The sequence below is a fragment of the Paractinoplanes pyxinae genome (assembly GCF_026626335.1).
In the GTDB taxonomy this organism is placed as follows: Bacteria; Actinomycetota; Actinomycetes; order Mycobacteriales; family Micromonosporaceae; genus Actinoplanes; species Actinoplanes pyxinae.
Map to the genome: position 1 here is coordinate 280,758 of NZ_JAPNTZ010000001.1, position 57,671 is coordinate 338,428.

Genomic DNA, 57,671 nt, shown 5'->3' on the forward strand with positions numbered 1-57,671 from the left:
CCGCGCCCTGGCCCGGTCGCTGGCCGGCTTCGCCAAGGAGGTCGGCGCCGCCCTGCTGGCCGAGGGCGTCGAGACCGCCCCCGAGCGGGACGCGCTGCTGGAGATGGGCGTCTTCTACGGTCAGGGCTACCTGTGGGGAAAGCCGCAGGCCCCGGCGCCTCTGTGAGGGCCGGGACCTGCCGGTCGATCGTCAGCTGGTGCGACAGGTGACGGTGGGCCAGGTCCAGTTGCCGTTGGCCATGATCGTCACGCCGAAGTTGTTGCCGTTGCCGTTGGGCCGCGCGGTGACTGTTCCCGTGGTGCCGCTGACCGAGGCGTTCCAGCTGTTCTGCAGGCTCTGACCGCCGTTGAGGGTGAGCCCGACGGTCCAGTTGCTGGTGTTCTGCACGGCGACGTTGAGGTTGAAGCGGTCGCCGTACTGCTGGCCGGCCGAGAGCACCGCGGTGCAGTTGCTGCCGCCGCCACCGCCGGGCGGGGGAGTGGTCGGGTTGCCGCCGCCCCCGCTGCTGCCCTCGCGGACGGTGATGTCCGAGCTGCCCTGGCTCTGGTAGCCCTCGGTGGCCATGATCTGGTAGCTGTGGTTGGTGCCGAGGTTCAGCCCGGCCCGGGCCCACGCGTCGAAGTGGTTGGCCACCGTGATGGTGCCGCTGCTGCGCTTCGACTGCCGGACGCTCCAGTACTGGTAGAACGTCTGGATGCCGTCGATCGAGGGCTGGTTGACCCGCTGGCTGCGCAGGATGTCGTAGGTGCCGCCGTCACTGGTGACGGTGCCCAGCCGGGTGGCGCCGCTGCTCGGGTTGTAGCTGCCGAAGTTCTCGACGATGTAGTACTCGATGAGCGGGTTGCGGGTCCAGCCGTACAGGGCGAGGTAGGTGTTGTTGTTGCCGGGGTTGTAGGTGCCCGAGTAGCTGACCGTCCGGCGGGTGCCGGTGGCCCAGCCCTTGCCGCCCACCCAGTTGTTGGTGCTGCGGTCCCAGCTGCTGGAGTACCGGCCGTCGGCGCGCAGCGTCATGCTGGCGTTGCCGCTGTCCTTCCAGAACGAGAAGTAGTAGCCGTTGTGGGTGCCGGTCGTGTTGGACGAGACGGTGCGGTCGGCCTCGGCGTGCGCGGTGCCGGCCACCATCACGCCGGACACCGTCATCGCCAGGGCGCAGGCGGCGCCGGCGAACAGGCGAAGGCGTCCGCGACGCCGGGGTGCGGGTTCTGCGGTCATTGAGTGCGTCCTCCTCGTGAGGGGCTGTCGGGGATCAGCCCCCCGGCCACGGCCGGACCCGGGCGGGACGCCGTGGCGGGGGATGACGGCCATCGAAGCCCGTCATTGCGAGATGGTGGCCCCGCCGACGTGAGCTTGTCAACAACTTACGGAAACCTTGCGGAAATATCGAACTCTCCGTCGGGGCGTTGACCGGCTCCGCAGGCGCAGGCCACGATCTTGGCGCGCCGCAAACTTTTGACCGCCGAAGCGAGAAGATCGGAGGACTTTCCGAAAGTTACGAGACCTCGATGCCGGTCAGGTGGATCGACACGACGAGCGGCTCGGGCAGGCGCAGGCCGTTCTCGTCGTGCGGATAGATCAATCGGGTGGCCGGGACGGTCAGGCCCGCGACCTGCACGAAGTCCGACGTGTACTCGGCCGCGGGCGTGCGGCCGGCGATGTCGACGGTGTAGTCGCGCCGGTGGATGAGCCCGTCCGGGCCGATGTAGAGCGTCTGCTGCGGGCTGTGGGTGGCGATGTCGTCCGGGTACGTGATGAGCAGGCGCCGGAACGAGCGGCCGTCTTCGGTCCACCCGCCGATCTCGTCGGCCTGCACACCGGGGAAGGTGAGCGAGTAGGGCTCGGTCACGTACGTCCACATGGCGTAGCCGGAGAAGTAGGCCAGCTGCAGCCGGGTCCACGGCGTCGCGAACTCGTGACCGGCGAACGACGCGCGCGGGTCGAGCAGTTCCTCGACGACGGCCCCGTTCTCGTCCTCGACGGCGATCCGGCCGGGCGTGAAGTCGGTGTGGTGGCCGTCGGCGAAGAACGGCTCCTGCCGGGTGTGCTCGCGGTGCAGGTCGACGGTGACCCGCACGTCGTCCAGCGCGCCGGGGTGACCCTTCAGGGCCCACAGGGCGCCGCCGAAGAACTGCCGGGCGCTGATCCGGTTCTTGCTCTGCCAGGTGCTCCGGCCCCCGTAGGCGGCCAGGACCTCGTCCAGAAGATCGGACATTCTTTCCCTCCTTCGCTTGTACGTCTTGACGGTGCCCGTCGCGCGGGCGGGCCCCATACGTCGATCGACGGGTCGTGTGCGGTCACTTCCCGTTGCTGAGCAAGGCGTTGAGCTGGCGGCGGCCGCCGACGCCGAGCTTGGGGTACGCGTTGTAGAGATGGGTCCCGACGGTACGAGGTGACATGCGCAGATGCGTCGCGATCTCGTTGTTGCTGAGGCCGTCGGCCGCCAGCCGGACGATCCGCCGCTGCTGGGGGCTCAGCGACTGCAGCGGACCCGATTCGGCGTCCGGTGTCTCGCCGGCCGCGGTCAGCTCGGTGCGGGCGATCTCGGCCAGCCCTTCGGCGCCCAGGCGGTCGAGCAGCGCCACCGCCTCCGACAGATGGACGCGGGCGTCCAGGGAACGCCGTCGTCGCCGCAGCCACGTGCCGTAGTGCAACCGGGCCAGGGCGCGTTCGAACGGCCAGTCCTCGCCGGCCGGATCGTCCACGGCGGCCCGGAAGGCGGTTTCGCTGGTGTCGTCGTCGGTCAGCATGGCCCGCACCTGGGCCTGGCGCATCCGCCGACGCGCGTTGTCCGGTCCGGTGGAGGCGTCGAGCACCCGCAGCGCCTCGGCCGCGCGCCCGGTGCGGACCGCGGTCACGGCCAGGCCCAGCAGCATGTGGCCGGTGTGGTCCGGATACAACGGCGTGCCGTCCGGCCCGAACAGGGCGCGGTGGTGCCGGTACGCGGCCTCGTGGTCGCCCTCGGCGAAGGCGGAGATGCCCAGGCTCTGCCGCAGGCGGGCCGCCACCCGGCGGTTCTGGTGCAGGTCGATGCGGGTCCACACCGACTCCACCAGCCGGCGGGCGCCCGGCCCGTCGCCGCGCAGGCCGGCCAGCGTGGCTCGCACGGCGACGATCTCGACCTCGAGCAGGCGCAGGTCGGCCGTGTCGCAGGCAGCCCGGGCGCGGTCGGCCAGCGCGTCCGCCTCGGGCCAGCGGCCCGCGTCGATCAGACCGCTGGCCAGCGGCAGGAAGATCTCCGGGAGCTCGGTCAGGCCCTCGGACCGGGCCAGGGCGGCCTGCCGGAGCGCTATCGCCTCGGCCGTCCTACCGGCGGCGTCGGCCGTCTCCGCCGCCCAGTTCGGCAGAGCGGAACCGCCGCCGGGCAGGCGCATCACGGCCGACCGGTGTTCGTCCAGACCGGACAGACGGGCGACCACGGCGGCCGCCGCGGCGAGTCGCATCCGCCGGCCGGCGTCGGCCGGTGGCCGCTCCCGGGCGTGATCGAGCAGCAGGTCCATCGCCTCGCGCTGGCGGGCCGAGCGGGCGAGCGCGAGGGCGGCCTCGGCGGCGACCTCGGTGGTGATCATCGACGGGTCGTGGCGGCAGGCCTCGGCGTACAGCTCGCGCACCCAGCTCGTCTGGCCGATCGCCCCGGCGCTGATCAGCGCGGCGGCGCAGCGACGGGCCGCCTCGGCCGGATCCGGCGACAACTCGGCCGCCCGGTGCAGCGCCTCGGCCCGGTCGCCGGGCGACGGGGCCCGCTGCGCGCTCAGCTCCAGGGCGGCCGCGACCGGTTCGGAGGGTCCCGTCGTGGCCGCCGCCAGGTGCCGGGCCTGGGCGAGGGATCCGGCCGGTAGCGCGGCCGCGAAACGCTGATGCGCCTCGGCCCGGTCGAGAGCGGGCCGGGACAGGTACGCCGCCAGCCCGGCCAGCGGATCGGCGAAGCGCACACTGTCGCCGGTCGTCTCCAGCAGCCCGGACTCGACCGCCCGCTCGAGAACCGGCCGGGACACGGCCGCGGCGGCGAGCACCACCGCCGCTGACTCGTTCCCCAGCCGCGCGCTGACCTGGCCGGCGAGATCCGACGTGGCCCGGTCCAGGCCGCCGAGCAGCGCCTCGTACCGCTGCCGCAGCTGGGCCGTCCAGATCGCCGGGGGACGCAGCACGTCGGCCGTGGTGGCCGCCGGGAACAAGGCGGCGTAGCCGGCGACGGCGCGGGGCCGGCCGTCGGCCAGGCGCAGGAGGTGCCGCCGGGCCCGCCCGGCGACGTCCGGCAGCCGGGCGGCCAGGAGCCGGGCCATGACGCCGTCGGTCAACCGGCCCAGGGTCAGGACGCCGGCCGTGGGCGGGAGCAGCGCCGCCGCCCGGAAGCGGCGCACCCCGAGCAGGATCACGACCGGCCCGGCCGGCGGCGATCCGGCCAGGGCCGCCACCACCCGGGCCGACACGGCGTCGGCCAGGTGCAGGTCGTCCACGGTGATCAGGGTTGGACCCGGCCGCCGCCCCAGCCCGGCCCGCAGGCTGTCCACCATGGCCCCGGCCAGCGCGGCCGGGTCCGGAGCACGCAGCCGCAGGGCGTCGAGGGCGGCCGTCCGGGCCGGTTCGGGCAGGTCCCGCAGTTCCGGCCGCAGCCCGATCAGCAACCGCTGGGCCACCAGGCCGTCGAGGTCGCTCTCGTCCTGGTGGCCGGTCGTGCTCAGCACCCGGAAGCCGCGCTCGCGGGCGATGCGGGCCGCGGCGGCCAGCAGGGCCGAGGCGCCGTGCCCGGCGTCGGCCACGACCGCCGTCGTGGCGGCGCCACGCCGGGCCGGGTCGAGAAGGGCGCTCAGCGTCGCCAGTTCCTGGTCGCGGCCGAGCAGGTCGGTTCCGTCCACGGTGTCCTCCGGCCGGTCAGGCGGCCGTCACGACGCCGCGCAACTGCGTGCGGCGGGTGATGCCGAGCTTCGGGAAGATCTGATAGAGGTGGAAGCTGACGGTTCGCGGGGCGATGCTGACCCGGGCCGCGATGTCCCGGTTCGAGAGCCCGTCGGCGGCCAGCCGGGCGATCATTTGCTGCTGCGGGGTCAGCGCGGTGAAGGGCGGCTCGCCGCCGCCGGCCGGGCGGACGCCGACGGACCGCAGCTTCTCGCGCACGCCGGCGGCGTCGTGCCGGGCGCCGGCCCGGACGAAGATGTCGAGCGCCGAGACGAGCAGGGGCCGGGCCTGGGCGTAGCGCCGGGCCGTCCGCAGCCGGTCGGCGTAGGCGGCCTGGGCGGTGGCGTACTCGTGCGGCCACCGGTCGGCCGCGGCCGGCTCGGCCAGCAGGGCCGCCATCCGCGGGCCGGCCGCGTCGTCGTCCGGGTGCAGCAGGGCCAGGGCGGCCCGCCACGACCAGTCGCGGCGCGCGGTCGGGCGTGAAACCCGGGTTCGGGCCGTCCGCAGCACTCCCGCGACCTCGGCCTGGCGGCCGGTGGCGAGGGCGGCCGCCGCCAGGTCCACGACCGAGCGCTGCGACATCAGGAAGTGCAGCGGCGAACCGTCCGGCCCGAACGCCCGCAGGAACGCGGTGCAGGCCGCGTCGTGGTCGCCGGTCGCGGCGGCCAGCTGACCGGCGGCCCGCAGCCGCAGGTAGCGCACCAGCCGGCTGCCCACCGGCCCGGCCGCCGAATCCTGCTCCAGCCGGGCGGCCGCGTCGTCGAGCTCACCCCGACGGATCAGCAGGGTCACCCGCTGGGCGTCGAGGGCCCGCCGCACCACGGCGGAACGGTTGCCGCCGACGAACTCGGTCGCGTCCCGCAGCGCCGCCGCCGCCTCGTCGAGCAGCCCGCCCTCCAGCAGCACTTCGGTGAACACCACGGTGGCCAGGGCGGAGACCCCGTACGACTGCTCGTTGCGGGTCCACTCCATCGCCCGGCGGTAGTAGTCGGCCGCGATCCCGCTGTCGTCGACGACCCAGGCGGTGCCGGCCACCGACATCAGCCGGGCCCGTTCCTCGTTGCCGGTCAGCGGTTCCATCAGCGGAGAGTCGTGCAGGGCGCCGTAGCGGCCGGCCCATCCGGCGGGGTCGGCGACGGCGTGGGCCAGGGCGGTCGAGTGACAGGGCCCGTCCGGGGCGGGCCGGTCGAGCAGCCCGCGCAGCGTGACCACGTCGGCCGGGTCGCCGTCGCTCAGGATCGAGCGGGCCGCCAGCGACAACAGCCGCGCGACGAGTCCGGGATCGTCCGGCGGCGCGGCCAGCAGCCGGCTCAGCGGGCGCAGCACCGTCCGGCCGGGCCGGAACATCGCCGTGTTGCCGAGCGCCGCCGCCGTGGCGGCCCGGCGGTGCGGGTCGCCGGACCGGGTGAGCATCCGCCGCCACAGGTCGAGCGTCCACGCGATGTCGCCGCTGCGGTCGGCCTCGGCCGCGGCCCGGCCGTACAACCGGGCCGCCTCCCGGTCGTCGCGGGCGCACTCGGCGGCGCGTTCCAGCATCGCCGCCGCGTCCAGGCCGCGACCGCGGCTCGCGGCGGCGTCGGCGGCCCGTTCGTACGCCGTCGCCGCGCCGTCGTCGGTCGGGCGCACCAGCCGGGCGGCGTGCCAGTCACGCAGCGGCGCCCCCGGCGGCAACGAGCCGGCCAGGGCCGCGTGCGCGGCGCGCCGGTCGGCCGGGGCGGCGGCCAGATAGCACTGCAGCCGGGTGAGTGGATGCCGGAAGGTCAGCCGGCCCGCGATCACCGAGACGAGCCCGGCCTCCTCGGCGACCCGGCAGTCCCGCAGGTCGGCCCCGGCCGCCGCGAGCAGGGCGCCGAGGTCGTCCTCCTCGGTGGCCGCCGCCACCAGCAGCAGACGCGCGGTGGCCGCCGGAAGACCGAAGTCGCGCCCCGCCGGTTCCACACTCGACGAGGCCAGCCGGGACAGCAGGTACGGGTTGCCGCGGGCCAGCCGCAGAACACGGGCCCTTTCCCGGCCGGCCGGCGCATCGGACAGCCCGTCCAGCAGGCCCGCCGCCGCGGTCGCCGAAAGTGGGGGCACCGGGCAGATGGTCGTGCCGGCGTCCGTCGGCCCGAAGGCGGCGAGGCTGCGCGAGGCCATCAGCACGACCACCCGCCGGCTCGGCAGCCGCCGGGTGACGAACCGCACCTGCGCCAGCGTCTCGGCATCGTCCGGGCCGATGTCGTCCAGGACGATCAGCACCGGGCCGCGGCGGCACAGGTGGTCGACGACGTTGAGCACCGCCATCCGCAGCGCCACCGGCGTCGACGGCACGTCGCCGGCCGGGCGTCCGGCCGCCTCGAGCAGAGACCCCAGCAGCGTCCGGCCGGCGCCCAGCGGCACGTCGACCACCAGGAAGCCCTCGGCCCGGGCCAGGGCGACCCCGTGCCGCAGCAGCGCCGTCTTCCCGATGCCCGCCTCGCCGGCCAGGGCCAGCGTCCGCGGCCCGCCGGTGCTGTCGTGCAGGGCGGTCCGGATCGAACCCTCCTCGGCCGCTCGGCCGAGCAGCACCGCCCCCTGAGGAAATTCCGCCATCCCCGATCACCTCCGTCCGCCGCCATCATCGGCGCGGAGGTGACGGCACTGGCATACGTCCGATGACGTAAGCACCAGCGACGTGCGCCACTGCCGCCGTGGTCAGGACCGGCTGAGAGCGGCCAGCGCGTCGCGCAACTGGTTGCGGTTGCTGATGCCCAGCTTCGGGAAGACCTTGTAGAGGTGGGTGGCGATCGTCCGGTGCGACAGGTAGAGCCGGTCGGCGATCTCTTTGTTGGTGCGGCCCTCGGCGGCGAGCTCGACGATGCGCAACTCCTGCGGCGTGAGCTGGGCCGATGCGGCGGCCGAGGTCTGCGGGGCCGCGGGTGCGACGCCGGCCGCGCGCAGTTCGGTCGTGGTCCGCTCGGCCCAGGGGCGTGCGCCCGCCGTCTCGAACGATCGCAGGGCCGCGCTCAGGTGCTCCCGGGCGTCGACGATCCGCTTGCGGCGGCGCAGCCAGGTCCCGTACGCCAATCGGGTGCGCGCCACCTCCAGGGCACCCGGATTGGTGGCGCCGCCGTTCAACGCCGCCTCGAAGTGCTGTTCGGCGCCCGCCCCAGGCTCGGCCTGGGCCAGCCCGCGATGCACCAGATTGTCGAGGTACGGGCTGGCGAACGCCTCGGCCGACCGGGCCGCCCGCTCGAGCAGCGGCAGCACCTGCGGCCCGCGGCCGGTGCGCACCGCCGCCTCGGTCAGGTCGGCCAGCGACCACAGGCCGGTCGTGTCGCTGGCCTGCGCGGCGCTCAGGGCGATCCACGCGTCCTCGTACCGGTGCTCGTTGAGCGCGATCAGGCCGGCCGACCAACTGGCCCGGGCCCGGACGAAGGTGACACCGAGTCCGTCGGCCTCCCCGAGAACCGTACGGGCCCGCTCGTTGTCGCCCTGCCAGGCGTACGCCCGGGCCGCGGCGACGGCGGCGTCGGCCACCGTGACGCGCGACCCCAGATCGGAACCGAGCCGCAGCGCCATCTCGGCGTCGGCCAGGCCGTCGCGCAACCGCCCCAGCCCAATCCGCACCACCGCCCGCTGGCGCATCGTCCAGGCCTCGTCGCCGGGGGCGCCGGCCCGGTGGAAGTACCCGACGCCCAGCTCCCAGCAGTCGAGCGCGGCCGGGAAGTCGTGCAGGGCCTCGGCCACCAGCCCGACCCCGATGATCATCTGGGAGCGGCTGGGGGACCGGCCCGCGCCGGCCAGGAACTCGCGAAGGCGGCGCACCAGCCCCGGCATCTGCGGGCGGGCCCGGGCCGCGTGCCGCACGGGGTCGATCAGCACGTGCCCGACCAGCGCGTGCAGGCTGCCCGAGCCGGCGTCGGCCGCGTCGAGGGCCCGGTCGAGCCGTTCCCGCAGGTCGGCCGGGAGCTTGTGGATCGCGTGGGCGCTGGCCGCGGTGGCCAGCACCCGCAGGCGCTGCACCTGGTTGGCGTCCCCGCCCGGCCCGGCCAGCCGCTCCACCAGATCGAGCAGCTCCGCGGTGCTGTGACCGGGGTGCGCGGCGGTGGCGCCCAGCGCGACCTCGGTCAGGATCAGCTGGGCCAGCACCTCCGGGTCGGCGGCCAGCGGCCACGCCTCGCGGACCAGCGCGGCGCTGCCGGCCACCTCGCCGGCCTGCCGGGCCAGCTCGGCCGCGGCCGACAGGCGGCGCACCCGGTCGTCAGTCGACGAGGACATCGCGGCCGCGCGGCGCAGGGCGGCGACCGCCTCGATCAGCGCGCTGCGGTCGCGGGCCCGGGTCGCGCTCCGCTCCAGGGCGGCCGCCACTTCGTCGTCGTAGTCCGGCGTGGCCGCGGCCGCGTGCCAGGCCGCTCGGTCGGGGTCGGTCGCGGCGGCGGCCAGGGCGCGGTGGGCGGCCGTCCGGTCGGCCAGCGAGGCGGCGCCGTAGACGGCCGAGCGCACCAGCGGGTGCCGGAGCGTGACCCGGTCGCCGGCCACGGTGGCCAGCCGGGCCTGCTCGATGGGCGCGAGGTCGTCGAGGGTGAGGCCCGCGCTCGCGGCGGCCGCGGTCAGATGCCGTACGGATGATTCGGGCGCGGCCGCGATCAGCAGGAGCATCCGGCGGCTGCCCTCGGGCAGGCCGGCCGCCCCGGCCAGGAAGGCCTGCTCCAGGCGGCGCGTCATCGGCAGCCAGCGGTCGCCGTCGGGCCGCGCGCCGGTGGCCAGCGCCCGCGGAAGCTCGGTGAGCGCCAGCGGGTTGCCCAACGCCTCGGAGAGCACCAGCTCGCGAGCGGCCGGGTCGAGGACCGGCTGCTGCTCGTTCAGCAACTGCTCGGACTCGGCCGGGGTGAGCGGACCGAGCGGAAGGACCGGGACGCCCGGGAAGACCTCGAAACCCGGCCGGACGGTCGCGACCAGCACGATGCGGGCCTGCGACAACCGGCGGGCGGCGAAGGCCAGGGCCTGGGCACTCGAGGCGTCGAGCCACTGGGCGTCCTCGACGATCACCAGCCCGGGCCGCTCGGCCGAGAACTCCTCGAGCAGGCCGAGCGTGGCCAGGCCGGTCAGCAGCCGGCTCGGCGCGGGGCCGTCGGCCTGACCGAGCGCCACCTCCAGCGCCTGCTGCTGCCGCGGCGGCAGGGTGGCGAGCCGGTCGAGCACGGGATGCAGAAGTTCGTGCAGGCCGGCGAACCCCGACGTCGTCTCGCTGTGGACGCCCGTACAGCGCAATTCGCCGAAGCCCCGCTCAGCCGCCAGCTCCGAGACCGCGTCGACCAGGGTGCTCTTGCCGATGCCGGCGTCGCCCTCGACCACCACCGCGAAGCCGCCCGGCCCGGCCGCGTCGAGCAGGCCGCTCAACCGGGAAAGTTCCTGCTCACGCCCGACGAGCGAGGGATGGGAAGCAGGCACTGTTCGCAGTCTACGGCGATCTTCATCAGTGACAAGACGGATGCCCTTCCGCCCACCCGGCGCTGCCCGATCTCAAGACGGCAGGTCGGATGACGCATGGCGGCCGGCCGCGCCGCGGGCACCGTCGGAGGCACCAACTTTCTCAGGAGGTACGTGTCATGACCCCGACCATCGCCCAGATCTCACCGGTCACCCTGTCGCTGGCCACGGCGACGCGGCTGACCGAGGCGGCCGTCGCCAAGGCCTCGGAGATCGGCATCCCCTACACCATCACGGTGATCGACGGCGGCGGCCACGTCGTGCTGGCGACCCGCATGGACGGCGCCGCCCTGGTCTCGATCGACACCTCGGTGGCCAAGGCCCGCACGTCGGTCTACTTCGGCGCGGCGACGGCCGACCTCGGCGGTGCGGTGCAGCCCGGCGCCCCGCTGTTCACCATCGCCACCGCGACGACCTCGCCGCTCATCTTCGTGGCGGGCGGGATCCCCGTGCACGACGCGGCCGGCGTCGTCGTGGGCGCGATCGGCGCCGGTGGCGGCTCGCCCGAGCAGGACCATGAGGTCGCGGCGACCGCGGTCGGTGCGCTGTGACCGGGGCGGTCATGCGTTCGGTGGTGTTCGAGAAGCCGGGACCGGCGTCGGTGCTGCACGTGATCGAGCGGGACGTCCCGCCGGTGGGCGCGGGTGAGGTCCGCGTCCGGGTCGCGGTGGCCGGGGTCAACCCGACCGACGTCGGCGCGCGGGCCGGGCGGGGGACCACCGACGGCACGACGGCCGCGGTGCACGTGCCGGGGCAGGACGGCGCCGGCGTGGTGGACGCGGTCGGCGAGGGCGTCACGGGCGTGGCCGTCGGCGACCGGGTCTGGGTCTGGGACGCCGCCTGGCGGCGGTCGGAGGGAACCACCCAGCAGTACGTCGTGCTGCCGCAGCGGCACGTCGTCGCGCTGCCGGACGGGGTGTCGTTCGACGTGGGGGCCGCCCTCGGCATCCCGGCGCTGACCGCGCACCGAGCCCTGACCAGCGCGGCCGACGGCCCGCGGCGGCTGGCCCCGGGCGCCCTGGCCGGGCGGACCGTCCTGGTGGCCGGGGGCGCCGGAGCGGTCGGCAACGCGGCGATCCAGCTGGCCAAGTGGGCCGGCGCGACAGTGCTGACGACGGTCGCCGGACCGGCCAAGGCGACCCTGGCCCGGGCGGCCGGAGCCGACGTGGTGATCGACTACCGGGCCGAGGACGTCGTGGCCCGGGTCCGCGAGTCGGGCCGCGCCCCGGACGTGATCGTCGAGGTGGCGGCGGCCCACAACATGGCCCTGGACGTGGAGGTCGTGGCCGAGCAGGGGACGATCGCCATCTACACGCCCGGGTCCGGCCCGCTGCCCGTGCCGGCCGCGAAGTGCATGGTCAAGAGCGTCCAGCTGCAGTTCATCCTGACCTACGTGACGACCACCGAGCAGAAGGACGCCGCCGTCGCCGCGGTCACCGAGGCCGTGGCGGACAAGGCTCTCCGGGTCGGCGCGGACGCCGGCCTGCCGCTGACCCGGTTCCCGCTGGCCGAGGCGGCGGCCGCCCACCAGGCCGTGGAGAAGCACACGGTGGGCAAAGTCCTGATCGACATCCCGTGAGAGACGGCGGAGGGGCCGGCGGTCACACCGGTCGAACGACGTATGGGCGCCGGCCGGGACCGCCGAACGATGAGGGGGTGACGACACAGCGGATCCCGCTCAACACGTTCGCCGTCGGATTCGGGCTGGCTGGGGTGGCCGAGGCGTGGAGTGCGGCGGCGCCCGTGCTCGGGCTGCCGGGGTGGGCGCCGCAAGTGTTCTGGGTGATCGCCGCGGTTGCCTGGTTGTGGCTGGTGACCGCGCACCTCGTCCGCGGCGTCCGGGCCACCCAGCGGCTGCGCGATCAGCTACGGCATCCGGCCCAGGGGCCGCTGGCCGCGCTGGTGCCCGTGGTCGCCCTGCTGCTCGGGGCCGACCTCAGCCGGTACGCGGCGGGCGCCGGCCGCCTGGTCGTGGTGCTGGCGCTGGTCGCGGCGGCGGTGTTCGCCGGCTGGCTGATCAGCACCTGGCTGCGGGGCGAGCTGGAGCTGGCGGCGGTGCACGGCGGCTACCTGCTGCCGACGGTCGCGGCCGGGCTGGTCGGGGCCGACGCCGCGGCCACCGTGGGCCTGCCGGAAGTCGGCTGGGCCGCGTTCGGCGTCGGCGTCTTCTTCTGGGTCGTGGTGACCACGCTGATCCTGCTGCGGATCATCGTCCGGCCCGCCCTGCCCGACGCGCTGACGCCGACCCTGGCCATCCTGCTGGCCCCGCCGCCGGTGGCCGGGCTGGCCTGGTTCGCCCTGGCCGGGCCGGTCGCGAGCCCGGCGCCGGCCGCCCTGGCCGGGCTCGCGGCGCTGTTCGTCCTGATCCAGCTCGCGCTCGTCCCGCGCTATCGGCGGCTGACCTTCTCGCTCGGCTTCTGGTCGTTCACCTTCCCGACGGCGGCGACCGTCGCGTTCACCTTCGAATGGCTCGAGATCACCGCGGCCCCCGGGCGGTCGGCGATCACCGCCGTCCTGCTGATCGCTTTGACCGGGTTCGTCGGCGTTCTCGGTGTCCGGTCGGTGCGGGCCCGGACCACGGCGCTGCGCACGCTGACCGTGGCCGATGACAAAGACGCTACCGTTCGGTGAGTTCGCGATCTTGGGAGCGTGGGGTGCCGGTTCTGGTCGAGGTGGAGAACCTCGTGAAAAGCTTTCCGCTCGGACGGGGCGGACCGGTCGTGCCGGTGCTGCGGGGCATCACGGCGCAAGTCTCGCCGGGAGAGTTCGTCGCCGTGGTCGGCCCGAGCGGGTCGGGGAAGTCGACGCTGCTCTACTGCATGTCCGGGCTGGAACCGGCGACCGCCGGCGAGGTGCGCCTGTTGGGCCGTACGGTGGGCTCGCTCAGCCGCAATGCGCTGGCGACCCTGCGCCGCGACCACATCGGGTTCGTCTTCCAGTCGTACAACCTGATCCCGTCGCTGACCGCGCGCGAGAACGTCGCCCTGCCGGCCCGCCTGGCCCGCCGCCGCATCAGCGCGACCGAGATCGATCAGGCGCTGGCCGATGTGGGCCTCACCGAGCAGGCGTCGCACCGGCCGGGCGCCCTCTCCGGCGGCCAGCAGCAGCGCGTGGCTCTGGCCCGGGTGCTCGCCCTGCGGCCCGACGTGGTCTTCGCCGACGAGCCGACCGGCGCCCTCGACACCGAGTCCGGCGCCCAGGTGCTCGACCTGTTGGCCAAGGTGCCGGGCGACGGCCGCTCGCTGATCATGGTGACCCACGACCTGCAGGCGGCCGCCCGGGCCGACCGGGTGCTGGTGCTGCGGGACGGCGTGATCCACCGCGAGCTCGACCACCCCAGCGCCGACGACGTGTTCACCGCGATCACATGCTGAGGCTGATCCTGAGCGACCTGGTCGCCAACGCCCGGATCTGGCTCGGCACGCTGCTGATCGCCCTGGCCACAGGGACGGTGGGTGCGGTGGCGGCGAGCGACATCCGAACCGCCATCGAGGCCGGGGGCACGGACGCCCTCGCCCTGTACGCGATCAGCGGCGTGATGATCGCCTTCACCACGATCACCGCGCTGATCGTCGCCGGCTCGGTGGCCGGCCTGACCGTGGCGCTGCAGCAGCGGGCGTACGCGTTGTGGCAGCTGGTCGGCGTCCGGCCGGCGTACGTCCGGATCGTGGTGACCACCCAGCTGCTCGTCGTCTCGTTGATCGGGAGCGTGCTCGGCTGCCTGGCCGCGCTTCCGCTCCTCGGGCCGCTCTATAGGTTCTCGCTGGCCGGCTCGCCCGAGCTGGCCGATCTGCGCCCGGTCCTCGGCGCCGGCGGGGCCGTTCCGGTCGTGGTGTTCGTGACCCTCGTCGTCACGCTGGCCGGTTCACGCAGCGCCGGCCGGGCCGCCCGGACGCCGCCGATCCGGTCGCTGCACGAGACCGACCGGCCCGACCAGCCGATGACCGCGGGCCGGTGGGTGGGCGGCCTGATCGCGGTGCTGGCCGTGGCCGGCATCGTCGCCAGCCTGCCCGGCACCGCGCCGGACCAGCTCTCCGTCCCGTTGATGCTGATCGCCCCCCTGACCGCGGGCGTGCTGGCCGCCTTCGCGCCGCTGTACCTGGCCCGGTTGCTGCGCGGGTGGACCGCCCTGGTGCCCGACCAGATCTCGAGCGCCTGGTATCTGGCCCGCAGCAGCACCGCGTACGGCGTCGCCCGCAGCACCGCCACGATCAGCCCCATCACCGTCGCGGTGGCCCTGGCCGGCGGCCTGTACGCGGCGAACGGCACCGCCTCGGACGGCGGGACGGTGACGGCGGGCTCGGTCGTCCTGCTGCTCGGCGGCCCGCTGCTGCTGGCCCTGCTGGGGGCCACGGCCACCATCTTCATGGCCGGCCGCCGCCGCGACCGCGAGTTCGCCCTGGTCGTCGCGGCCGGCGCGACCCGGGCCGTGGTGCTGGCGGCCGCCGCGTGGGAGGCGGTCATCTACACCGTCACCGCCACGATCCTGGGCGCGGTGGCCGTCGGTGTCGCCGCGCTGGCCGGGGGATGGGCGGCGGACACGGGGACGCCCTCGTTCGGCCTGGCCGCGATCGGCGCGGTCGCCGGCATCGGGCTGCTGCTGACCCTGGTCGCGACCGTGCTGCCGACCGCGGTCGCCCTGCGCCGGGACCTGCCGCAGACCCTCGCCGCGGAGTGAGGGCGCCGCGGCCCGCGGAGAGCCGCTCAGTCCTTTCCGGCAGGCTGCCGATGGAGGGAGTATGCGGTGGGCTCGCGGTGCGCTCGGCTATTGGCGGTCCGCGGCCCTGCCCCTGCTGATCTGGCTGCTGGTGGCCCTGGTGGCGACGACCGGGCTGCTGTGGCAGCAGCACAACAGCCGGCAGGCCACGGCGCAGCGGTTCGAGCTGCGGGTCGCGCTGATGCGGGACTTCGTCACCAGCTACACCGCCGACCTCATCCAGCGCGAAGGCGTGCAGGCCCGGGCGTCGCTGACCGGCGCCACGGTCGAGGCGTCACAGTTCAAGCAGGCCGTCGCCGGGTTCGGCTATCCGGCCGCGGTGCTGCTCGACTCGCGCGGCCGGGCGGTGCAGGTCACGCCGGCCGACCCGAGGGCGATCGGCCAGGATCTGGCTTCCCGGTACGGGCATCTGCGCACTGCCCTGAACCAGGGCATCCCGGCGGTGTCGCCGGTCGTGCGGTCCGCCGTCCGGGGCGAGCCGGTGGTGGCCTTCGCCGTGCCGTTCGACTCCATGGCCGGCCGGCGCGTGTTCTCGGGCGCGGTCGCGATCCGGGACAGCCCGCTGTCGGCGTACCTGAGCAGCGCTCTGTCCCTGGCCGGAGCGCAGATTCAGCTGGTCGACTCCACCGGCAGCATCGTGGCCGCCAACCGGCCCCTGAGCATCGGCGCCATCCCCACCCTGGCCGGCGAGAACGCGCCGCTGGCGGCGGCCGTGAAGCAGAAGGCGCACAGCCGGTACCGGGCCGGCGGGCAGTGGTGGCGATACACGGTCGTCCCCATCGCCGGCACACCGTGGCAGCTGTCGGCCACGGTCAGCGAGAACGTGCTGTACGCGGCGCAGGCCGGCAGCGAGATCGCCGGCCGGGCCGCCCTGATCGGCGCGGCGGCGGTGGGGCTGCTGGTGGTCGCGGCCATCGCCCGGGCCCGGCGCAGCCGCCAGGAGCTGGCCACCAGCGAGCAGCGGTTCCGGAAGGTCTTCGACGACGCCGCCGTCGGCATGACCCTCACCGACACCCACGGCCGGCTGGTCCGCGTCAACCCGGTCGCCTGCCAGCTGTTCGGCCGGTCCGAGGCCGACCTCATCGGCCGCCACTACATCGACCTGATCCACCCGGACGACGTCGACCGGGTGCGCGACCACGGCCGGGACTGGTTCGAGCAGGGCGTCGAGGGCATCCGCCTCGACCATCGGTTCCTGCACGCCGACGGGCACGTCATCGAGGCCTCGATCACCAGCGCCGTGCTGCGCGACAGCGACGGCCTGCCCACGCACTTCGCCACCCACATCGTCGACATGACCGAGCGCCACGCCCTGGAACGGGCCCGGCTGGCCAACGAGGCCGAGCTGGCCGAGCGGGCCCACCAGCTGCAGGAGGCCAACGCCAACCTGGCCGACTTCATCGCCATGCTCAGCCACGACGTCCAGCAGCCGCTGACCAAGATCGTGGGGCTGGGCGAGCTGCTGCTGGAGGACTGGGAGGTCGCGCCCGAGCAGGACAAGCACGGCGACGTCGTACGCATCACGGCCGCCGGTCATCGGGCCAGCGAACTGGTCAACGACGTCCTCACCCTGGCCCGCCTGGACGCCGGCGCCATGCGAGCCCGGCCGGTCAGCGTCGACCTCTGCCACCTGGTCCGCTCGGTGGTCAGCGCCACCCAGGCCGGCGAGGCCACGCCGACCACCGTCGTCGCTCCCGACCAGACCCGCGGCCTGGCCGACGGCAAGCTGCTCGAACTGATCCTGGGCAACCTGCTGGCCAACGCCACCAAGTACGGCAAGCCGCCGATCGTGGTGACCGTGGCCAACCGCCGCGACCACGTCGAGATCCGGGTCGCCGACCACGGCGAGGGCGTGCCGGAAGCCTTCGTGCCCCACCTGTTCGACCGGTTCGCCCGGGCCGAGAGCGGGGTCGCCACCACCACGGCCGGCACCGGTCTCGGCCTCTACCTGGTGCGGCAGCTGGCCGAGGCGAGCGGGCTGGACGTCAGCTACGAGCCCAACCAGCCCTGCGGCGCCGCCTTCCTGGTCACCGTCCCGTTCGCCGAGCAGGCCCCGCACCCGGTCCGGTCCGGCTTCACCCGGGCCGGCCTGAAGGCTCACGGCATGGACGCCTCGGCTCGCGACCGTACCCGCCCGGCCGGCTGACCCGCCCCGCCGGCCGGCAACTACAACGCTGGTATGAGATGCCTGCTGCGGTGGTGGGAGATCGGGCCCCGAACCCTTCCGCGCCGCGGAACCGGTCTGCTTTCGTGAGGCCTCCGATGCCAATTGAAAGGGATTCTCATGGGGGCAAATCTGCTGCGCCGGGCGGTCACCGTGGCCGCCTCGGCGGCCGTGCTGGCCGGCCTGATCGCCACGCCGGCCGCGGCGGCGCCGGTCAACCGCGACGTCTGCAAGACCGTGAAGAACACGGACGGCACGTTCTCGTTCGCGGCCTGCGTCTTCATCAACTCCAACGACGAGCGGGACGACCTGACCTACCGCGTCGACGCATGGCGGGTCTGGAACATCCCGCTGGCCCGTGGCGGCCACACCGACCTGCTGACCAACGTCGTCTGGCACGGGGTGAACTGGAACCAGGTGTCACCCCCGCAACCGGTGACCATCAACTTCGGCAACATCGCCGAGGGCGACACCGACGACTGGTACCAGGGCGGCTGGTACGTGCCCAAGCAGAACACCGTCTGGGTCGAGGTGCACGACCCGTTCGCCCCGAAGTGCCAGCGCGTCTTCTTCAACGAGGGCGGCGGCACCGCCGTCACCACCTGCTAGGCGGTTGTGCGGCGCAGGGCCAGGGCGGTGCCGGTCAGGGCGAGGGCGGCGGCGCCCGCGGCCGACCACATGATGGCGGGCAGCGTGGGCGGCACGAGCCATTCCGTGGTGACCACGAGGGCGGCGGTGGCGGCCCACAGGGGAGCCGAGGGCCAGCGGCCGCCCGCCGCCACCTGGGCGTTGACCAGCACGAAGACCAGCGCGTAGAGGGCGCCGGTGGTGGCGAAGACGGGGGCATACCGGCCGAGGCCGGTGTAGTCGTCACCACCGGCCAGGTGGAAGGCCAGGCCGCCGGCGAGGGCGGACGCCGCGATCAGCACGGCGCCGCAGCCGGCGACCAGGCCGGCCGCGATCAGCAGGGCGCGGCGGCTGCCCTGGGCCAGCTTGGGCAGGGCCAGCACGGTGACCACCTGCGGGGCCCACAGCGCGCCCTTGGTCAGCACGGCGCCGACCGCGTAGGCGCCGGACGCGTCGGCCGGCAGCAGGTGGCGGGCCAGGATCACGTCGGCGTACGAGACGGCCAGCATGGCCAGGGTGGCCGAGCCGGCGGTGAAGACCTGCCGCGCGGTGAGGCCGTGGTCGCCGGGCGGGGCGCCGGGCGTACGGGCCATGACCGCCAGCACCGGCGGCACGCCCAGCGCCAGCACCGTGGCCAGCAGCACCGAGCCGGTCAGGCCGAGTCCCAGCACCAGACCGGCGACGAGGCCGATGTACCGGCCCGCGGCCAGCACCGACATGCCCAGCGCCAGCCGCAGGAAGCGCTCGTCGCCCTGCAGCTCGCCGAGCCGTCGGCCACTGAGGACGATCGCGAAGGTGTAGACGGCCAGCAGCGGAATCAGCACCGGCGGCAGGTCGAGCAGCGGGCCGGCCACCGGCGTCAGCAACAGAACCGCGCCGCCGCACACGAGCGCGGTGATCAGGGCGACACGGCCGGCGGTGGCGCCGGGGTGGCGGGCCCGGCGCACCGCCATCGCGATCTGCAGGCCGGTGCCGGGCACCGAGGCGATCGCGACGATGGCCAGCACGGTGGCCAGCGCGCCCAGCTCGGCCGCGCTCAGCCGGCGGGCGCCCAGCACCGGCACCACGTACCCGAAGGCGTTGGTGACCGCGCCCGCGACCGTGACCGCCGCGCCGGACAGCCCGATGCGGGTCTTCAGAGTCGGCCCTCCGCGACCGCTCGCGTGATCCACGGGATCACCTCGTCGAGCATGTCGTCGAGCGTCGTGCCGGCGGTGAAGCCGAGCACGTCGCGGGCCTTGGTCACGTCGGGCACCCGCATGGCCACGTCGTGCGCGAACGGCTCGTCGCTGACGTGGCGGAAGGGCACCTCGGCTCCCTTGACCTTGCGCCAGATCAGCTCGGCCAGTTCGAGCACCGTCGTCGACTGCGCGGTCGAGAGGTTGAAGTCCTCGTTCCGGGCGGCCTCGTGCTCCATGGCGGTGACGATGCCGCGGGCCAGATCACCGCCGTACGTGTAATGCCGCACCTGTTCGCCGGAGCCCAGGACGTGCAGCGGGTCCTGTCCCTTGAGGACCTTCTGCACCAGGTCCGGCACGACGTGCGACATGGCCAGCTTGACGTTGCCCGACAGCACCTCGGCGTTGCCCAGGGCGCGGCCCTCGCCGACGCCGACGCAGTTGAACGGCCGGACGATCGTGTACGGCAGCTGGTACTGATCCCAGGCGGCGCGGGCGTAGTACTCGACGGCCAGCTTCTGGAACCCGTACGAGGAGCGGGGCGGCGGAACGGCCTTCTCGTCGCCCTCCTTGCTCGGCCAGCGGTCGGTCGACTCGTACACCATGGACGACGAGATGTAGGTGACCTTCTGCAGCCGGCCGTCCCGGTGGGCGGCGATGGCCGCGTCGCACGAGGACGCCATGATCCGCTCGTTGGTGGCCAGCAGGTCGTACGCGTACGTGTGGAAGTACGAGATGCCGCCGATCATGGCCGCGCCCGCGATGAAGTGGTCGCAGCCCTCGAGCAGCTCGCCGACCAGCCGCGGGTCGCGGGCGTCGCCCTCGACGAACCGGAAACGCGGGTGGTCGTCGTAGGCGTGCGCCACCTTGCCGTACTTCGAGTAGTCGTCGAGGCCCACCACCTCGTGCCCCCGGCCGAGAAGTTCCTCGACCAGGTAGCCGCCGATGAACCCGGCCGAGCCGGTGACCAGAACCTTCGTCACGTGCGGGTGCTCTCTTTCTTGACAGCGGTGTCCGGCTTGCGGGCGGCCCAGCGGGCGGCGAGCTGGTCGTCGGTCAGCCGGGGGCCGAACGCGAAGAAGTACCAGCGCAGATAGCTCGGCATGAACCGGCCCACGTCGAAGTTGGACTGACCCAGCTGCCGGTCGAGCCAGATCGTCGGGATCTCGGCCACCGGGCGGCGCATGCGGGTCGCCTTGGCGGTCAGTTCGATGCCGATCTCGAACCCGGTGTTGGACTCGATGCCCACTTCCCGGACGAAGGACGTGTCGTACGCCTTGAAGCTGTTCGTCGCGTCCCGGGTGCCCACCCGGGCCAGCCACCACAGGGTGCGCCCGGCCCAGCGCGAGGCCATCCGCTTGAACCGCGGCCCGCCCACCTGCTGCCCGCCCGGCATGTAGCGCGAGGCCGCGGCCACCACGACGCCCCGGTCGACCAGCCGGGCCAGGTCGTCGATCTGCCGGGGGTCGTCGCAGCCGTCGGCCATGGTGACCACGGCGACCGGCGCCGCGGCGGCGTCGATGCCGAACCGGATGGCGTTGGCCGGCCCCCGCCCGTACGTGTTGAGGACCGTCCGCACCCGAGGGTCGTGCTCCGCGAGTTGCTGCGCGTACGGCACTGTCGTGTCCTCGGGCATGTCGTGCACCACGAGGATTTCCGCCGGCAGCAGCACCTCGCGCAGGATGCGCTGCAGGTGGCGGACGACGTCCTCGCCCTCGTTGTAGACGGGGATGACCACCGAGACCCGGGGCGTCACACCAGCACGCCCGTTCCGGTCAGCCCCCACATGTCGATCAGCGGCGTGTCCGTCTCGAGCTCGGCGTACTGCGCGTGCGGGGCCGCGATGATCAGCAGGTCGGCCCGTTTCAGCACGTCGTCGAGCGGCAGGAAGCGGTCGTCGCGCACGTGCGGGTCGGTGCACAGCGTCTCGCGCGCCTTCAGCATCAGGATTTTCCGCAGCTTGTAGGCGAGGCTGTCGCGGGAGTCGTCGCTGCCACCCTTGAACGCCATGCCCAGGATGCCTACGGTCAGCTCGCTCAGATCGAACCGGTCTTCCAGCCGCGACACCAGATACAGCGGCAGCCCCTCGTTGATCAGCATCGCCGAGTGGCCCAGCACGAAGTTGTTCCGGTTGAACGCGGCCAGCTGCATCGTGTCCTTGAGCAGGCACGGCCCGGCCGCGAAGCCCGGCATCGGCAGGTCGTCGGCCCGCGGGTACTCGAAGGTGACCGCGTGCCGGATCCGCGCGAAGTCGAGCCCGAAGTCGTTGGCCATCATCCAGAACTGGTTGGCCGCGGCGAACTTCAGATAGCGCCAGGTGTTGGTGAACAGCTTGGCCAGCTCGGCCTCCTCCGGCTCGAGCCGGACGATCGAGTCGGTCAGGGTGCGGAACAGCTTCTCGGCCCTGTCCAGGGCTTGCGGCGTACGCGCGGCGACGATCTGCGGCAGCTCGAAGAGCTCGGTCATCGCCTTGCCCTCGGCGATCCGCTCCGGGCAGAACGCGACGTCCACCTTCAGCCCGCGGCCGGCCAGCAGCCGCTCGGTCAGCGCGGTGACGCCGGGGTAGACCGTGCTGCGCAGCACGATGAGCTGACCGTCGCGCAGATGCTCGACGCCGCGCTCGATGGCCCGGGGCACCGCGCCCAGGTCGGGGTTGAGGTGCTCGTCGACCGGGGTGCCGACCACGACGATCAGCGCGTCGGCCCGGCCCACGCTCGACGAGTCGGTGGTGGCCGTCAGCCGGCCCGCCGCGACCGCCTCGGCCAGCAGCTCGGCCGCGCCGTGTTCAGCGAAGGGCATCACTGCCCGGTTGACCCGATCGACGGCTGTCGCATCGATGTCGTACAACACGACGGAGAGTCCGCGCGAGGCCAGCGCGATGCCCAGGGGCAGCCCGACACGGCCGCAACCACCCACGACGCAGACGTCCACACACGGCTCCCTTCACTTCGGTGCCTGGAGGTTACTCGTGAGTCAACTTCGGGTCTACCCATGTGCGAAACAGGCACTATGGTTCGTCACCATGGCCGGCACCCTCTCCACCCACTTGAGCTCGGCACTGCCGTCGCGCACGGTCGCGGCGGCGGTGCGATTCGCCTATCCCCGGGTCGAACCGGAGCTGGCGCGGCTCGCCTCGTACGCGTCACGAGGCGGCACCGCCGTCGATGTCGGCGCCTGGTACGGGCCGTGGACCCGCGGCCTGCGCCGGATCGCCGACCGGGTCGTCGCGATCGAGCCGACGGCCGAGCTGGCCCACAGTGTCGCCACCGCTTTCCCGGACGTGCGGGTGGTCGAGGCGGTCGCCTCCGATCACGCCGGCACGGCCGAGCTGTACCTGCCGCCGGGCGGCCCGGGCACCGGCACCTCGTCGCTCGAGCAGCCGACCGGGCGCGCGGTGACGGTCCGGCGGATCGTCCTGGACGAGCTGGAGCTGACCGACGTCCGGTTCCTGAAGATCGACGTGGAGGGGCACGAGGTGCCGGCGTTGCGCGGCGCCGAGCGCACGTTGCGGCGGGACAAGCCGCTGCTGATCGTCGAGCTCGAGGAGCGGATCCAGCCGGTCGAGCCGGTGCTCGAGCTGCTCGGCGGGTGGGGCTACCGGCCGTACGTGATGCCGTCCGGCCGTTGGATCCCGCTGTCCGAATTCGACCTGATCGGCCATCAGCGCCAGGCCCTGGCCCGGGTCGGGCAGAGCTTCGCCCGCCGGGTGGTGTGGCCGCGTCCGCGCTACGTCAACATGGTCCTGTTCCGCCCGGAGCGCCGCTCGTGAACCGTGTTCTGAGGAATCCCGTCGATGTCGTCGCGGGCGTGCTCATCCTGCTCAGCGTGGCCTGGCGGGCGGTCGTCTCGCACCGGGGCTTCCTGGCCATCGACGACTTCCCGATCATGTCCCAGGCCGACGCGTACGGGCTGGACTTCGAGCATCTGTTCGGGCTCTACAACAACCACTTCATGCCGGGCGGGCGGCTGATCACGCTGGCCGTCGAGCGGCTGGCCGGCTACGACTACACGCCGCTGCTCGTGCTCATGCTGCTGGGCCAGCTCGCCGTCGGGATCGCCTTCTACCGCCTGCTCAAGCTGATGCTGCCGGCCGGGTGGGGGCTGCTGCTGCCGCTCTGCGTACTGGTCTTCAACCCGCTGACCCTCGAGGTCACGGCCTGGTGGGCGGTCGGCGTCAACCTGCTGCCCATGCAGCTCGCGATGATCCTGGCCGTCGGGGCCCAGGTGCGTTACATGCGCACGGGCGACCGCCACCACCTGGTCTCGCTGGCCGCCGCGGTGCTGGTCGGCCTGCTGTTCTTCGAGAAGGTGCTGTTCGCGATCCCGCTCGTGTTCCTGGTCGCGCTCTGCCTGTACGCCCCCGGCGGCCCGATCCGCGCGTTGGTCACGACGATCCGGCGCTGGTGGCAGTCCTGGCTGCTGCTGACCGTCATCGCGCTCGTCTACCTGGGCGCCTACCTGGCCATGTCGACCGCCTCCACGCTGCGGCAACCGTCGTCGGCGGGGGAGGTGGGCACGTTCTTCGGGCAGTACTTCGGCGAAGCGCTGGCCCCCGGGCTGCTCGGCGGGCCGTGGAGCTGGCTGGCCGCGGGCGACGGCACCGCGGTGGTGGCGCCGACGACGGCCGCCCGCTGGGCGTCCTGGATGCTGATGCTGGCGCTGGTGGCCGGGACGATCTGGTGGCGCCGCTGGGTGGCGGTGCGCGCGTGGACCCTGCTGGTGTTGTTCACCGGGCTGGCCGGCGGCCTGCTGGCGGCGACCCGGCTCGGCTCGGGCTTCAGCGGGGTGGCCGGCCTGGTGCCGCGCTACCTGGGCGACGTCATCGTGGTCGCGGCTCTTTGCGTCGGCTTCGCGATATGCGGCCTGCGGCGGACTGACGACACTGTTGAAGAGCGCCGGGCGCCGGTGCCGTTGGCGGCGGCGGCCGCGGTTCTGCTGCTCGCCAGTAGCGTCCTCAGCAGCGTCGACTTCTCGTCCGACTGGTCCGAGAAATCCGGGCGCGACTACCTCCGTACCGCGCAAGCCGATCTTTCCATGGCCGAGGCGGGCACCGTCTTCATGGATCAGCCGGTGCCCGAGGAGGTGGTGCCGAGCATGTCGAGCCCGTGGAACATGCAGTCGCGGTTCTTCGGCCCGCTCGAGAAGGAGCCGGTCTTCGTCACCGAGGCCCAGCGGCTGTCCATCTTCGACGCCTCGGGGCACATCCGCCCGGCCTGGGTCGACGGCGTGCGGGCCGAGCCCGGCCCGGTGAAGGGCTGCGGCTACCAGGTGACCAAGGGCCGCACGGTCCGCATCCCGCTGCAGTCCGAGGTCGTCGACTACTGGCAGGTGCTGCGGATCGGCTATCTCAGCGACAAGGAGACCACGGCCACGGTCCAGGTCGGGGACCACCCGGCCCGCACGTTCGCGGTGCGCCGCGGCCTGAACGCGATGTTCGTCCTGATGCTGGCCGGCGGCGACGAGGCGACCCTGAAGGCCGACGACCCGGCGGCCAACATCTGCACCGACGAGATCGAGATCGGCACGCTGGTGCCCCAGCCGGTCGGGTGAGAACGCACGCCGTCGCCGGCGCGGTCACCGCGGTCGTCCTGGCCCCGCTGGCCTGGCCCGGCTACGCGCTGCGGTACGACATGGTGTTCGTGCCGCGGCAGCCGCTGAACTGGGAGATGCTGGCCCCGGCGGACTCGCTGCCGCGGGCGGTGCCGCTGGACGCGCTGGTGTCGCTGGCCAACGTGGCGATCCCGGGCTGGCTGCTGCAGCGGATCGTGCTGGTGGCGGTGGTCTATCTGGCCGCGCTCGGGGCGGCCCGGTTGATGCCGGCCGCGCGCACCGGGCCGCGGCTGGTGGCGGCTCTCGCGTACGCGTGGACGCCCTTCCTGGCCGAACGGCTGCTGCTCGGGCAGTGGGCACTGCTTCTCGCGTACGCCGCCCTGCCCTGGCTCGTCTCGGCCGCCCGCGACGTGCGCGACCACCGTCCGGGCGGGCTGCCCCGGCTGGTGCTCGCGTCCGCGCTCGCGGCCGTGACGCCCACCGGCGGGCTGATCGCGCTGGCCGCCGTCCTGGTGCTGCTGCCGCTGCGGTCGCGGGCCACCTGGATCGCATTTGTGTCGGTGGCCGGGCTCAACTTGCCGTGGCTGGTGGCCGCGCTGACCGGGCCGGCCGGCGGCGTCTCCGATCCCGAGGGGGTGCCCGCCTTCGCCGCCCGGGCCGAGAACTGGGCCGGCGCCTGGTGGTCGCTGGCCGGCACCGGTGGACTGTGGAACGCCTCGACCGTGCCGGCCAGCCGCGCCTCGGTGCTGACGCCCGTGGTGACGTTGCTGCTGCTCGCCATCGCGGCGGTGGGTCTGCCGCTGCTGCGCCGCCGCCTGCCCGGTCTGACCGACCGGTTGCTGATTCTGGCCGCGGGCGGATTCGTGCTGGCTGCCCTGGGCTCCGGGCCCGGTGAGCCCCTGCTGGAGTGGGTGGTCGGGCACGTGCCGGGCGGCGGACTGCTGCGCGACGGGCAGAAGTTCCTCATCCCGTACGCGTTGATCCTCGCCCTGGCCTTCGGGGCCGGCGCCGAGCGGCTGGCCGGCGCCCTGGCCCGCCGCTTCGAGCCGTCGGCGGGCCGGGTGCTGCTGGGCGGGCTCCTGCTGCTGCCCGTGGCGGTCATGCCCGATCTGGCCTTCGGCGGCCTCGGCGCGCTCAAGCCGGTCCACTACCCGGCCGACTGGGACGCCGTGGCCCGGCAAGTAGCCGCAGCGCCCGGCGACGTGCTCTCGCTGCCGTTCGAGGGCTACCAGAGCTATTCCTGGACGGACGGCGTGGTGGTGCGCGACCCGGCGCCCCGCTACCTGGACGCCCCGGTGCTGATCAACGACGCCCTGCGTGTCGGAACCGTGACCGTCGACGGGGAGAGCCCGCGCGCGGCCGAGGTCCAGCGGCATCTCGCGGCCGGCCGGCCCGCCGCCGAACTGGGCTTCCGCTGGGTGCTGGTGCGCGTCGGCGCGGGGGCCGGACCGCCCGCCGAAGTCCTGGCTGGACTCCGGCCCGCCTATGCGGGAGAGTATCTGCAGCTCTGGTCGAACTCGTCGGTAACATCCACTTCACCAGCGAACTTCGACCGGCGTATATTCGCGCTGGCCGCCCACGCGGCCTTCGCCGTAGTCGTGATCTTCTATGCGCTCGCGCTCCTGCGGACGCGGCGAAGATCATGGTAGGGTCCGCCAACTCGAACCGGGGAGGGAGAAAAAGCATGGCCAAGCTGGCAACGATCGTTGTCGCCCTGGTCGCCGGGGGCATTCTCGGCGCCGTGGGCATCATCGCCACCATGGGCGCGGTCAACCCGTCCGCCGACCGCGTCGCCCAGACGAGCGAGATCGTCGATCCCGCGACGAGCGTCTACGGAACCCGCTGACCCGACTTCCCCGGCTGAGCCGCGGGAAGGTGCCCGGCGACCACCTGGGCGAAGGCCTCACCGGTCATCGCCCAGGTGAAGCGCCGGGCGTACGAGGCGGCGGCGCAGCCCATGCTCGCCCTCCGCTGAGCGTCCAGCAGCAGCTCGCGGGTGGCCCGGAAGAAGTCGAACTCGTCCTCGACCAGCACGCCGGTCTCCCCGTCGGCCATCGCGTCGACCACGCCGCCCGCGGAGCGGAAAGCCACCGACGGCGTGCCCCGCGCGCCGGCCTCCACGATGGTCAGTCCCCAGCCCTCCTTGATCGAGGGCTGCAGCATCAGCCACGAGCCGCACAGCAGCTCGTGCTTGTGCTCCTCGGTGATGAAACCGGCGAACCGCACGTGCTTCTCGATGTCCAAGTCTTCCGCGAGCTGGCGCAGCGGCTCGTCCCACCACCCGTGCCCGGCGACCACCAGCTCGATGTCGGGCATCTCGGTGGCCAGCAGCGCGGTCGCCCGCATGGCCAGCTCGACCCGCTTGTGCGGAACCAGGCGTCCGAGAACGATCAGGCTGGGGTGCAGCGTGCGCGGCACCTCGGGACCGACCACGGCGGACGTGCCGTTGTGGATGACGGTGATCCGGTGCCGGTCGACGCCGAGGCCGGTCAGCTCGCCCCGGGTCGACTCCGAGACCGTGACGTAGCGGCACCGGCGGTAGACCCGGACGGCCAGCTTGGACTCGATCCACCAGCCGATCCGGGCCACCCGGGGGCTGAACAGCACCGGCCACTGCTCCCGGTGCACGTGGTGCACCAGCGCGATCACCGGCCGCCGGGCGTAGAGCTTGCTGAGGAACGGGATGCCGTTGCCGACGTCGACGATGACGTCCGGGCGGCCCAGTCGGCGCCGCGACAACGGACCGATTCCGAACAGGCCCGCGAGGTAGATCAACGCCGCGAAGAGGTATACGGTGTGCCGACCGCCGCGGCGGACGATCCGGAGGCCGTCCGGGTTCGTCTCCTCGGCCGGCGCCACGCCGTAGGCCTGACAGACGAGGGTCGCGCGGTAGCCCCGGGAAACCATTTCGGCGGCCACCCGCTCGAGGAACACCTCCGAACCGCCCCCCTCCGGGTGGGCAGTGTCCCGCCAGTTCAGGAACAGTACGTGGGCGCCGAAGACATCGGTCATGGTCTACTCGTTCACACCCCTACTGGCGAGTACGATTCACGGTCGCGTCACATTAGGGCAGCCTGCCGAGAAACCGCAACGCCTTCGTCGATGGAGGGAAGAGACCAGTGGCCGACGGGAGTCTCCGCGCGCGACCGGAGTTCTGGCCGGTCACGCTGCTGAGCGTCGCGCTGGTCGCCGTGCTCGGCGGATGGAGTGCCATCTCCTATTTGGAGCGCACTCGCAGCGACCCCGGCTGCGCCGAGCGCACGACCCTGCGGGTCGCCGCCGCGCCGAGCGTGGCCCCGGCCGCCGAGACGGTCGCCGAGCGGCTGGCCGGGCGCGAGACCTGCCTGACCGTCGTCGTCGAGGCCCGCCCGTCGGCCGACGTCCTGCGTGACCTGTCCAGGACCGATCCGGCGTCGGCCGCGCCCACCTCGGCCCCGGCCGCCACGCCGGCGCCCGACGTGTGGCTGCCCGAGTCGACGCTGTGGCTGCGGCGGGCCCGGGCGGCCGGCGCGTTCCAGGTGCCGGCCGAGGGCGTGTCCGTCGCCTCGACCCCGGTCGTGCTGGCCCTGACCAGCGCCACGGCCGCCCGGCTGAGCCGCAGCGGCGCGCTGAACTGGACCCGGTTGGTGGCCGACGCGAAGGCGCCGGTGCCGGTGGCGCTGCCCGACCCGGCGATCAGCCCGCTCGGCTTCGCGGCGCTGGTCGGCATCCGGGCCCTGGCCGCCAAGACCCGGCCCGACGACGTGGCGGCCGGCGCGGCGGCGATCATGCGCCGCCTGGCCCCGGACACGGTGTCGGACGGCGCCGGGAAACCCGCCGGATCGGGCGCGGTCGTCAGCACCGAGCAGGCCGTGCTCAGCGGTCCGGGCCAGGTGGCGGTGTATCCGCCGGCCGCGCTGCCCGGCCCCGACTACCCGTACGCCGTTCTCGGTTCGGGCGAAGCGAGCGAAGGCGCGGCCTCGTTCCTGCGCGCGCTGCTCGCCGCCGAGGGCGCCCGGACCATGACCGGCAACGGTTTGCGGACCCCGGACGGGCGGGCCCCGGACGGCATCACCGCCGCCACCAAGGTGCGCACCGGCGTCTACGCGCCCGCCCGGCTGCCCGACGACACCACCGCCCTGAACCTGGTCAACGCGTGGGGCGGGGTGCACATCAGCGCCCGGATGCTGGCCGTCTTCGACATCTCGGGCTCGATGGCGGCGCAGGTGCCGGGCTCGTCGGCGACGCGGCTGTCGGCCACCGTGGCGGCCGCCCAGGGCGGGGCCAAGCTGCTGCTGGGCACCACCGAGATCGGCATCTGGGAGTTCTCGACCAACCTCACCGACGGGCGCGACTACCGCGAGACGGTGCCGGTCGGCCCGGTCGGCCCGCGCCGCGCGCAGATCATCGAGCAGCTGGGCCGGATGCGGGTCAAGCCGAACGGGGGCACCGGCCTCTACGACACCACGCTGGCCGCGTACCGGGACGCCACCCGCAACTGGACGCCGGGCCGGATCAACATGGTGCTGATCCTGACCGACGGGCGCGACGACGACCAGCGCGGCATCAAGCGCGAGGTGCTGCTGCGCGAGCTGGGCGGCCTGGTCGACCGCAAGCGCCCGGTGCCGATCCTGTTCATCGGCGTCGGCCCCGAGATCGACCCGGACGAGTTGCAGCAGATCGCCCGAGCCACCGGCGGCCAGGTGGCGCTGACCAAGGAGCCGTCCGGCATCCGCCAGATCTTCTTCACCGCGCTGGCCGAGTTCAGCTGCCTGCCGCCGAAGTGCCGCCGATGACCGCCGTCGCCGAGCGCCCGCGCCGCCTGGCCGTCGCCGCCGGGGCCGTGCTGCTGATTGTCCTGGCCTTCCTGCAGCGGCCGGGGCGCACCACCTTCGACACCAAGCTCGACCTGGCCGAGAACCCGATCGGCTTCATGGCGCGCTCGCTGCACCTGTGGAACCCGTGGGCCACCTCGGGCGAACTGCAGCAGCAGGCGTACGGCTACCTGTTCCCGATGGGCCCGTTCTTCGCGGCCGGCGACCTGCTCGGCGTGCCGCCGTGGATCACCCAGCGGGTCTGGTGCGCGCTGCTGTTCTGCGCCGCCTACTTCGGCGTGCTGCTGCTGGCCCGGGCCATGCGGATCGGCAACGACACCGGCCGGATCATCGGCGCCCTGGCCTACGCGCTGGCGCCCCGCATGCTCACCGAGATCGGGCCGCTCTCGTCCGAGATGCTGCCGGTCGTCGTGCTGCCCTGGGTGATGCTGCCGCTGGCGTCCGTACGCCGGATAGGTTCGGCCCGGCGCGCGGCGGCACTCTCCGCCCTGGCCGTGATCTTCATGGGCGGCATCAACGCCGCCGCCGTCGTGATGGCCCTGGTGCTGCCCGGCGTCTATCTGCTGACCCGGCCCTGGAACCGGGACATGGTCAAGCTGACCGCGTGGTGGACGGTCTTCGTCACGCTGGCCGCCCTGTGGTGGATCATCCCGCTGTTCCTGTTCGGCCAGTACAGCCTGCCGTTCCTGGACTACATCGAGTCCTCCGCGACCACCACCGCGATCACCTCGCTGTTCCAGGCGATCCGCGGCACCAACCAGTGGAGCGGCTACATCGTCCAGGGTGAGCCGTGGTGGCCGGCCGGCTGGATGCTGGTCGACCGGCCGGTGCTGATGGCCGCGACCGCGCTGGTGGCCGCCGTCGGCCTGGCCGGGCTGGCCCTGCGCGGCCTGCCCGAGAAGCGGTTCCTGGTCTTCGGCATGCTGACCGGCCTGACCCTGCTGACCATGGGCTACGTCGGCACCATGGACAGCCCGTTCGCGCCGCTGATGCGCGACCTGCTCGACGGCCCGCTGGCCCCGCTGCGCAACGTGCACAAGTTCGAGCCGGTGCTGCGCCTGCCGATCGCGCTCGGCCTGACCTATGTGGCCAGCCGGGCGGTCGTCCTGCGCCGGCTGCGTCTGCGGCTGCCGGCCGCTCCGGTGGTGGCCGCGTTGCTGCTGGCCGCGATCGCCCCGGCCTGGCTGTTCGTGCTGCGCCCCGGGCCGGGCTGGTCGCAGGTGCCCGGCTACTGGAGCCAGGCCACCTCGTGGCTGCACGACCAGGACGCCCAGGCCCGTACGCTGGTCGTGCCCGGATCCGGCTTCGCCCAGCACTCCTGGGGCCGTACGGTCGACGAGCCCATCCAGCCGCTGGCCGAGGCGCCGTGGTCGACCCGGCACCAGATCCCGCTCGGCTCCGAGGGCAACATCCGGGTCATGGACACCGTCGAGCAGGTGCTGGCCCAGGGTCGCGGATCGCCCGCCCTGGCCGACTTCCTGGCCCGCTCCGGCTACCGCTACCTGCTGGTGCGTCACGACCTCGACCGGTCGGCCTCGGGCGCCCCGCCGATCGCGGTCGTGCGCCGGGCCATCACCGGCTCGCCCGGCCTGGTGCCGGCGGCCTCGTTCGGCCCGCAGGTGGGTGCGGCCGGGGCGGCGCCCAGCCCGGTCGACGCGAGCGTCTCGGTGCCGGCCATCGAGATCTTCGAGGTCGACCGCCCGGTGCCGACCGTCTCGGCCACCGCGGTCAAGGACGTGCCGACGGTCAGCGGCGGGCCGGAATCCCTGCTCGGCGTGCTCGAACAGGGCCTGGTGAACGGCGCCCAGCCCACGGTGCTGGCGGGCGACCTCGACGCGGCCGGCTTCACCGGGCCGCGCATCGTGACCGACGGGCTGCGGCGGCGCGAGCTCAACATCGGCCGGATGCGCGATAACGTCAGCCAGACCCTGACGGCCGACGAGAAGACCCGCCAGGGCCGCGTACGCAGTGACTTCCTGCCCTTCGACGCCGACGGCCACCAGACGGTCGCCGCGTACCAGGGTGTGCGCTCGGTGCGGGCGTCCAGCAGCGAGAGCTTCGCCGACTCGTTCGGCCCGAGTGACCCGTCCGGGCTGCCGTTCGCGGCGCTCGACGGCGACGTGTCGACGGCGTGGCGCTCCGACGCCTACCAGTCCGCGGTGGGGCAGTGGCTCGAGGTGAAGCTGGAGACGCCGCAGCGGGTGACCGAGGTGACCGTCGACTTCGCCGACGACCTGCGCGTCGCGGCCCCGGTGGCGGCCGTGCGGCTGACCACCGACCAGGGCGTGGTCGATCGCGTCGTCCCGGCCGGCCCCGGGAAGCACCAGCTCTCCACCTTGCCCGGTCTGACCACGACCGTACGGGTCACCGTGCTGGCCCTGCAGCCCGGCTACTCCGGTGCGGTGGCCCTGCGTGAGCTCGGCATCCCCGGTCTGGACGCCCAGCGCGGCCTGCGGGTGCCGGCCGACGTCCCGGCCGGCGCGACCGCGGTCTACGCGTTCGAGCGGGCCCCCCAGCAGCGCGGCGCCTGCTACCCGGCCGGCGAAGTCGTGCGCTGCGACCAGTTCCTGGCCCGCTCGGGCGAGGAGCCGCTGGGCCTCGACCGGTTTTTCACCACCACTGCCACCGCGAACTACACGTTGCGCCTGACCGCCCAGCCCCGGCCCGGCGGCACGCTGCCGCTGACCCGGCCGGTGTCGGCCTCGGCCTCCTCGGTGCTGACCGGCGACGTCACGGCCGGCGCGCACGCGGCGGTCGATGGCGACCCGTCCACCGCCTGGCTGGCCGAGCCCACCGACGAGACGCCGACCCTGCGGCTGTCGTGGGCCAAGCCCCGCCGGCTGGACCGGGTGCGCCTGGTCGTCCCGGACGCGCCGGTCGCGGCCAAGCCGACCCAGGTGCTGATCACCACGCCGAGCTTCAAGACAGTGGTTCCGGTGGGCGACGACGGCCTGGTGGTGTTCCCGGCCGTCACCACGAAACAGCTCGCCATCGCGATCACCGGCAGCCAGGAGGTCGTGGCCGACGCTCGCGGCAACGGCTGGCCCGCGCCGGCCGGTGTGGCCGAGGTCGAGGTGCCCGCGTTCGGCAAGCTGATCACCCCGGCCGCCGACAGCACACCGCTGCTGACCCGCTGCGGGACGGGGCCGAGCGTCGAGATCGACGGGGTGTCCTACCCGACCTCGGTCGCGGGCACGCTGGGCGACGTGCGGGCCGGGCGCGCGCTCAAGGTGACCGTGTGCGACGACTTCGTGAGCGAATCGGTGCCGTTGCCGGCCGGTGAGCACCGGCTGCGGACGGTGCCTTCGGCGGCGTACGTCATCGACTCGGCCACCCTCGCCCGGGGCAAAGCCGCGGCGGTGACCGAGCGACCCGTCGAGGTCGACCGGTGGGAGCCGACCGACCGGCGCGTCGCCGTCGGCAACGGCGTGGAATCGCTGCTGCTGGTGCACGAGAACTACAACGCGGGCTGGACGGCCGATCTGGGCGGGCAGAAACTGCGCGCCGTACGCGTCGACGGCTGGCAGCAGGCCTTCGTGGTTCCGGCCGGCGCCGGCGGCAGCGTGACGCTCGAGTTCACCCCCGACCGCCCCTACCGCCTGGGCCTCGCCGTCGGCGCCGCCTGCATCCTGCTGGTGCTGCTGATGGCCCTCATTCCGGTACGCGGACGCCGGCTCAGCCGGAACTGGCCGCCGCAGGGCTGGATGTTCCGGGGCGTGCCGGGCGGAGCCGGATGGATGGTCGTGCCGCTGCTGGCGCTGGCCGTCGTCCTCGGCGGGGCGGCCGGCGCGTCGCTGCTGCTGGCCATGCTCATCGTGCGCCAGGTGTTCCCCCGAGCACTGCCGGGCATCGCTTTCACCTGCGCCGGGGCGGGCTTCGCGGTCGCCGTCGGCGGGCGCCTGCTCGGCCACGGTCAGGAATGGGCGTACGGCGCCTGGGTGCAGTTGGCCATGCTGGCGGCCGTCTGCGCGGTGGCGGCCACCGCCGCGCCGTCCAGCCGCCGTCGTAAGGATCCGGCGCCGCCGGTCGAGTCCACGGAGGAAATCGTTGGCACCCCACCAGGCGACGCTGAGCCGGTCGATCTCGCTGTTCCGCGCGTTCCTGGTGGAGCAGTCCGACCCTGACCGGTTCTACTCCGAGCTCGCCGGGGACTCGGTGCGCCAGCTGGCCTCCTACGTGGAGCTGGACGGGGCCCGGGTGCTCGATGTCGGCGGTGGGCCGGGCTACTTCGGCAACGAGTTCGAGAAGGCCGGCGCCACGTACCACGGGCTCGACCCGGCGGTCGGCGACTTCGCCGCGTCCGGGGCCGAGGTGCGCGGCATGGTCCGGGGCAGCGGCACCGCCCTGCCGATCAGGTCGGGCTCGGTCGACGTCTGCTACTCGTCCAACGTCCTCGAGCACGTGGCCGAGCCCGAGGCCATGCTCGACGAGATGACGCGGGTGACCAAGCCGGGCGGCACGATCTTCGTTTCGTACACGCCGTGGCTGTCCCCGCACGGCGGCCACGAGACCGGGCCGTGGCATCTGCTGCTCGGCGGCAAGGGCGCCCGGCGCCGCTACGTTCGCCGCAACGGCCAGGAGCCCAAGAACCGCATCGGCGAGACGCTGTTCGCCATCAGCGCGGCCCGGAGCATGCGCTGGACGAACGCGGCGCGCCGGGCCGGGGCGGTCACGATCATCGATGTGCTTCCCCGGTACCATCCGCGCTGGGCCTGCTGGGTGGCCCGGGTGCCACTCCTCCGCGAGGCCTTGACGTGGAACTTCACGGTCGTGTTGCGACGCTGCGCAACAACCGAATAATTCTGCGTTTCAACAAGATGCCGTTCAGGGGTCGCTTCCGGACCTACTGAGTAGTAACCTTCCGCCAACTCCGTCTTTCCCCACCTCGTGGAGGCACCATGAAGTCCCGTGTCCTCGGCGCCGCGCTCTTCGGTCTCGGTGTTCTGGCGTTGGTGTTCGCCGCCGGGCTGGCCTTCGTCGTGGCACCCACTGTGGAACAACTGCCCTACGACATGAAGCCCACGCAGTCGGTCGCCGTGGCCCCCAACGCGCGCTTCCTGCAGATCACCAGCGGCAAGGCCGAGGTGGTGGAGGGCGTGGAACTGCGCTCGACGATCACCGTGACGCCCGATGCCAAGACCACCTCGGAACTGAGCGAGCCGCTGGACGGCGACGCGGTCGTCTGGCTGGTCGGCCAGCAGGTCATGCGGACCGACACCAACACGCTGATCAGCGCGTACAGCACGTCGCTGGCCATCGACCGCAAGTCCGCGGCCGCCCAGCCGTGGGACAAGGCGTGGCTCGACACCGGCAACAACCAGGAAGCGGTCCAGTACTCGGGCCAGATCTACAAGTTCCCCTTCGCCACCGAGAAGAAGGACTACGAGATCTACGACCGGGACATCCTGGCCGCCCGCCCGGCCAAGTTCACGGGCACCGAGAAGATCGAAGGCCTCGAGGCGTACCAGTTCACCCAGCAGATCAGCGACGAGGTGCAGAAGCTCCCGGCCGACCGGCTCCAGGTGCTGACCTCCCAGCTGCTGAAGGGGGCCAAGACCGGCGAGGTGCGCTACAGCAACACGCGTACGGTGTGGGTCGAGCCCACCACCGGCCAGTACCTGAAGGTGCAAGAGAAGCAGAGCAAGAACCTGGTCGGCGACAACGGCCAGTCGGTCTCGATCCTCGACGCCACCTTCACCTACACCGACGACACCATCAAGAGCGCCGCCGACACCTCGGGCGACAACCGCCAGAAGCTCAACCTGGTCGGCCTGTGGGGCCCCATCATCCTGGCCGTCCTCGGCGCCATCCTCATCATCGCGGCCCTGTTCCTGCTCAGCCGCCGCCCGGCCGTTGCGGGCCACAACGCCCGCCATTCGGCCTCAACCCACGACGACGTCGACGCCACGGTCGACACCAGCAAGGCCGCCCACAAGGCGGAGTAACCCCGCTTCTGCGTTTCTGGTCGCCCCCTGTGCCACCCCGGCACAGGGGGCATGCCCATCCGATGCGCAAGGTCATCGCCACCCTGAACCTCTCGCTCGACGGGGGCCAGGCGTTGCGAACACCCGCTTGTGGAGGCTCGGGTCGCCGCCATGCTCCTTGGCTGAACCTGTTTCTCGACAACGTGCCGGCCCGCTCGACGACATGCACGGCGGGATTCACGCGGTGCGGCCCGCGACGCCGACCTGTGGAGACGCCGGGGTAGGCGAGAGTGCCGTCGGCGATTGCCTCATGGCCCACCCTCGTCACTATCCTGCGAATCGCCCCCTTCACCGCCGGCAGTTGCCGAATTCCCGCCAGTCGGTGGCGCTGCGAACACCGCTTTCCCACGCGCTGCGTGGATTGCTCATGCGGAGGAGGCCAGCGGTCGCGCCTCGAGAACTTCCCAACCAGCACTCACGTGACGGTTGGCGAGTCGCCGGCCCTCTTCATCGAGGCGGGCGCTGGTCCAGCCGGCGTCGGCGCTGGTCGGCCTCGCCCCGGCCGGGGATGACCAGCAGGACGCGGACTGCTTCCGCCCGCACCGGCGCCGCCTGTGCATATCTGGCTCGCGTCGACGGCTGAATCTGTGGACAACCGCCGAACATTGTCGGGCCGGACTGCTTAACTCTGCCCCACCCAGTGCTGGGGTGGGGGTGGTCCGCGGACGTCTACTGCGCACTGATAAGCAGCCTGTCCGCGGAGCGGGGACCGACCCGGTCGCGCGACGCGGGACCGAGCCGGCCGTGACCAGTGCTTCAATCTGGCGCATGAGTGATGATCGGGCTTGGCTTCAGGCGCTCTCCGTCGAGGACCGTCGGCGTGCGGAGCAGATCTTGACCACCCTGGACGAGTGGGGATGCGACGATCCCCGGGCTTGGGCGGAGTCCGAGATCAGCGAGAACCGTCCCCAGCTGGCTCGCTACCGGTTCCTGCGGGCGATCTGGCCCGAGATGATCGACAGCTGGCGTGACGGTGTCGGCAACATTCCCGCGGCCAGGCGCGTTGTCGAAGCCGGTGGCAGCCCTCAGGACGTGGCCCGGCTGGCCCGTGCGGTCGCCTACGAGACGGCCTTCGCCCTGCTCGCCCGCCTCGCGGAGGAAGGCCGCCCCGGGTGGGCGCTGGTCGAGACCGGCCCGGACGGCCATCCCACCGGGCGTCACCTCGACGCGTTGCACGAAGACCTTCTCACGTTGGACACGTCCGGCCGGGACCTCTGGACCTGAGACGTCACCACCCCGAGTCGTCCCCGAAAGCTGGACCAACCGTCAAGCTGGACCCGGGGCGGAACGGCCTTCACCTTGGTCATGGGCGGTCGGCAACAGGTTGATGGGATCGAGAGCGGAACAGATGGCACGCGGTGAATTGCGGATCTTCCTGGGCGCTGCGCCCGGCGTCGGCAAGACCTACACGATGTTGGAGGAGGCGCATCGGCGGGCTGCGCGGGGCACCGACGTGGTGGTCGGGCTGGTCGAGACGCACGGCCGTCAGCACACCCGGGCCATGATCGGGGATCTGGAAGTGGTGCCGCGCCGCACCGTCGAGTATCGGGGCGCCGAGTTCACCGAGATGGACCTCGGCGCGATGCTGGCCCGTAAGCCCGAGCTGGCCGTCGTGGACGAGCTCGCGCACACCAACGTGCCCGGGTCGAAGCATGCCAAACGGTGGCAGGACGTCGACGAGCTGCTGAACGCGGGCATCGACGTGCTGACCACGGTCAACATTCAGCACCTGGAATCGCTGAACGACGTGGTCGCTCACATCACGGGTGCGGAGCAGCGCGAGACCGTGCCGGATGCGGTGGTGCGGGCGGCCGAGCAGGTCGAGCTGGTCGACATGACGCCGGAGGCGCTGCGCCGGCGGATGGCCCACGGCAACATCTATCAACCGGAGAAGATCGACGCTGCGCTGGGCAATTACTTCCGTACGGGAAATCTGACCGCACTGCGTGAGCTGGCCCTGCTGTGGCTGGCCGACAAGGTCGAGGAACAGCTCGACAAGTACCGCGCCGACAACGACATCAGCGCCACGTGGGAAACCCGGGAACGGATTGTCGTGGCGCTCACCGGCGGCCGCGAGGGCGACACCCTGATTCGCCGGGCCGCCCGGATCGCCGCGCGCGACAAGGGCGCCGACCTGATGGCCGTGCACGTCACCCGCAACGACGGGCTGGCCGGGGCGGATCCGGCTGTGCTGGCCCGGCAGCGGGTTCTGGTCGAGAGTCTGGGCGGCACCTATCACCAGGTGGTGGGGGCGGACGTGCCGCGGGCGCTGCTCGACTTCGCGGGTGGGGTGAACGCCACGCAGATCGTGCTGGGCGCGTCCAGCCGGGGGAAGTTCGCTCAGTTGTTCTCGGCCGGCGTCGGGGTCACCACGACCGCGATGTCCGGCTCGATCGACGTGCATCTGGTGCCGCACGAGCGGGCCGCGCAGGGGCGCCGGCGTCGGCGGTTGCCGGCCGCGCTGTCTCGCCGGCGCCGGGTGGCCGGGCTGCTCACCGCGGTGCTCGGGCTGCCCGCGTTGACCGCGGCGCTCGACCTCGGTCCGTCGACGTCGCTCACCAACGACATCCTGCTGTTCCTGGCCGCCGTTGTCGGTGTCGCGCTGATCGGCGGTTTGTGGCCGGCGCTGCTGGCCGCGGTGGCCAGTTCGTTGCTGCTCAACTGGTTCTTCACGCCGCCGTTCGGCAAATTCACCATCGCCCGCAGCGAGAACCTGCTGGCTCTGGCCATCTTCGTGGTGGTGGCGCTGGCGGTGAGCTGGGTCGTCGACACCGCGGCCCGCAAGACGCGGCAGGCCGCGGCCGCCTCCGCCGACGCGCAGACGCTGGCCACCGTCGCGGGCAGCGTCCTGCGCGGGGAGCGGCCGTTGATGGCACTGCTCGAGCGGCTGCGCGAGACGTTCACCCTCGACTCGGTGACTCTGCTCGACCGTGGCGTTGTCGCGGCCCAGGTGGGGGAGTCGACGAAGACTCCCGACGTCGAGGTGAAGGTCGACGACAACGTGACCATGCTGCTGCGCGGCCACCCGCTCGAAGCCTCCGACCGCCGCATCGTGGAAGCGTTCGCCGCGCAGGCAACGCTTGCCTTACGCCAGGAACAGCTTGCCGCTGAAGCGGCCACGGCCAAACCTCTGGCCGAGGCCGACCGCATGCGGACGGCCCTGCTCGCCGCGGTCAGCCACGATTTGCGTACGCCGTTGGCCTCCGCCAAGGCGGCGGTCGAAAGCCTGCGCAGCGACGAGGTCCACTTCGACGAGCACGACCGGCGCGAACTGCTCGCCACGGCCGACGAATCCCTCGACCGGCTCGTCCGGCTGGTCACCAACCTGCTGGACATGAGCCGGCTGCAGGCGGGCGCGCTCGGCGTGAACGCCGTCGACCTCGGCGCCGAGGACGCCGTACCCCGGGCATTGGACGAACTCGGACCGGAGGGACGCAAGGTCGCCGTGCACATCCCCGACGACCTGCCCCCGCTGCACGCCGACCCCGGACTGCTCGACCAGATCCTGATCAACCTGGTCGCCAACGCGTTGCGCTACAGCCCGGCCGGCCGACCGCCGGCCATCACGGCCAGCACCCTCGGTTCCACCCTGCAGCTGCGCGTCATCGACCACGGCCCCGGCATCCCCGAGGACCGCTGGGACGACGTGTTCCTGCCCTTCCAGCGCCTCGGCGACCGCGACAACCACACCGGCGTCGGGCTCGGTCTGGCCCTCTCCCGAGGCCTCACCGAGGCCATGGGCGGCACCCTCGTCCCCGAACACACTCCGGGCGGCGGACTGACCATGATTCTGACCCTGCCCACCGGGGCAGCGGGTTGATCGACTTTCTCCTATGATGCGTCAGCTCCACCGGTGGAGCCCTTCACGGGAGGCCCCTCTTCAATGTCCCGCTTCTTTGGCCGGCGCATGGCTTTCGGCGCCCTGGCTGGTGCCGCCGCGGCGGCCTTTGCATTCGCTGCGCCCGCCTCTGCGGCGGCGCCCACCGCAGCGGCGCCCGCCTCCGCGGCCGCGCCCAGCGTTGACGTCGTGCTGCCGGATGTCGCTGTCGCGGCCGGCGCCGGCACCCAGGTCGCGCCGATCCTGTTCGCCGAGAAGGACACGGTCCTCTACAACACGGCGATGACCTTCGAGCTCTCCGGCGACCTGGACGGCGTCGCCTTCAAGGCCGACGAGTTCGGCGACTGCCAGGCCGACGGCGCGACGAAGCTGACCTGCTCGCTGCCGTTCGAGTTCGACCTCGGGCCGGACGGGGTGATCGGCTACTTCGAGGCCGAGCTGACCGCGGCCAAGACCGCGCTGGGCAAGACCGGCAAGATCACCACGACGTTCACCGCCGACGGCATCGCGAAGGTCACCACCACGGCCGGCGTGACCGTGGCCGAGGGCGTCGACCTCGCCGCGGGCAAGGGCAGCAAGATCAGCGTCAAGGCCGGCGCCGGCTTCGACGCCAAGCTGCAGGTGACCAACACCAGCGACAAGGTGCTGCACGGCGCGGCGATCATCTTCAACACCGACTACGCCTTCTCGTCGGCCCGGGAGTTCTCGAACTGCCGGTACAGCGACGGCCAGGTCAACACCTGCCTGTTCGAGCAGGACCTGCAGCCGGGCGCGACCTACCGGACCAGCCTGCCCTACCGGCTGCGGCCGGACACGGCGGCGCCGGGTGGCGCGTACGGGGAAATGCAGTGGTTGACCGGCGACGACTACCAGGACCTGCTCGAGTACATGGACAAGGCCGGCTACGAGGGCCCCGGCCGCGCGGGTAAGGGCGGCAAGCTCGGTCTGACCGCGCAGGCCTCGGCCCGGGAGGTTCAGCAGACCGACCCCGACCTGGACAACAACTGGCAGAACGTCGAGATCAAGGTGCTCGGCCGGCAGGGCACCGACTTCGCCGCGGTGGGCGCGACCGCCAAGGGCGCGAAGGGCGACACCGTCACCCTGCCGGTCGGCACCCGCAACAACGGCCCGGCCACCCGGGACGCCAGCCGCATCGGATCGGCCGCCGCCACCGTCATCGTCACCATCCCGGCCCAGGCGAAGGTCGTCAGCGTTCCCGACGGCTGCACCAAGGCCGAGGACGACAGCGTCAAAACCAACCCCAAGGCCCTTCAGTACGTCTGCTTCAGCTCGCCGCTGTTCAAGGCCAAGACGACTGTGCTGTGGAAATTCGGCGTCCAGTTGACCGCCGACGTCACGAACGCCAAGGGGCTGGTCGAGGTCAACCCGCCGTGCCAGTGCGAGCGGTTCGCGAAGGACACCAACAAGAAGAACGACACCGCGGCGATCGTCATCAACCCGGTCGCCGGTGCGGGCAGCGGCGGTCAGGGCGGCGGCGGCAGCCTGCCGATCACCGGCTCGCAGACCGCGCTGTTCGGCGGGGCCGGCGCGGTGCTGGTGGCCGCCGGTGTGCTCGGCTTCTTCGTGGCGCGGCGCCGCCGTACCCGGTTCGAGGCCTGACCCGTACGGGCGGTGGCCGGCACGCGTAACGAAGGTCACCGCCCGCATACACCCCGCATCGCACGGTCATGCGATGCGGGGTTCGTCGTGTCCGGCGCAGAGTCGTACGGGTCCGCGTTGGCGACCGGTACGGAGTGCGAGGAGACCGCCTTGGCCACCCCCACGTTGCCCGGCCTGGAGGCAGAGGCCGGTCTCTTGAAGGACCTCATCGACGGCCTGGAGCACCGGGGCTTCGCGCTGCTGCTCCACGGTGAACCCGGGATCGGCAAGTCCACCCTGCTCGAGGTGGCGGCGGCGCAGGCCGTACGCCGCCGGATGCCCGTCCTGTCGGCCGCCGGTGAGGCCGCCGAGAAAGATATGCCGTACGCGGCCCTGCACCGGCTGCTGCGTCCGCTCCGGTCGCGCGCCGCCTCCGGGCCGGCCGCCCTCCAGGTGCTGTCGGAGGCGGCTCAGGCCGGGCCGATGCTCGTGGTCGTCGACGACGGGCACCTGCTGGACGAGGCGTCGGTGGACGCGCTGGCCTTCGTCGCGCGGCAGCTGAAAGACCCCATCGGACTTCTGGTCGCCGGGCGGCCGGGCCCGGCCGGATCGGGACGGCTGGAGCGGGCCGGCTTCCGGCACCGCCGGGTCCGCGCCCTGTCCGAGGCCTCGCTGACCGCCACCGCGCACATCGCCTACCGCCGCGGGATGCTGGCCGCCGCCGTGAGCGGCCTGGAACAGGCGGCGGAGCTCAGCGACGACCCGGAACTGAAGGGCCGCCGCCTGCTCGACGCGGCCGAGTTGGCGGGTCAACTCGGCGACCCCGAGCGGGTGCTGCGGCTCGCGGGCGCGGCCGCCGGTTGCGCGTTACGCCCGGTCGACCGGCATCGGCTGAGATGGGTCGGGCTGGATCACCGGCGAGCGCCCGTTCCGGCCGGCGTCGCCCGGGAAGCCGCCCGCTGGGCCCGCCGCACGCTGGAGCAGGGGGAGTACCTGCTGGGGTTCCACCTGCTGCGACAGGCCGCCGAGCGCGGAACCTGGATCGAACCGGCCGAGGACCTGCGCGATCTGATCCGGGCCGCCGCCGAGCCGCTGCCGGACAGCGAGCGCGTCGCCTTCGAGGCGCTGGCCGACCCGGTCACGGGAGCGCTCGCGGGGTTGCCGCCCGACCGGCCGGACGCGGAGAGCAGCGGCGACCGGTCGGCCGTGCTCGGCGCTGCGGCGGCCCGGGCGGGGCAGTTCGCGCCGGCCGTGCCGCTGCTGAACGAGGCCGCCTACCTGTTCCGAGCGCAACGACGGCAGGGGCGGCTGGTGGCCGTCCTGATCGAACAGGCGTGGGCGCACATCCACCTCGGGCAGTACACGGCGGCTGACGAGAACGCCGTCGAGGGTGTCCGGCTGGCCGGGCAGACCGGCCAGCCCTTGTGGGCGTGGGCGGGGCAGTTGGTTGTCGCCGCGGTGCGCGGAATCCGGGGCGAGACCGACGCCGCCCTGGCTGTCGCGGCCGAGGTCGAGCTGGAGGCGTCGGCTCACCACGTCGGCCGGTTGCTGGCCCGGGTCCAGGCCGTCCGCGGGCTGACCCTGCTGGCCGCGGGCCGCCACGAGCCGGCCCTGGACGCTTTGCTCCGCCTGTTCGATCGGCACGACACCGCGTACGACGCCCTGCTGGGGTCCTGGATGGTCGGGGATCTGGCCGAGGCGGCCATTCAGCTGGGCCGCGCCGCCGAGGCGCATTCGCTGCTGCCGGTGGCCGCCGATCGGGCCGAGCGCACCGGCAGCGACCGGGCCGGGGCGGCCGTTCGTCACGCCCGGGCGCTGCTGGCGACGGACGAGGACGCCGAGCAGCATTTCCAGCGCGCGCTGGCCGACGACCGGTCGGCCGAGCCCTTTCTGCGGGCGCGGCTGCAATTGGCGTACGGCGAACGGCTGCGCCGCCGGCGCCGGGTGGCCGCCTCCCGGCTTCCGCTCAACGCGGCCCTCACCGGCTTCGAGGCGCTGCGCCTGCCCGCCTGGACGGAACGGGCCCGCCGCGAGGCCCGGGTGGCCGGCCTCCGCGTCGGCCCGCCCCCGGCCGCCGCCCCCGTCGTGCTCACCCCGGCCGACCTGGAGATCGCCCGGCTGGCGTCGCGCGGCCTGTCCAACCGGCAGATCGGCCAGAAGCTGTACCTGTCGCACCGGACCGTCGCCGCCCACCTCTACCGCATCTTCCCCAAATTGGGCATCACCTCGCGCGCCCAGCTGCACGCCGCCCTGGCCGACCTGGACGTCGCCGAGGCCGCGGCCGGCTGACGGATCGTCAGCCACGGTGCAGATCCGTCCGGCGTACCAGCACCACCGCGGCGATCACCGCGAAGATGGCGATCGGCCCGGCGGCGGCGGGTGCGGCCGGTACGACGGCCAGGCCCGTCACCGCGCCGGCGATCAGGGCCGGGATCGAGCCGATCCGTTTCCACAGCGGGTCGCTGTCGACCAGCCCCGCCAGCTGCCGGATGCGTCGTGCCCCGGCGGCCTGCACCGCGATCGCGCCGGCCGCCAGCGTCAGGACGAACAGCCCGGCCCCGGAGGCGGCGATCGCGCCAGCCGCGAACGCGAGGGTGTACGCCGTGGCCGTCGCGAGATGGGCGGGCGAAATCAGGGTCATGACAAGTCACCGGACCAGGACGAGGGCGCGGCGCCGGCGCACCCGGACGAGACGGCGCACGAGGACGAGACCGAAGACCACGCCCTGGACGACCACCACGAGCCCGCCCGAAGCGGCGTCCAGCCAGTAGCTGAGATAGATGCCGACGACGGCGCACACGGTCGACATGACCGGCGCGATCACGAGCATCCGGCCGAAGCGGTCGGTCAGCAGGTAAGCGGTCGACCCGGGGATGATGAGCATCGCCACGACCAGGATCACGCCGACCACCTGCAGCGCCACCACGGCGGTGAGCGCGAGCAGCCCGAGCAGCAACGCCCCCAGCCGGCGGGGGTTGAGCCCGATGGCCTGGGCGATGCCGCGGGCCACGAACGCCCGCTTGGCCTGACCGCCCGACAGCCGCCCGATCTGGCGATCGGCGTACTCGGAAAGCTCGACGCGCTCGAGGGCGCGGGCGACGGCCGTACGGTCCTCGGCCCGGGCGCGGCGGGTGAGGCCCATGCGCCCGTAGCGTCCCATCATCGCCACGTCGCGCACCGAGACCGGGAACGCCCGGTCGACGTCCTCGCTCTGCGGCACGTACCCCACCAGCCCCCGCCGGCGCGCCGCGGCGGGCGAGATGCCGTCCACGACAACGGATCCGCGGTCCGGGCGGGTCAGGCCCATGACCGTCTTGAACAGCGTCGACTTGCCGGATCCGTTCATCCCGATCAGCCCGGTGACGCGGCCCGGCCGCACCCGTAGCGACACGTCGTCCAGGGCCCGCACCTCGCCGTAGTGGACCGTCAGCCCGGCGACCTCGACGGCGGGGGTCACGACGCCCGCCCGGTGAGCGCGGCGGCGATCGTGCCGGCGTCGTACCGGATCAGCTGCAGATAAGTGGGCACCGGCCCGCCCGCTTCGGACAACGAGTCCACGTACAGCGTGCCGCCGAACGCGGTTCCCCCGGCGCCGGCGACCTGCCGCATCGGCTTGTCCGACACGGTCGACTCGCAGAACACGGCCGGTACGTCGTTCGTCCGCACGAATTCAATGGCCGACGTGATCTGCTGCGGAGTCGCCTGCTGCTCGGCGTTGACCGGCCAGATGTACTTCTCGGTCAGCCCGGCGTCGCGGGCGAGGTACGAGAAGGCGCCCTCGCACGTGACCAGTGCCCGCTGGCGCTGCGGCAGCACCGACAGATCTCGTACGAGCCCGTCCGAGATTCTTTGAAGTTCTTTCTTGTACGCGTCCCCGTTGGCGCCGAAGTCGGCCGCATGCCCGGGATCCAGCCGGCCGAACGCCGCGACCGTGTTGTCCACATAGGTCCGTACGTTCGCCGGGCTCATCCAGGCGTGGGGGTTCGGCCGGCCCGCGTAGGCATCCCCGGCGATGCCGATCGTCGCGACCCCGTCCGACACCACGGCGTGCGGCACGTCGAGCCCGTCCACGAACTGCTGGAACCACGCCTCGAGACCGAGACCGTTGTCCAGGATCAGATCGGCGTCGGCGGCCCGCCGGAGGTCGCGCGGAGTCGGCTCGTAGCCGTGGATCTCGGCGCCCGGCTTCGTGATCGACTCGACGGTCAGGTGGTCGCCGGCGACGTTGCGGGCGATGTCGGCCAGCACGGTGAAGGTGGTCAGGACGACCGGCTTTCCGGCCCGGCCGGCCGTCTCGAACGAGGCGCAGCCGGGCAGCGCGCCGGCCACGAGGACCAGCGCCAGAACCGCTGTGCGAGAGCGATGGAGAGTCACGCGATCAGCGTCCACGAGCGTGAAGCGCGCCCGGTAGCGTCAGGTGACTCGATCGGCCGGGCGGCGTCGCGGGCGTAGTCATCTGCCTCTAGCCGGTGCTCTCCGCCCAGTGCTGCGCTGGAAACCGCTCACCGTTTCCACGATCGAGGAGAAGTCATGGACTCCGCTGACATCCGGGCGCCGCACCACGAGATGCCCACCTTCGGCCACCCGGATCTGCCGCCGGAGGGGATGGCGACCGCCGACGGCGACCCGGCGAGCACCCGCATGACCGGGCCGCGCAACCAGGTGCTGGAAAGCCAGTTCCCGAACGCGCTCACCGCGCCGGCCACCGACATCAGCACGCAGCCGTTCTTCTGGTCGTCGTTCAACATCTCGCCGCGCCGGCAGCAGCGCGGCGGCTGGGCCCGCGAGGTGACCCAGCAGGACTTCGCCATCTCGGACGAGATCGCCGGCGTCAACATGTACCTGGAGCCGGGCGGCATCCGCGAGCTGCACTGGCACCAGACCGCCGAATGGGCCTACATGAGCCGCGGGCGTTGCCGCATCACCACCCTCAGCCGGGAGGGCCTGCCCAGCGTCGAGGACGTCGAGAGCGGCGACCTGTGGTTCTTCCCGGCCGGGCTGCCGCACTCGCTGCAGGGCATGGGCCCCGACGGCGCCGAGTTCGTGCTCGCCTTCGACGACGGCGAGCAGTCCGAGAGCAACACCCTGCTGCTCACCGACTGGTTCGCCCACACGCCGCCCGAGGTGCTGGCCAAGAACTTCGGCGTCGCCCAGGAGGCCTTCAAGGACATTCCGCTGCACAACCTGTGGATCTTCCCCGGCGACGAGCCCGGCGAGCTCGAGGCCGACCAGTCCGCGGCCGGGGTGGAGTGGGGCGCGACCAGCCCGGTCATCTTCCGGCTGTCCCGCTCCGAGGCCCGCTACGAGAACAGCGGCGGCAGCATCCGGATCGCCGACAGCAGGAACTACCCGCTCACGACGGTGGCCGCGGCGCTCACGATCGTGCAGCCGGGCTCGATGCGCGAGCTGCACTGGCACCCCAACGCCGACGAATGGCAGTACTACCTGCAGGGCTCGGGCCGCATGACCGTGTTCAACACCGGCCCGCACGCCAACACGACCGACTTCAAGGCGGGCGACGTCGGCCTGGTGCGCCGCAACCTGGGCCACTACGTCGAGAACACCGGCGACGAGCCGCTGATCTACCTCGAGACGTTCCGCAGCGAGCGCTACGAGGAGGTCTCGCTGGCCAACTGGCTCAGCCACCTGCCGCCGGCGCTGGTCTCGCAGCACCTCAACATCCCGGCCGACGTGCTCGCGACGTTCCCGCGCGGGGCCCAGGGGATCGTGCCTCTTCGATAGCTATTGTGGGCCGATGCGAAGCCCGCTGCGCCCCGGCGACCCACAGTCGCTCGGCGGTTACCAACTGCTGGCTCGGCTCGGCGAAGGCGGCATGGGGACGGTCTTCCTGGGGCGCCGGGACGACGGCTCGGCGGTCGCCATCAAGATGATCAAGCCCGAGTACGCGTGGGACGAGGAGTTCCGCGGCCGGTTCCGGAGCGAGGTCAGGCGGGCCCGCCAGGTGCCGCCGTTCTGCACGGCCGCGGTGCTCGACGCCGACCCCGACCACCCGACGCCGTACCTGGTGGTCGAGTACGTCGACGGGCCGAGCCTGGAGGAAGTGGTCACGCACGAGGGCCCCCTGGCCGACAGCCGCCTGCACGGCGTGGCGGTCGGGGTGGCCACCGCGCTGACCGCCATCCACGGGGCCGGCGTGATCCACCGCGACCTCAAGCCCCAGAACGTGTTGTTCGCGCTGGGCACGCCCAAGGTGATCGACTTCGGGATCGCGCGGGCGATCGAGGTGACCAGCCGGCACACGGCGCCGGACCACATGGTCGGCACGGTCGCGTACATGGCGCCGGAACGGTTCGACGACGCGCACCGGGACATCACACCGGCGGCCGACGTCTTCGCTTGGGGCGCAGTTATCGCGTACGCGGGAACCGGGCGCACACCGTTCCGGGCCGACTCTCCGGTGGCCACCGCCGCCCGCATCCTGACCCAGCCGCCGGACCTGACCGGGCTGAGCGGGCCGCTGGCCGAACTGGTGGCGGTCGCCCTGGCCAAGGATCCGGACGACCGGCCGACCGCGCCCGAACTGCTCAACCTGCTGCTGGCCCAGAACACCGGCGCGAGCGGGATCGGCCGTCCGCTGCGCGAGGCGGCGGAGGCGGCTCAGCTCTCGGGGCGGCACGTGTCGGGCGGTGGCCGGCGGCCGGTTGCCCCCGTGCGTCGCCGTACGCGGACGCTTGTCGCTGCCACCGCGGCGGCGGCGCTGGTGCTGGGCGGGGCCGGGCTGTACGGCCGCTACTCACGGGACGCTCCGGTCGAGTCGGCCCCACCGGCCCAGGCGGTCATGCCGGTGCCCGGTTCGGTCCGCGGTCCGTGGGTGGTCGACGCGCTCGTGCGGCCCGGCCAATGGCGGGCGTCCACCGACGCGTACGGCGCCAGTTGCTCTTTCCGGGACGGCCTGGCCATGACCACGCCCAGCTTCGCGACGACCTGCCCCGGTCCGGCCCAGACCTTCGCCGGCGACCAGTCGATCGCGGCCCGGGTCGCGGTCGGCGACGCCCGCTCCTGCGCGGAGATCCAGTTCCGGTCGGCCGGCGAGGCCTCCTACTGGCTCGACCTGTGCCCGCGAACCGTGCGGCTGCGGCACGAGGGCGCCCTGCGCAACACCACGATCGGCGCCGCCGAGCAAGCCCTCTTCACGCCCGGCCAGAACCGCGACGTCCTGTTGAGCCTGCGCGACGAGGTGGCCACGGTGGCCGTCGACGGCCAGGTGGTGCTCGAGAAGAAGCTGACCGATCCGAGCCTGCTCGCGGGCAAGGTGGCCTTCGGTGTGGGCCCGGCCGACGAGGCCAAGGACCAGGACGTACGGGCGTCCGCGCACATCAGCCGGGCCGAGATCCGCCCGATCGGCGACCAGCCGTCCGCCCCGACGACGCTGGCCTTCACCGACGTGCGCACGGGCAGCACGAAGTCGATCGTCAAGGTCCACGGCTACTACCCGAAGGCGAAATCCGTGGTGGTGGAGCCGGTGCTCTTCATGACCGGCGACGAGTACTGCCAGACGTTCAACCTCAAGGCGTCGCCCGAGAACCCGTGCGAGCAGGCCTGGCTGACCGAGGACAGCCGCATGACGGTCACCCTGCCGACCTCGGCCAACCCCACATTGACCAGTACGTTCGACGACCCCGGGCGCTGCGCCGAGGACCCGGTGACGGTCGGCACCTGCGCCATCACACCCACCCAGCTCTCCGAACGGCTCGGCAACAACGGCCTCGTCGAGGCCACCATCACCAACGGCACCATCACCGCGATGGCCGACGTGTACGTCCCATAACGGCGCATCCGTCCCATGTGGATGATCTCTGCTCCTTACTTCGTGCCAACCGCCGGTTGCTCTCGGTAGGAGCGGGCCGGGAATCAATAGCGTCTCCCTCACCTCACAAGGGATGGGAGAACCCAAGTGCAGTTCAATCAAGTTCGTCGCCGGTCGGTGCTGGCGGCTGCCGTGGCCGGGATCGTGGCTGCCTCGTCCGCGGCCGGGCCCGCGTTCGCGGGGCCTGCGTCGGCCGCCGACGCGACCGGCAGCATCGCCGGCGTCGTCCGGGACACGCGCGGTGCGGTCGTGCCGGACGCGGTGATCGGGGTCTTCGCCGACCCGTCCAGCGACGCCGTGCAAGAGTTGCAGGCCGACAGCCGCGGCCGGTTCACGGTTTCCGGCCTGGAAGCGGGCGCCTACAAGGTGCGCGTCGGGCTGGGTGGTTGGTCGGAGTGGGCGCCGGGCCGGATCAGCAACCCGGACCAGGCGCGGACCTACCAGGTGCGGGCCAACCGGACCACCAACGCCAGCAGCGTCGTGACCGCGGCGGGCGTCATCGCCGGCCGGTTCTTCGGCCCCGACGGCAAGCCGGCCGCGGGCGCGTCCGTCAACATCACCAACGTCGACAACGCCTCGCAGCACGGCGGCGTCACCGCGGCCGACGGCACGTTCCGGATCCGGGTGCGGCCCGACCAGACGTTCATCGTCAACTACGCGGTCGGCCCGCTCGGCCAGTACGTGCCCCACACGTTCGACCCGGCCCAGGCCAAGCGCTTCTTCGTGCGGTCGGGCCAGACCGTCCGCGTGACCGACCGGGCGGCCGCCCTGGCCGGCATCTCCGGCCGCCTGACCGACGCCGCGGGGGCGCCGGCCCGGGGCGTGTACGTCAGCTTCATCAACGTCGACACGATCAACCAGTCCGACACCAACACCGACGCCGACGGCCGCTTCGACTTCAGCGGGCTGCTGGAGCCGGGCCGCTACAAGGTTCGCTTCAGCGACGGTGACAACCGGCAGTACGCGCACCAGAAGCTCGACTACGACTCGGCCGACATCATCACGGTGGCGTCGGGCGAGACCGCCGAGGTGAACGACCAGCTCCTGTGGGTCGTCGCCCCGCAGCAGTAGTCGCGCACCGAAACAACGAGCCGCCCCGGACGCCAACCGTCCGGGGCGGCTCGCCGTGTGGTGGCTCGCCGTGTGGCGGTTCTCCGTGTGGCGGTTCTCCGTGTGGCGGCGCTCCACGCGGCGGTTCTCCACGCGGTGGCTCGCGAGCCGCGACGGCCGTACATGTTGATTGGATGCATGTACATGTTGATTGTGTGTATCAACATGTACGAGTCGTCAACATGAGGCCGGTGGGCTCAGCCCGGTGACGGCGCGCCGCTCCGGACGTCGGCGGGCAGCGGGCGCTTGTCGGGCAGCAGGCCCTGAAGCGCCTTGTGGAGAACCAGTCCGACCGGGACGGCCAGGATGACGAGCAGGATGTCCTCGTCGGCGGTGTTGATCGGTGGGTTGCCGGCGAATGCGGTGAACGGCTTGCCGGTCTGCCAGACGATGCTGAGCAGGGTGAGCGGCAGCAGCACGAGCGGCACCATGACGGCAGTGATGGCCGCGGCAGCCGCGTGGTCCCGCAGGCGTTGCCGGGTGTGCGGCCGGCTGAGCGCGACGACGATGACCACCAGCACCACGAGGTACGCGAACGTCGCGAAGGCCCGGCCCGTGGTCGGCTGCGGGGATGCGAACCGGATAAGCCAGGGCACCGCCGCGACGAGCAGAGCCGGGGCCAACATTCGCTGGCGGAACGATCCAGCCGCGTGCACGGCCGTGGCCACCGCGACCAGGGCGAGCAGGAAAGCGACCGTGGCCGCGCCCGAGGTGAGCTCCGGCTCCGTGTCGGTCGGCGACTCGACGCCTGCCACCAAACCAGACGCAACGGCGGCAACGACCGCCACCGCCCGCAGCACACCCGGCCGCCATCCGCCCGCCCCGGCTTTCGCGGTCGCGTTAGCACTCGGGTTGATGTTCGCGGTCGCGCTGGCACTCGGGCCGGCATCTGTGGTCGGGCCGAGGTTCGCGATGGGGCCGGTGCTGGCGACCGTGCAGTAGAACAGGACCGCGGTGATGGCCAGGGTGGTGGCGTGGGGGAGGTGGTCGTAGCGGTCCAGGGCGACGTCGGTGGTCAGCCAGAGGGCGCCGGCGACGGTCATGGCTCGTAGGGCCTGGCGGGTGCCGCCGGCCTGGGCGATTGCCGCCAGGACGAGGGCCAGCAGCGCGCCCCAGCGCAGCTCGCGGAGCCAGTAGGTGTTGTTCTCGGCGTAGCCGTCCGGGCCGGGCTCGCTCAGGGGCTGCAGCTCGATGACTCCGTAGACCCACGCCGCGGCCGACACGACTGCCAGCGTCAGCAGGGCGAGGCGGCTCGGCGTCACTCTGACCATGGCGGCACGCTACACGGGCCGAGCCACCACGCGCGGGTGTTGGTGGGGAGGGCGGCCTGTTGAGTGAGCGCGTCTCGTGGTCGCGTCAGTCGTTGCCGGCGAAGGCGCCCAATCGCTCGATCGCCCACGACAGGACGATGTCTCGTAGGGCGGCCGCGTCGTCGTCGCCGTACAAGTCAAGGTTCTTGACTTGGTGGAAGTGGCGGATCAGTGCCTCGTCGGCGTCGATCGGCACGTCGGCTGGGCGTAGTGGCAGGTGGGGGAAGGCGGCCACATACGCGGGGTCGCGTCGTAGCGGGCGGGCGCCGGGGAACTCGCGGGCGGGTGGCAGGCCGAGGACGACGGCCCGGTTGTAGGCGGTCCGGGCTTGCTCGCCGTCGGCCGGGACGCCCTCCTCGACCGTGACGCGTACGGGACGCAAGCCGAAGTTGCTGCAGTTGGACAGGTCGTCGCCGCATACGTTGGGCACTGCCAGCACGTCGATCAGGGCGACCAGCTCGATGTGGTCGCCGGGGCGGGCGACGTTGCGCCGGATCACGGGCTCGCCGTCGGGGCCGGGGGCGGTGTGCATGAACAGGTTCAGCGACTCGTGCAGGTCCCACGGGTCGAGGCCGTACTCGCGCTGGGCCTCGTTCTGGATCTCCTGGCAGTTCGTGCGGTCGTGCAGGCCGAAGAAGGCGCTGTAGATCAGCCGGCTGCAGAACGGGAACTGCGTGTCGGTGGTGGCCGTGCCGCCGATGATGGCCATGATCGGGCGCTCCCACGGCGCGTTCGACCACAGCACGTCGCCCGGTCCCGGGTGCAGGCCCTGCATTCCCCGCGTACGCCCGACGTGGAGCCGTTCTCGGGCATCGTGCAGCGAGAACACGTTCAGGTCGACGCACTGGTGCCCCTCGACCTGCGTTATCCGCACGACCCGGCCCGCGGCCACCTCGAACGCCTTGCCGGTGCCCGGCTCGAGAATGTGCTCTTCCACAGCCGTACGCGTCTCGGGAACGACCGAAGGCGCGGCGGGCATCGGAGAAGGAGCGGTCGCCTCACGAAGCGCCGCGCGCACCAGATCGCCCAGATCACCGAGGTGCTCGTCGCGCTCGACGACCGTACGCAGGAATTGGTTTTGCTGGTGGTTGAGGCGGAGCGTGATCACCGGCGGGCCAGCCAGGGGCGCAGGCCGTAGTTGACGCCGGCGTTGAGCAGGATGAGCAGCACCGCGCCGAACATCATCGGGGTCGTGACCAGCGCCCGCACCCACTCCGGCATGGTCGCGACCAGCCCCTCGGGCAGCCACTGACCGCCCAGCGCGAGGATGAACGCGGTGCCGGCCACCGTGATGTTCAGGTCGTCCCAGTCCACCGTGCTCATCATCTGGACGCCGGCCATCGCGATGATGCCGAACAGCACCGTTGACGCGGCGGCCAGCACCGCCCCCGGCAGCCCGGCCACGAAGGTGCTGAACATGGGCAGGAAGGCCAGCGCGATCGCGATGAACCCGGCCGTCATCGTGACGAACCGGCTGCCGATCCGGGTCACGCGGACGATGCCGGCGTTCTCCGGGTACGAGGCCGTGCCTATGCCGCCGAAGAGGGCGCCCACCACCGAGCCCGCGTACTCGGTGAACAGGCCGCGGTTGATGCGCTCACGCGACAATTCCGTGTTGCCCCAGCGCGACACGAGCGTGTACATGCCGACCGCCTCGGCGCTCGACTCGAGGAACGCGAGCAGCATGAGCAGGACGGCCGGCCAGGCCACGGCGAATCCGAACGGCAGGAACGAGGGCGGCCCGACGAACGACACCCCCGACAGGTCGGGCACGCTCCACAGCCCGGTAACCGCAGCCAGCACCGACCCGACCACCATGCCGATGATCACCGCGGCCCGGCGGATCAGCGTCGAACCGCCGAACAGCAGGCAGGCCACCACGGTGAGCAGGGTGGCCAGCCCGATCCAGAACAGGTCCCAGCCGTACCCGGGCTGGCCCTCGGTCCCGAACCAGCCGGGCAGCCCCAGCGTGGCCAGCTGGGCGCCGATGATCAGGCAGATCGTGCCGTACACCAGCGGATCGGTGGCGAAGCGCAGGAAGTGGATCAGCACCCCGAACCGCCCGATCGGAATGGTGAGCACCATGAAGATCAACCCGGCCACGACCATCGACCCGAAGGCCGCGTCGAGCCCGTACGTCGCACCCGCCGCCAGCAGGGCGGCGAAGAACGCGGCGGTCGGCCCCTGGACGATCGGCAGCCGCACGATCCGGCTCGACTGCAGCACGGTGACGACGCCGGCCAGCAGGAACGAGGCCTGGATCATGCGGCTGACATCCCCGGTGGCCAGCCCGAGGGTGAGCCCGATCAGCACCGGGAAGACCCAGATGGCGGACAGCGTCAACAGATGCTGCACCGCGAACAGCGCGAGCTTGGGCGGCGGGACGCGCTCGTCGAACCCGACGTCCAGAATGGACCCGCGATCGGTTTCTACATCCACATCTATGGATGCTAGGGCGTCGGCCGCGAAGCGGGAACCGTCAGACGACGTCCCCGTCGATCACCCGGGGGTCCGGCTTCGTGAGGCTCAGGCTCGCGAGGTGCTTCTTCAGCCGGTTGGCCATCGGGAGGAAGGTGGCCAGGGTGAGCCCGCCCGACACGACCGCTCCGACGAGCGGGATAGCCTTGGAGACCGTCTTGGCGAAGGTCTGCTTGGTCATCTCGACGCCGACGTACGCGGCAACCTTCCTCACGATCGGATAGACCACACCCTGGGTGAGCGCCTTCTGCGGCAGCCTCCGGGCCATCGTCTTGGACAATTCGGCCGCGACCTTTCCCACGGCCGCGTTGGCCGACTGGGTACCGAACATCACGCCGACGAAAAGAGTGAGCACGCCCTTGGTCGCGTCGTCGAGTTCGTCGCTGTCGTCGTCGAGCAGATCGGGCCAGCCGTACAGATACGCGAGCTTCTGCGCGATCCGCAGCATGTGGCCGAAATACTGCGCCATGTCGGCCGGCACGGTGGCCGGCAGGAAGAGCAGACCGGGGATCCCGGCCGCGGCCGACAGCGCGCTGACCTTGGCCGTCTCGTACCGGATGGACTCGTTGGCCGCGCGATCGAGAATGTCGGCGGCAATGCCGGCCGCGGCCGGAGTTTCGTCGATCGCCCGCTGAATGTCGTCGGCCGAGCAGAATCGACTCAAGGCGCTCCGGAGATATTCCGTCCGATTGATGCGTACGCCGGGCAATTTGGCCGCGCCCGCCAGCAGTGCGGTGAATGTCGAATCCGGGCTTTCGGTCAATTCTTTCGCGCTCACGGCAAGAACGTACAGCAGACCCTGCATGCGAGCGGTGTCGGCGCGAACGGGAGAAAGGGGCGGTCAGGCTGCTGTCACGGGGGTCAGCGTGGCCCGGCGCAGGGCTGCGGCGGTGGCCGCGCTCAGCAGGCCGAGCAGGAACAGGGCCGCGGCCAGGCCGCCCAGTGCGCCGTCGAGGGCCAGCACGATCAGGGGGCAGACGAACTGGCCGAGGAACAACGCCGAGGTCCAGACGCCCGTTCCGCGGCCGCGCTGGTCGAAGGCGAGCGAGCCGAGCGCCCAGCTCAGCAGGGACGGGAGCAGCAGGCCGTTGCCGAAGCCGGTGACGACCCCGCACAGCACGACCAGCGGCACCGCCGGCGAGACGGCCAGGCCGAGCAGGCCGAGGCCGCTGAAGGCGAACGCCGCCGGCACGGTGAACCCGGGGCCGCGATGGGCCAGGCGGCCGAACAGGAAGGCGCCGGCCGCCGTGCCCAGTGAGGTGATCGCGCTGACCGCGCCGACCGTTCCGGTGCTCGTCACGCCGATGTCTTCGAGCTTGTAGGGCAGTTCGACGATCAGCACGTAGAAGACGAGCCCGCCGAACAGGGTCACCCCGACCGGCGCGGCCAGCTGCCGCCACGGCAGCGCGGGCAGCGGTTCCCGGGTGCCGGGGCGAGCCGTGGTCGGCTGCCAGATGTGCCGGGCCGCGAGGAAGGCGAGCGGCAGGCTCGCGAAGTACAGCCAGAACGGCGCCCGCCAGTTGGCCTCGCCCAGGATGCCGCCGACGGCGAAGAAGACGGTCGCGGAGATCGTCGTGAAGACCACCTGCAGGCCGAAGTAGCGCTCGCGCCGGTTGCCGTGGAAGTAGTCGGCCAGCAGCGTCGTGCAGCAGGTCATGATGGCCGCCTCGGTCAGGCCGACCAGCACCCGGCTGGCCACGATGAGCGGCAGCGACGGAAGGTACAGCGGCGCGGTGCCGACGACGGCGTAGACGAGCAGGGCCCCGACCAGCAGGCGCTTGCGGCCGAGGCGGTCGACGATCCGCCCGGCGAAGGCGGCGGTCAGGCCGATGAACAGCGCGGGCGCGGTGAGGACGATCGGGGTCAGCGCCGAGACGCCGGGGGCGCCGGCGAAAGCGTCCTCGATCCGGGGCAGCACGGGCGCGAGCAGAACCGCGCCCAGGACGGACAGGCAGCTGGACAGCAGCAGCACGGCGGCCTGCATCCGGCCTGCGGTTCTGGTGTCGGACACGTCAGCCTCCGGGCTCTCGGCGTCGGTCGAGGTGACCGGTATCACGTGCCGAGCAGTGTCCGCACAGCGTGACGGCGAGCGGAAATCACTATTGCCGGGGGGCGGTATCAGTGGCGTCTATGGCGGCCGCCCGGGCCAGGACGTCGCGCAGGTAAAGGTGTTCCGGGTCGTCGTCGAAGGCCGGGTGCCACCACATCGCCTCGACCAGCGGGTTGACGTCGAACGGGCACGGCAGCGCCGCGATCGGCAGATGCAGCGGCAGCGCGTCGACCAGGCGGCGCTGCAGCAGGGCGATGCGGTCGCTGCCCACGATCAGCGACGCGACGCTGAGGAAATTCTCGGTCACGATCTGAACCCGCGGCTCGATGCCGAGCATCCGCATCTGGCGCGCGGCCGGGGTCGAGGCGGTCTGCCCGTGATAGGTGACCACCCACGGCAGCGTACGCAGATGGTCGACGGTGAGGCCGCCGGCGACCACGGGATGGCCGGCGTCGACGACGCACACCCACTCGTCGCGGTACAGGTCGCGGTGCGGCAGGTCGGCGATGAACCCGTGCGGCATGAGCAGCACGTCCGCCGTGAGCAGCACCTGGTCGGCCCGCTCGACGATGGTCGGCGAATGCGGGGTCAGGCGCAGGCGGGTGTGCGGCGCCTCCTCGGCGAGAATGCCGGCCAGCGCGCCGCCCAGGATCGACACCACGTAGTCGCTGACGTAGACGACGAACTCGCGCCGGGACGACGCGGGGTCGAACTCGGACTGGGCGGTGAACACCCGCTCGACGCCGGACAGCGCTATCCGGGCGAGTTCCTTGAGCTGTACGGCGAGCGGGGTCAGCCGGTATTCGTTGCCCGCGCGGATCAGCAGGTCGTCGCCGAAGTGCCGGCGCAGCCGGGCCAGCGACGCCGACAACGCCGGCTGGCTCAGCCCCATCTGCGCCGCGGCCCGGGTCACGCTGCGCTGTTGCAGCAGCGCGTCCAGCGAGACCAGCAGGTTCAGATCGAGCGAAGCCACGTTCATGGGCCGAGGGTATCCACGCGGCTGATGTGATGCATCAGTCATCTCGTCTTCCCGGCGCGGCCGCTCGGCCCGCAGGGTGAAGCCGTGGACCGAACGAACCCGGAAGGCGCCATCGCGGCCGCCGCCAAGCGTTGCTCGAACTGGGGCCGCTGGGGCGCGGACGACGTGCTCGGCACCCTCAACTTCCTCGACGAGGCGAAGCGCCGCGAGGGCGCCGCGCTCGTCCGCCGGGGCGTCAGCTTCTCGCTGGCCCAGTCGTTCGACGCCGACGGGCCGCAGAACGGCTGGCGGCGCCGGACCAACCCGGTGCACACCATGCTCGACACCGGCCTGGACGCCGAACGCGGACAGGGCTTCCCGCACGGGCTCGGCGGGGCCGACGACGTCGTCTTCATGCCGCTGCAGGCCTCGACCCAGTGGGACGGACTCGGCCACATCTTCGACCACGGCGTCGCCTGGAACGGGCGCCGGGCGGGCGACGTCGTCACCAGCGAGGGCGACCGGGTGACCGGCATCGAGACCGCTGCCGCTCACGTGGCCGGGCGCGGCGTCCTGCTGGACTTCGGGGACCTGCCCGACGGCTACGCCATCACCACCGGCGACCTCGAGGCCAGGATCGCCGCGCAGGGCGCCTCGGCCCGGGTCGGGCGGGGCGACCTGCTGCTGGTGCGCACCGGGCGGCTGGCCCGGGCCCGCCGCGACGGCTGGGGCGACTACGCGGGCGGCCCGGCGCCGGGTCTCTCGTTCACCACGGCCGACTGGCTCCACCGTGCGGAAATCGCCGGGATCGCCACCGACACCTGGGGCTTCGAGGTGCGGCCGAACGAGTTCGACGACGCCTTCCAGCCGCTGCACCAGGTCTGCATCCCGCACATCGGGTTGTTCCTGGGTGAGATGTGGGACCTGGACGCGCTCGCGGCCGACTGCGCCGCCGACGGCGTGTGGGACTTCTTCCTCACCGCCGCGCCCCTGCCCGTCACCGGCGCGGTCGGCGCCCCGGTGAACCCGATCGCCGTCAAGTGAGGGAGTTCCGATGCCCGCGGTGAACACCGTCCTCGTGGTCGGCGCCGGCCTGGCCGGCAGCGCGGCCGCGATCGGCCTGG

At 72.6% G+C, this 57,671-nt stretch carries 44 protein-coding genes (2 of these 44 cut by a window edge); 25 read left to right on the forward strand and 19 right to left on the reverse strand.

Annotated features, from left to right (window positions below; genetic code table 11):
- On the forward strand, positions 1-166 hold the end of the coding sequence (locus OWR29_RS01305) for a sensor domain-containing phosphodiesterase (RefSeq protein WP_267560378.1). The gene continues 1,040 nt to the left of window position 1, outside the view; 166 of the gene's 1,206 nt are visible here — the last part of the coding sequence; its start codon lies off the left edge, out of view; its stop codon occupies positions 164-166.
- A 24-nt stretch (positions 167-190) separates the two neighbouring features.
- Here the strand turns inward: OWR29_RS01305 and OWR29_RS01310 are convergent, their stop codons facing one another.
- The 5 genes from OWR29_RS01310 to OWR29_RS01330 form a co-directional block, all read right to left on the reverse strand.
- Complete coding sequence (locus OWR29_RS01310; RefSeq protein ID WP_267560379.1) at positions 191-1,213, reverse strand: glycoside hydrolase family 11 protein; 1,023 nt, start codon at positions 1,211-1,213, stop codon at positions 191-193.
- Between the two features lie 277 nt (positions 1,214-1,490).
- The gene (locus tag OWR29_RS01315) at positions 1,491-2,210 is read right to left on the reverse strand and encodes a hypothetical protein (RefSeq protein WP_267560380.1); all 720 of its coding nucleotides are present in this window, start codon (positions 2,208-2,210) and stop codon (positions 1,491-1,493) included.
- A gap of 82 nt (positions 2,211-2,292) precedes the next feature.
- Positions 2,293-4,851: a helix-turn-helix transcriptional regulator gene (locus OWR29_RS01320; RefSeq protein WP_267560381.1), complete on the reverse strand. Its 2,559-nt coding sequence runs from the start codon at positions 4,849-4,851 to the stop codon at positions 2,293-2,295.
- 16 nt (positions 4,852-4,867) lie between these two features.
- Positions 4,868-7,462 carry a LuxR C-terminal-related transcriptional regulator gene (locus tag OWR29_RS01325; protein ID WP_267560382.1) on the reverse strand — a complete coding sequence of 865 codons (2,595 nt, stop codon included), beginning with the start codon at positions 7,460-7,462 and terminating at the stop codon, positions 4,868-4,870.
- 102 nt (positions 7,463-7,564) lie between these two features.
- Positions 7,565-10,303, reverse strand: coding sequence for an AAA family ATPase (locus OWR29_RS01330; protein WP_267560383.1), 2,739 nt, complete (start codon positions 10,301-10,303; stop codon positions 7,565-7,567).
- A gap of 158 nt (positions 10,304-10,461) precedes the next feature.
- On the opposite strand from OWR29_RS01330, the gene OWR29_RS01335 reads away from it, so the two are divergent.
- The 7 genes from OWR29_RS01335 to OWR29_RS01365 all read left to right on the forward strand — a co-directional run bounded on the left by OWR29_RS01335 (position 10,462) and on the right by OWR29_RS01365 (position 17,832).
- On the forward strand, positions 10,462-10,893 hold the full coding sequence (locus tag OWR29_RS01335; protein WP_267560384.1) for a GlcG/HbpS family heme-binding protein: 432 nt from the start codon (positions 10,462-10,464) through the stop codon (positions 10,891-10,893).
- 11 nt (positions 10,894-10,904) lie between these two features.
- Positions 10,905-11,921: an NADPH:quinone reductase gene (locus tag OWR29_RS01340; RefSeq protein WP_267560385.1), complete on the forward strand. Its 1,017-nt coding sequence runs from the start codon at positions 10,905-10,907 to the stop codon at positions 11,919-11,921.
- A 77-nt stretch (positions 11,922-11,998) separates the two neighbouring features.
- Complete coding sequence (locus OWR29_RS01345; protein WP_267560386.1) at positions 11,999-12,973, forward strand: SLAC1 family transporter; 975 nt, start codon at positions 11,999-12,001, stop codon at positions 12,971-12,973.
- Positions 12,970-13,716 (forward strand): ABC transporter ATP-binding protein, encoded by a 747-nt coding sequence (locus OWR29_RS01350; RefSeq protein ID WP_267560387.1) that lies wholly within the window; start codon positions 12,970-12,972, stop codon positions 13,714-13,716. Before OWR29_RS01345 ends, OWR29_RS01350 begins: the two co-directional genes overlap by 4 nt.
- Positions 13,710-15,020 carry an FtsX-like permease family protein gene (locus OWR29_RS01355; protein WP_267560388.1) on the forward strand — a complete coding sequence of 437 codons (1,311 nt, stop codon included), beginning with the start codon at positions 13,710-13,712 and terminating at the stop codon, positions 15,018-15,020. The genes OWR29_RS01350 and OWR29_RS01355 overlap by 7 nt, the downstream gene beginning before the upstream one ends.
- A 61-nt stretch (positions 15,021-15,081) precedes the next feature.
- Positions 15,082-17,205: a sensor histidine kinase gene (locus OWR29_RS01360; RefSeq protein ID WP_267560389.1), complete on the forward strand. Its 2,124-nt coding sequence runs from the start codon at positions 15,082-15,084 to the stop codon at positions 17,203-17,205.
- Positions 17,206-17,343: 138 nt separating this feature from the next.
- The gene (locus OWR29_RS01365) at positions 17,344-17,832 is read left to right on the forward strand and encodes a hypothetical protein (RefSeq protein WP_267560390.1); all 489 of its coding nucleotides are present in this window, start codon (positions 17,344-17,346) and stop codon (positions 17,830-17,832) included.
- Here OWR29_RS01365 and OWR29_RS01370 read toward each other — a convergent pair.
- Genes OWR29_RS01370 through OWR29_RS01385 form a run of 4 tightly spaced genes read right to left on the reverse strand, consistent with a single transcriptional unit; the run spans position 17,829 to position 21,959 of the window.
- Positions 17,829-19,022: a lipopolysaccharide biosynthesis protein gene (locus OWR29_RS01370; protein WP_267560391.1), complete on the reverse strand. Its 1,194-nt coding sequence runs from the start codon at positions 19,020-19,022 to the stop codon at positions 17,829-17,831. The two genes, OWR29_RS01365 and OWR29_RS01370, sit on opposite strands and share 4 nt — an antisense overlap.
- Positions 18,986-20,011 (reverse strand): NAD-dependent epimerase/dehydratase family protein, encoded by a 1,026-nt coding sequence (locus tag OWR29_RS01375; RefSeq protein WP_267560392.1) that lies wholly within the window; start codon positions 20,009-20,011, stop codon positions 18,986-18,988. The genes OWR29_RS01370 and OWR29_RS01375 overlap by 37 nt, the downstream gene beginning before the upstream one ends.
- Positions 20,008-20,784, reverse strand: coding sequence for a glycosyltransferase family 2 protein (locus OWR29_RS01380; RefSeq protein WP_267560393.1), 777 nt, complete (start codon positions 20,782-20,784; stop codon positions 20,008-20,010). Before OWR29_RS01380 ends, OWR29_RS01375 begins: the two co-directional genes overlap by 4 nt.
- The gene (locus tag OWR29_RS01385) at positions 20,781-21,959 is read right to left on the reverse strand and encodes a nucleotide sugar dehydrogenase (protein WP_267560394.1); all 1,179 of its coding nucleotides are present in this window, start codon (positions 21,957-21,959) and stop codon (positions 20,781-20,783) included. The genes OWR29_RS01380 and OWR29_RS01385 overlap by 4 nt, the downstream gene beginning before the upstream one ends.
- A gap of 91 nt (positions 21,960-22,050) precedes the next feature.
- Between OWR29_RS01385 and OWR29_RS01390 the strand changes: the two genes are divergently transcribed.
- From OWR29_RS01390 to OWR29_RS01405, 4 genes are read left to right on the forward strand one after another with little or no spacing between them, the layout of a single operon-like run.
- Positions 22,051-22,797, forward strand: a complete 747-nt coding sequence (locus OWR29_RS01390; protein WP_267560395.1) for an FkbM family methyltransferase — start codon at positions 22,051-22,053, stop codon at positions 22,795-22,797.
- Positions 22,794-24,578, forward strand: coding sequence for a hypothetical protein (locus tag OWR29_RS01395; protein WP_267560396.1), 1,785 nt, complete (start codon positions 22,794-22,796; stop codon positions 24,576-24,578). Before OWR29_RS01390 ends, OWR29_RS01395 begins: the two co-directional genes overlap by 4 nt.
- Positions 24,527-26,227 (forward strand): MmpA family trehalose lipid delivery protein, encoded by a 1,701-nt coding sequence (locus OWR29_RS01400; RefSeq protein ID WP_438872548.1) that lies wholly within the window; start codon positions 24,527-24,529, stop codon positions 26,225-26,227. Before OWR29_RS01395 ends, OWR29_RS01400 begins: the two co-directional genes overlap by 52 nt.
- Before the next feature lie 35 nt (positions 26,228-26,262).
- On the forward strand, positions 26,263-26,424 hold the full coding sequence (locus OWR29_RS01405) for a hypothetical protein (protein WP_267560398.1): 162 nt from the start codon (positions 26,263-26,265) through the stop codon (positions 26,422-26,424).
- On the opposite strand, the gene OWR29_RS01410 is transcribed toward OWR29_RS01405, so the two are convergent.
- The gene (locus OWR29_RS01410; protein WP_267560399.1) at positions 26,409-27,590 is read right to left on the reverse strand and encodes a glycosyltransferase family 4 protein; all 1,182 of its coding nucleotides are present in this window, start codon (positions 27,588-27,590) and stop codon (positions 26,409-26,411) included. The two genes, OWR29_RS01405 and OWR29_RS01410, sit on opposite strands and share 16 nt — an antisense overlap.
- A gap of 107 nt (positions 27,591-27,697) precedes the next feature.
- Here OWR29_RS01410 and OWR29_RS01415 point away from each other — a divergent pair, with 107 nt between their 5' ends.
- The 8 genes from OWR29_RS01415 to OWR29_RS01450 all read left to right on the forward strand — a co-directional run bounded on the left by OWR29_RS01415 (position 27,698) and on the right by OWR29_RS01450 (position 43,102).
- Positions 27,698-29,353, forward strand: coding sequence for a substrate-binding domain-containing protein (locus OWR29_RS01415; RefSeq protein WP_267560400.1), 1,656 nt, complete (start codon positions 27,698-27,700; stop codon positions 29,351-29,353).
- Positions 29,350-33,516, forward strand: a complete 4,167-nt coding sequence (locus OWR29_RS01420; RefSeq protein WP_267560402.1) for an alpha-(1->3)-arabinofuranosyltransferase domain-containing protein — start codon at positions 29,350-29,352, stop codon at positions 33,514-33,516. Before OWR29_RS01415 ends, OWR29_RS01420 begins: the two co-directional genes overlap by 4 nt.
- Positions 33,440-34,192: a class I SAM-dependent methyltransferase gene (locus tag OWR29_RS01425; RefSeq protein ID WP_267560403.1), complete on the forward strand. Its 753-nt coding sequence runs from the start codon at positions 33,440-33,442 to the stop codon at positions 34,190-34,192. Before OWR29_RS01420 ends, OWR29_RS01425 begins: the two co-directional genes overlap by 77 nt.
- Positions 34,193-34,290: 98 nt before the next feature.
- The gene (gene pgfA / locus OWR29_RS01430; RefSeq protein ID WP_267560405.1) at positions 34,291-35,337 is read left to right on the forward strand and encodes a cell envelope lipid trafficking protein PgfA; all 1,047 of its coding nucleotides are present in this window, start codon (positions 34,291-34,293) and stop codon (positions 35,335-35,337) included.
- Positions 35,338-36,144: 807 nt separating this feature from the next.
- Positions 36,145-36,600: a hypothetical protein gene (locus OWR29_RS01435; protein ID WP_267560406.1), complete on the forward strand. Its 456-nt coding sequence runs from the start codon at positions 36,145-36,147 to the stop codon at positions 36,598-36,600.
- Between the two features lie 124 nt (positions 36,601-36,724).
- The gene (locus tag OWR29_RS01440) at positions 36,725-39,196 is read left to right on the forward strand and encodes a DUF4118 domain-containing protein (protein WP_267560407.1); all 2,472 of its coding nucleotides are present in this window, start codon (positions 36,725-36,727) and stop codon (positions 39,194-39,196) included.
- Positions 39,197-39,403: 207 nt separating this feature from the next.
- Positions 39,404-40,834, forward strand: a complete 1,431-nt coding sequence (locus tag OWR29_RS01445) for an LPXTG cell wall anchor domain-containing protein (RefSeq protein WP_267560408.1) — start codon at positions 39,404-39,406, stop codon at positions 40,832-40,834.
- An 87-nt stretch (positions 40,835-40,921) separates the two neighbouring features.
- A complete protein-coding gene (locus OWR29_RS01450) occupies positions 40,922-43,102 on the forward strand; it encodes a LuxR C-terminal-related transcriptional regulator (RefSeq protein WP_267560409.1) in 2,181 nt (726 codons plus the stop codon).
- A gap of 7 nt (positions 43,103-43,109) precedes the next feature.
- Here the strand turns inward: OWR29_RS01450 and OWR29_RS01455 are convergent, their stop codons facing one another.
- From OWR29_RS01455 to OWR29_RS01465, 3 genes are read right to left on the reverse strand one after another with little or no spacing between them, the layout of a single operon-like run.
- On the reverse strand, positions 43,110-43,454 hold the full coding sequence (locus OWR29_RS01455; protein ID WP_267560410.1) for a hypothetical protein: 345 nt from the start codon (positions 43,452-43,454) through the stop codon (positions 43,110-43,112).
- A gap of 6 nt (positions 43,455-43,460) precedes the next feature.
- On the reverse strand, positions 43,461-44,270 hold the full coding sequence (locus tag OWR29_RS01460; RefSeq protein WP_267560412.1) for a metal ABC transporter permease: 810 nt from the start codon (positions 44,268-44,270) through the stop codon (positions 43,461-43,463).
- Positions 44,267-45,187 (reverse strand): metal ABC transporter substrate-binding protein, encoded by a 921-nt coding sequence (locus OWR29_RS01465; protein WP_267560413.1) that lies wholly within the window; start codon positions 45,185-45,187, stop codon positions 44,267-44,269. The genes OWR29_RS01460 and OWR29_RS01465 overlap by 4 nt, the downstream gene beginning before the upstream one ends.
- 156 nt (positions 45,188-45,343) lie before the next feature.
- Here OWR29_RS01465 and OWR29_RS01470 point away from each other — a divergent pair, with 156 nt between their 5' ends.
- The 3 genes from OWR29_RS01470 (at position 45,344) to OWR29_RS01480 (ending at position 49,712) form a co-directional block, all read left to right on the forward strand.
- Positions 45,344-46,555, forward strand: coding sequence for a cupin domain-containing protein (locus OWR29_RS01470; RefSeq protein WP_267560414.1), 1,212 nt, complete (start codon positions 45,344-45,346; stop codon positions 46,553-46,555).
- 13 nt (positions 46,556-46,568) lie between these two features.
- Positions 46,569-48,602, forward strand: a complete 2,034-nt coding sequence (locus tag OWR29_RS01475; protein WP_267560415.1) for a serine/threonine protein kinase — start codon at positions 46,569-46,571, stop codon at positions 48,600-48,602.
- 126 nt (positions 48,603-48,728) lie between these two features.
- Complete coding sequence (locus OWR29_RS01480; protein ID WP_267560416.1) at positions 48,729-49,712, forward strand: carboxypeptidase-like regulatory domain-containing protein; 984 nt, start codon at positions 48,729-48,731, stop codon at positions 49,710-49,712.
- A gap of 236 nt (positions 49,713-49,948) precedes the next feature.
- Here OWR29_RS01480 and OWR29_RS01485 read toward each other — a convergent pair whose 3' ends face one another.
- From OWR29_RS01485 to OWR29_RS01510, 6 genes are all read right to left on the reverse strand, one after another.
- Positions 49,949-51,022 carry a hypothetical protein gene (locus OWR29_RS01485; RefSeq protein ID WP_267560417.1) on the reverse strand — a complete coding sequence of 358 codons (1,074 nt, stop codon included), beginning with the start codon at positions 51,020-51,022 and terminating at the stop codon, positions 49,949-49,951.
- A gap of 85 nt (positions 51,023-51,107) precedes the next feature.
- Complete coding sequence (locus OWR29_RS01490; protein ID WP_267560418.1) at positions 51,108-52,169, reverse strand: DUF1989 domain-containing protein; 1,062 nt, start codon at positions 52,167-52,169, stop codon at positions 51,108-51,110.
- The gene (locus OWR29_RS01495) at positions 52,166-53,500 is read right to left on the reverse strand and encodes a uracil-xanthine permease family protein (RefSeq protein ID WP_267560419.1); all 1,335 of its coding nucleotides are present in this window, start codon (positions 53,498-53,500) and stop codon (positions 52,166-52,168) included. The genes OWR29_RS01490 and OWR29_RS01495 overlap by 4 nt, the downstream gene beginning before the upstream one ends.
- A 40-nt stretch (positions 53,501-53,540) precedes the next feature.
- Entirely contained in the window at positions 53,541-54,317 is a 777-nt protein-coding gene (locus OWR29_RS01500) for a hypothetical protein (RefSeq protein ID WP_267560420.1), read from the reverse strand.
- A 63-nt stretch (positions 54,318-54,380) separates the two neighbouring features.
- Positions 54,381-55,550 (reverse strand): MFS transporter, encoded by a 1,170-nt coding sequence (locus OWR29_RS01505; protein ID WP_267560421.1) that lies wholly within the window; start codon positions 55,548-55,550, stop codon positions 54,381-54,383.
- A gap of 88 nt (positions 55,551-55,638) precedes the next feature.
- On the reverse strand, positions 55,639-56,568 hold the full coding sequence (locus OWR29_RS01510) for a LysR family transcriptional regulator (protein ID WP_267560422.1): 930 nt from the start codon (positions 56,566-56,568) through the stop codon (positions 55,639-55,641).
- An 84-nt stretch (positions 56,569-56,652) separates the two neighbouring features.
- Between OWR29_RS01510 and OWR29_RS01515 the strand changes: the two genes are divergently transcribed.
- Positions 56,653-57,591: a cyclase family protein gene (locus tag OWR29_RS01515; protein WP_267560423.1), complete on the forward strand. Its 939-nt coding sequence runs from the start codon at positions 56,653-56,655 to the stop codon at positions 57,589-57,591.
- A gap of 10 nt (positions 57,592-57,601) precedes the next feature.
- Positions 57,602-57,671, forward strand: the beginning of a protein-coding gene (locus OWR29_RS01520; protein ID WP_267560424.1) for an FAD-dependent oxidoreductase. 1,061 nt of this gene lie beyond the right edge of the window; 70 of the gene's 1,131 nt are visible here — the first part of the coding sequence; its start codon is at positions 57,602-57,604; the stop codon falls past the right edge of the window.

Excerpts from the sequence above, each read along its gene's own strand:
- OWR29_RS01390 (WP_267560395.1), top strand. The coding sequence starts at position 22,051 with ATGGCCGGCACCCTCTCCACCCACTTGAGCTCGGCACTGCCGTCGCGC.
- OWR29_RS01315 (WP_267560380.1), bottom strand. The coding sequence starts at position 2,210 with ATGTCCGATCTTCTGGACGAGGTCCTGGCCGCCTACGGGGGCCGGAGC.
- OWR29_RS01310 (WP_267560379.1), bottom strand. The coding sequence starts at position 1,213 with ATGACCGCAGAACCCGCACCCCGGCGTCGCGGACGCCTTCGCCTGTTC.
- OWR29_RS01335 (WP_267560384.1), top strand. The coding sequence starts at position 10,462 with ATGACCCCGACCATCGCCCAGATCTCACCGGTCACCCTGTCGCTGGCC.
- OWR29_RS01485 (WP_267560417.1), bottom strand. The coding sequence starts at position 51,022 with ATGGTCAGAGTGACGCCGAGCCGCCTCGCCCTGCTGACGCTGGCAGTC.
- OWR29_RS01470 (WP_267560414.1), top strand. The coding sequence starts at position 45,344 with ATGGACTCCGCTGACATCCGGGCGCCGCACCACGAGATGCCCACCTTC.
- pgfA (WP_267560405.1), top strand. The coding sequence starts at position 34,291 with ATGAAGTCCCGTGTCCTCGGCGCCGCGCTCTTCGGTCTCGGTGTTCTG.
- OWR29_RS01405 (WP_267560398.1), top strand. The coding sequence starts at position 26,263 with ATGGCCAAGCTGGCAACGATCGTTGTCGCCCTGGTCGCCGGGGGCATT.
- OWR29_RS01510 (WP_267560422.1), bottom strand. The coding sequence starts at position 56,568 with ATGAACGTGGCTTCGCTCGATCTGAACCTGCTGGTCTCGCTGGACGCG.
- OWR29_RS01325 (WP_267560382.1), bottom strand. The coding sequence starts at position 7,462 with ATGGCGGAATTTCCTCAGGGGGCGGTGCTGCTCGGCCGAGCGGCCGAG.
- OWR29_RS01440 (WP_267560407.1), top strand. The coding sequence starts at position 36,725 with ATGGCACGCGGTGAATTGCGGATCTTCCTGGGCGCTGCGCCCGGCGTC.
- OWR29_RS01435 (WP_267560406.1), top strand. The coding sequence starts at position 36,145 with ATGAGTGATGATCGGGCTTGGCTTCAGGCGCTCTCCGTCGAGGACCGT.
- OWR29_RS01420 (WP_267560402.1), top strand. The coding sequence starts at position 29,350 with ATGACCGCCGTCGCCGAGCGCCCGCGCCGCCTGGCCGTCGCCGCCGGG.
- OWR29_RS01360 (WP_267560389.1), top strand. The coding sequence starts at position 15,082 with ATGCGGTGGGCTCGCGGTGCGCTCGGCTATTGGCGGTCCGCGGCCCTG.
- OWR29_RS01365 (WP_267560390.1), top strand. The coding sequence starts at position 17,344 with ATGGGGGCAAATCTGCTGCGCCGGGCGGTCACCGTGGCCGCCTCGGCG.
- OWR29_RS01355 (WP_267560388.1), top strand. The coding sequence starts at position 13,710 with ATGCTGAGGCTGATCCTGAGCGACCTGGTCGCCAACGCCCGGATCTGG.
- OWR29_RS01410 (WP_267560399.1), bottom strand. The coding sequence starts at position 27,590 with ATGACCGATGTCTTCGGCGCCCACGTACTGTTCCTGAACTGGCGGGAC.
- OWR29_RS01475 (WP_267560415.1), top strand. The coding sequence starts at position 46,569 with ATGCGAAGCCCGCTGCGCCCCGGCGACCCACAGTCGCTCGGCGGTTAC.
- OWR29_RS01340 (WP_267560385.1), top strand. The coding sequence starts at position 10,905 with ATGCGTTCGGTGGTGTTCGAGAAGCCGGGACCGGCGTCGGTGCTGCAC.
- OWR29_RS01455 (WP_267560410.1), bottom strand. The coding sequence starts at position 43,454 with ATGACCCTGATTTCGCCCGCCCATCTCGCGACGGCCACGGCGTACACC.